The sequence below is a fragment of the Natrinema zhouii genome, from assembly GCF_013456555.2.
GTDB lineage: Archaea > Halobacteriota > Halobacteria > Halobacteriales > Natrialbaceae > Natrinema > Natrinema zhouii.
This window is the reverse complement of the sequence record NZ_CP084882.1, coordinates 225,570-283,240: the sequence shown is the minus strand read 5'-3', so window position 1 is coordinate 283,240 and position 57,671 is coordinate 225,570. Positions and strand designations below refer to the sequence as shown.

Sequence of the window (57,671 nt, the reverse complement as noted above, 5' to 3'; positions counted from 1 at the left end):
CACGAGTGTGATGAAGAGACGGAACGTTCAGGTGAGCACCGTCGACAGAACTCGAGCGGGGGACCGCGTATGCAGATAGAATCGATCGACGTCTACCAAGTCGACCTCCCCTACTCGGGTGGCGTCTACCACCTCTCCGACGGCCGGACGTACTCTGAGTTCGACGTGACGATCGTTTGACTCGTCACTGACGACGGCCTGAAAGAGTGGGAGAATCAACTCCGTTCGGTCCGGACTACGTCACCGCCTACGCACGACACCGACATTGAGGAGTGTATCGCCCGTGTACCGTTCGAACTATTCGACTTCAACTACACCATCGCTGACTGGCACCACGAATCAAAACCCATCGATGCGATGGCCCATGCGCACGTCCTCCTGTTCGTCAAGGGCTGGAACGGAGAGACCGCATTCAAGAACCATCTCGATAACAACCGTGAACTTGCCGAACCGATGGAGTTCGACTCCCCACCAAGGCAGAAAGCGCTCTGGAAAGCGTGGGGGGAGCGTTTCAGCGAACGCCACCGGAAGGCTCTCCAGCGCAGCGCCGAGGAGGTCGTCGGCCTCGCTCGGTACTACGGCGTGCCCACGCCCGACGATGTTTTCCAACTGAGTGATGATGGCCCGAACAAGACCGAGTCACAGCTGACCGTTGAGAAGACGCGGGAGGTCTAGGAACACGCGAAGCCGTTCATCACGCATGCGTTCCATCTTCAGCGTAGGGAGAACGTCCAGATTCCGAAGTCCGCGTTCTGGGAGTAACATGCGTTCATGGGGTCCCGGAAGGACATGGTCGCCGAGTCCGGACATACCTCGTTTCTGGCGAGTACTCGCCGCGAGCACGTGTCGACGGGCTCGAACCACAGGTATCAGATTCGGAAGTACGAGACCGAGGAAATCCGGCGGATGCTCTGGAATGCGACGAAGAGCCTCGTCGAGCGCGCTCGCCGTGATAGCGGACGTGTCGGTTCGCTCACTGCGGCGATCGTCATCACGAAGGGCCACCCGTACACGGGGAAGTACCAACGGAATCTTTGGACTCATCGAAATACGTCTCGACCTCCTATGTGAGCCTCGTCGAGTCCATGGGCTTCGATCTCAGGGAATGATTGCTTCTCGACTATTCCTCGCCCGATCACTCGAAGCCCGTAGCATTCGATCGGCTGACCCTCGTCAGAATAAGTACATATTCGATTACATTACCCGTGAAACTTGTTCCAGATAGTGTTCATACATATCTATTAGCCGTAGGGGATACTCAGCGAATGCCACTGTCCTGTGTAACGCATCTTAAACTCGTGGTCCATTCGGTTCTCATCGATTCCTTCCTCGTAGAGACGTTCCACGATTTCGGCCTCCATCTCTTCGAAGGTATCCTCGATGTCATCAATGACTTAGTTGTGCCCGCGATGAACGTCTGGGAGAGTTCGTATTCGATGTCGACGAGCAAACAGCCCAATGCGGAGTTGGTGTCCGAGTAGGTAGCACAATTACGTTCAGGATGTTTTTCTCTCGAGCGACGTAGCCAGGTGGTGCGACTTCGTGACCGAGACCAGCACCAAATATATAATCACGCGAATAATAGTATAAAGATATCCAGTATCTTTATTACTTTCTGGCCAGCAGACCTTGGGTATGGTAGCGATAAACGCGTTCGTCATTGGCATAGCTATTTCAATTGTCATTTATATCCTCATTGGGGGCCTTGCCGGAAGATTAGTTGATGACATGGCAGACTACTACGTGGCAGGTCGAAACGCCCCAACGTTACTAATTGTTGGAACCTTGGTTGCTTCCTTCCTGAGCACTGTCGCTTTCCTCGGTGAAATGGGATTTGTCTATGACGGTTATGGATACCTTCTGTTAATAATGCTACCACTCAACACAGCCGGATACGTAATCGGGTCGTATTTCTTCGGTCGGTACGTCTACCAGATGAAACCGCTAACTATGCCAGAGTATTTCGGTACTCGGTTCAATTCAACCCGGGTGCGTGTTGTCGCAGGGGTGACACTAATACTTGGATTGAGTGTTTATCTGGTTGCTGTTACACAAGGACTGGCACTTCTACTCGGAGATATTGCCGAAATTAGATATGGAGTGAGTCTGTTTATAATCATGATTGCCTATCTCTCGTTCACCTTCTATTCCGGCTCACAGGGAGTGATCATTACTGATACAGTAATGTTCCTGCTCTTCGTTGGAGCAGCAGTGATAGGTGGCCCACTTCTCATCATGGCTGCAGGCGGATGGCCGGACGTTATCTACCAGTTGGCAGAAACAAGCCCTGATATGGTCACTTGGCATGGATTGATGGGTGAAGGGGACTACATGGGCGGTCCCATTGCGTCTCTCATTTGGGCAATGGTAATTGGATGTGTGTATGGGATTGTGGTAGGAATTAGCCCCTGGCAGACAAGCCGCTATATAATGGCTAAAGACGAACATGTTATCCTGCGCTCAGGGTTATTTAGTATGGGCGTGATCCTGTTGTTGTATCTCGTCTTGGTCTTATCTGTCCCAAGCGCCCGCTTGCTCAATCCGGATATCTCTCCCTCCGAAATCGTGTTTGTTTGGGCAAGTCAGAATGCCCTTCCATTAGGTGTGGGAGTAGTCGTAGTTTCCGGGATTCTGGCAGCTGGACTATCATCCTGTTCAACGTTCCTATCTCTCATTGGATTCAGTCTAAACCGAGATTTGGCAGAAGTGTCAAATATAGATCATCTTGAGGGATATACTGAAGACGATTACCTCCGCCTGAGTCGTCTCCTCATGATCGCTGTCGCTCTTGTTGTATTTGCCATAACGTTCTTCCAACCACCTGCTGTTATGTGGATCGGCTATTTCGCTGCGATCCTCTTCGCCGCCTCGTGGGGTCCGATTGGATTCATTAGCATTTACTCTGATCGAGTGACCGAATCTGGTGCCTTCTGGGGAATGTCCGTTGGTTTTATTACAGTTATCGTTGTGAAGGGAATAGAGAGGTTCGGCGGCGTGACAGTACCAGTATATCTTCATGCTGCAATCATTGGATTTGTGCTTAGTACTCTCACAATCATCGTGATGAGTTTTATCACTGAGCCTAGCGAAGAAGCGATTAAGCAGAGGCGAGAAATGGTTGCGTCAGTTAGCTCCTATGACAAAGGGAAAATAAAGCGGACATTAGGATATACGAAGTACCTTGCTGTTATGGGGGCAACGGTAGCAGGAATTCTTTATGTATTCTGGTATAGACCCTTCGCAGACGCTATGGGTCTAAGTGGTATGAATGGAAACATAACGTTAGTTATTTATTACGGAGCGGTTCCGATCGCGTTCGCCGCCCTCTCATATTGGCTAATTAGTAGGTGGAAAGCGAGCCCGGAAAGGACTCCTGATGTAACTAGTACAGAGCAGCCAAACCAAGCCGAATAAGTCAAACCTTCGTCGGCCTCCTCTGGCGCGACCTATTTTCGGTGCTGGGATGCATCTCAGCGTAACAAACAGGTCATTGAACTTTGGCTCCTGCTGGCGGTGTTCGGCGTGATTGCCGTCTCAATCTCGGCGGTCGCCTGTTTCCTCCAGAATGGTAACGAATCCTGTCGTGGCTGATCATCCTCAACAATATTAGGCTCTGTAGTTTCGGTACACAGCAGTTGATTTCACGGATATCTCACTCTCCGGCAGGGTTGTAGACGGTCGCTTTCAGCAGCATCTCACGGAACTCCAGCCACTAGCTACGCGCACGCACGGCAGCACCGAGCGTGCGCTTGATTGACGAGAAGACGGTTTCTGCCATGGGGCGCTGGTGGTACCGATCACCGTCCATGTGGGCGTTATGAGCATGATCGAGTGGATTCATAATCCTGTGCTTGATCAGCGGTCTGGTGCCGTTTTCGCGGAGTTCCTCGCGGAAGGCTTTCGCGCCGTAGCCTCGGTCGGCGGCGAGGCTTCGCAGGTCGCCGGCGTTACGCCGGGCGACCTGCGGGCCGATCTTCGCATCGTATTTCTTCGAGGTAGTCGTTTTGCCCTCTATCTCGATATAGCTCAGAGAGATTTATTTTCTGGAACCATTCCACAGGAATATATGCGAACTTATATTATGTGGGAAATTATCCCATTATCATATGATATGTAACATGAGGTAATTTTCAAATAGAAGGTATTATTTAGATAAGTATTGGAATAAAATATTGGCGGAGGATATCAGTACGTCCGTCGGTTTAGGATCGAATTATGTAAATAATTTCCGAATGCTGTGTTCATTCCGTTTCATTTTCTAATGATCATAATCAGAAGCTATTTGCCTAATCATATCAAAATTACGTGTGTGACAACATATGTCATTAACAAGCTCGGATAAGTGGTCCAAAAAAAAAGGCGCTAGTATCGTTTACATCTCTTCGACACAATCGCGGAACAAGAAGCACCAGCTAGGCAGTAAAGCAAATGGATCACACCCCACTCTTTGAACCAGCGCAGTTGGGACCGATTCAACTATCAAATCGAATTATGAGTTCAGGTCACCAGACGACACTTGTCCACGATCATCTCCCAACGGACGACTTCTTCGCTTACCATCTCACGCGAGCGCGTGGTGGTGCGGGACTAGTGGTCCTAGAAGCCCATTCTGTCCACGAGAGCGGACTGCTGACCGACCATACAATCGACGCCAGCACTGATGCTATTGTTGAAGCGTACGAACCGTTCGCCGAGGCAATACACGAGGCCGATACTCGCCTCATGGCGCAACTCTTCCACGGTGGACGCGAGCGCTACGCCGGCGAGTATGGGCCGCCCGCGCTCTCGGCCTCAGACGAACCTACCGATCGCCTGAACGTCATTCCACGACCGATGGAGACGGCAGAAGTGTACGAGATGATAGATGCCTTTGCCGATGCCGCAGTACGGATGGAGCAAGCCGGTCTTGACGGCGTCGAAATTGTTGGCTCGCACACCTACCTGCCGGCGCAGTTCTGGAGTCCGAATGTCAACAACCGGAACGACGAGTTTGGCGGCACACTCGAGAATCGCTGCCGATTCACCGTAGAGATCGCCGATCGAATTCGCGAACACACGACCGACAACTTCGTGGTCGGAATACGGCTGAGCGCCGAGGAACACTCCGAACAGGGACTCTCGTTCGACGAGACGCTCCCCATCATCGAACATATCGACAATACGACCTCGCTCGACTACTGGAGTGTCGTAGTCGGTAGTTCTAGCACGCATGAAGGCTGCAGTTACATTGTCCCGCCAGCTACCGAGTCAGAGACGGTCACGCAATCACCCGCCGCCGTCATCGATCAGGTAGTAGACGGGGAAATGATTGTTACATCCCGTATCAACACACCCGAGAAGGCGATGCGCATGCTTGACGAAACAGGTGCCGACGTGGTTGGGATGACTCGTGCACTTATCGCTGACCCTGAACTCCCGAGAAAGACAAAATCCGGGGAATGGGACGACGTGATTCCCTGCGTCGCCTGCAATCAGGGCTGCATTGGACGGTACCAAGAGGGTCTGCCGATTCGCTGCACTATCAATCCGGTTACCGGCCGCGAGGCAGAGTACAGCGACCTTGACTCGGTGACGACGCCCAAATCCGTCCTCGTCGTCGGCGGCGGTCCGGCCGGACTCGTCGCGGCAACGACGGCAGGCGAACGAGGCCACGACGTCACCCTCCTTGAAGCCACTGACAACCTCGGCGGTCAGGTGACCGCCTATGCCGACCTTGATCACCGTGGACGCTACGAAGATTGGCTGGCCACTCTCGAATCACGTCTCGACGAACATGATGTAACTGTTGAACTCAATACTCGATTTGAGCCGGACGATGTCGCCGCCTACGACTCCGACGAGTTCATTCTCGCAACAGGTGCAACGGGACGAAAACCTGAGATCCCTGTTACTGAGTCAGTACCAGCATACACCGCGGGTGAGGCACTCCGCGCCGACGATCCTTTCGGCGACGACGTTCTCGTCGCTGACTGGGACGGTAACGAGGCCGCCCTCGACGTCGCCATCGAAGCCACCGATGCCGGCGCGAATGTTGAGATTGTCACGGAGGCGTATACCCCTGGCGAGTCGGTTCAGCAGTATATTCAGAACACCCTTCTCGGCGACCTCTACGCCGAGGACGTAACACTGACGCCGCACTACCGCGTCGATGCCGTCATGGGTGATGAAGTCGCCCTTCAGAACGTCTTCAACGACGAGCGCGAGCGTCGCGACAGCGTCGATACTGTCGTCTTCGCCCACGGCGGCGAAGCCAACTGCGAACAGTACAATATCCTCTCAGAGGCCGACGTGTCGGTCCACCGCGTCGGTGACTGCTGGGCTCCCCGCTCACTCGACGAGTCTGTCTGGGAAGCCTTCGAGACGGCGACAAAACTCTGAGAATCAACTATTGACTACATACACGACAGAGACACCACATATAGCATTCAAATTACACGGATGAGCAAATCAAAGACCATTTTACGGCTTATGGCAACTCGTATGAAAGTATTAAACAACTCCTCGAAACAACCCGAGCGTCAAATCTAACTACGTCAGTTAAGGAGATGGAACGGCACTACACGTACGAATATCAGAAACCGACTCCTGGAAATGACTAAAGAACTGTCCATGGAGTACAATTCACAACATATAATCTGTGATGGGCTCGCCTCTAACGGGTTCCTTCAGGATGCACCTGTTCGGGTTTGCGACGGTTTGGAGTACTGCTCTGTGATCGCTGATTACTAACACGAGAGCACTCTAGGATTACCTTAACGACATCCGCCGCCAGACCGGTTCGGAGATCACTGTAACGAAGATCCATTTTCATGAATTCTACTCGAACGGTATTCCATTGCAAGTCGACATACTCTCGGAACGGCAGCGAGAGATATTCAAACTAGTCCGTGCCCATAACTTGTTGAGTACACGAATCGGTTCCTCGTCGGCGAGAACCCATTAGACGTTGAACGGCTGTTTCGGTATATCATTCAGGAAATGTCTGGACACGGCGGAACGACCGGAAAAGTCGTCACGGCCGCCTCAGGGATCGAGATCGCACTGTGGGACGCCGCTGGCAAGATCCTTGGCGTACCGGTTTACCAGCTCCTCGGCTCCCGTTACCGCGATCGGGTCAGAATCTCCTGTGACTGCCATGCCGGCGAAGCTTACTCAGTGGACGATAGCGGATTCACGGAGTATGCCGACGCGGAGGCGTACACACCCGATGCATATGCCGCCGAAGCCGAGCGCGTTGTCGACATGGGGTTCGACGCGATCAAGTTCGACTTTGATATGGAGAGCGACAACGAACCGGACCCGTATAACGGCCGCTTGACCAATGCTGCGCTGGACGAGAAAGTAGCGGTCGTCGACGCCGTCCGCGACGCGATTGGCGACGAGATTGATCTTGCCTTCGACTGTCATTGGGACTACACTGTCGAAAGCGCAACTCGACTCGCGCGCAAACTCGAGCCGTATGACCTGCTGAGGCTCGAAGACGTCGTGCCGCCGAGGGAAACGGGGCACAGCGTGAAGTCGCTCGGCGAACTGAGACGCCCTTAGCGACCGGTGAAAACCGATTTCGCATCCACGAACTGAATGACCTGATCGACGAATACGCGGTCAACGTGATCACGCCGGATCCGACTACCTGCGGCGTCCTCGCAGAGTCGAAACGCATCGCCGAACGGGCCGAGAAGCGATATATTCCCTTCTCACCGCACAATGTCTGCAGCCCCGTCGGCACTATGGCCTGCATCCACCTCTGTGCCGCAGTCCCCAACGCTGACGTCCTTGAATACCATGCCCTTGAGGTTGACTGGTGGAACGACCTGCTCGAACGCGACGAGCCGCTGATTGACAGCGGCTATATCGACGTGCCAACCGAGCCGGGACTAGGGATTGAACTGGACGACGAAACCGTCGACGAACATCGACTCCCTGGAACCGACAGCTTTGACTAGCAGTTTCTAGCGAGAGAATCTCGGCGATCAGCAGACCACCCGTTCTCTTACGGTGGTTGTTGACCTCCACCTCCTGAACAAATAGAGACTTTTCGTCCTCTAGTAGGCTTGGTTGTGTTCAGATATGCTGGTCCATGCGAATGTGACCATTTGGGATGAATACTTTTGCTGACGCTCAGTGACGCATTTTATTGACTTGCTATCCAGAGCCTCCGGTCGCTGGCATCCGTTCAGGGCGCACTCGTTGAACCATCTACGCGTACGGGAGCGAGGAACAGAAAGAGGAGTGGCTACTAGCGCTTAGTCAGGGAGAGGTTGTCGGATGTTTCGGTCTTACTGAACCCGAATATGGTTCGAACCCGTCGGCGATGGAAACTACCCCGGGGAAGGACGGCGATGGCTACGTCCTTAACGGCTCGAAGACTAGATCACGAACTCGCCGATCACCGATATCGCGGTCGTCTGGGCTCGGGACCGGTCGACCGAGGGGAGCCCTGTCCATGGTTTCCTCGTCGAGACTGACCGTAACGGTGTCACGACGAGTAAGATTACCGAGAAACTCTCCCTTCGCGCCTCGATCACGGGCGACCACCACCAACCGTAGTGGGGATTGTCGAATCCCTACCTTTTGGATCGACGACGGATCAAACCGATCAGTGTAGGTGAAAGACGTAACGGTAGTGAGAAGCGGGATTTCAAATCTCCCAGTTTGCTAAATGCTACTATGATAGCTCTGGAAGTCCCGGTCTTGGATAGTGGCTCGGCAAAATTCCTCCCTTTCAAACATTGGTGGCAGAGAAGCTCTTATACTCCTTGGAGGGTTGTCTATCATGTCTGCGATCGGGTATCCCCTCTTCATAGACTCACCAGTTGGCACCGATCTGTTCATGGTAATTGTAGTCGGTGTGCCGGGTCTCATCCTCGTCACTGGCGGATACTGGTTAGCTCGGTCAGATATCCGGTCTGAAGTCTACTCTGTTGTCGTCAATTGATGTCTTGGCGAATTGGAGTCATGTTTGCTCTTCTCGCTCTCACGGCCCTTGCTGTCGGATTGAGAGACCCAATCCAGAACACCCTCACCGTAATTGGGAGCATTTCTAGGTTCGCTGCGGGCATCCACGATGCACGGGCTAAAACGCGCGAACTCGAGCTGGAAGAAACAGTCGAACAACTCAAAACCTCGAACGAACGCCTCGAGCAGTTCGCCTATGCTGCATCTCATGATCTCCAAGAACCGTTACGGATGGTGTCTACACACTTGCAACTGGTTGAGCGTCGGGCTGACGATGAACTGTCCGATGAAACCAAAGAGTATCTCGAGTACGCTGTAGATGGGGCCGACCGAATGCGGGAGATGGTCCAAGGACTTCTGGAATACTCCAGAGTCGAGAGGGAGGGAAAGCCGCTCGAATCAGTTGACCTGGATGTGATTGTCGAAGATGCCTTTGAGGACATGCAAATGAGGATTGACGAAAGCCAGGCTGAGGTCGTCACAGACCCTCTCCCTCGGGTTCGAGGCGATGCGAATCAATTACGGCAGGTTTTCCCAGAATCTGGTGGATATGCCATCAAATACAGCGGGACGAACCGCCACGGATTACCGTCTCTGCCGAACGAAACGGAACGATGTGTGAGGTCTCGGTCCACGGCAATGGGATCGGGATCAATCCCAAGGATCAAGAGCACATTTTCGGGTGTTCGAGCGACTGCGCACTCCCGATGAGTACCCTGGAAGTGGGATCGGACTTGCCGTCTCTAAACGGATTACTGAACGCCATGGTGGCGATATCTGGGTCGAGTCTAAGCCGGGTACGGAACGACGATCACATTCACACTCCCGTTAACGCGTACAACGGACAATGACTCTTCTTCAGTTGATATCTCTCGCATCGAGAGACACTGACAGCGAAGCTATCCTGTAAAAACACCCCGCCACTTTCAGTCATACTTCAATCAAAGACCGCTGCTTGCACGAGAGTCATAAATCCGTCGGGATCAGCAGGTTTGGTGATGAAATCGTCCAAAACGATCTCTCCTCGATCGAAATAGGTATCTTTCTCTCGTGTACTTGTGACGATAATTACTCGAATGTGATCGAGAACAGGATAGTTTCGGATTTCGTTAGTGAGCAATAGTTCCGTGATATTAGTTGTATAAAAGAGAGGGTTTCAACAGAGATAAGGATGAAGAGTGAGGCGGAACGATCTTTGAGTGGTCAATGCTCGAAACCGCCCGCCTCAACGGAGGTAGCGACTGCTTCGAGTTAGAGTCTGTGGAGCGAGAGGCGACACCCGTGCCCGCGATGAAGCTCGGTATCCGACTCCATCTGGCTAAATAATCACTTTTAGATACTTTCTCTATTCTCGGTATTTTGGGTGTCGATCGCTGTCGCTCAACCGTGCATAACTGGGTGCAGAAGGCAGATCTATAGCCGCTCGATGGCGCAAATCCGGATCACGTCGCGGTTGACGAGACAGTGATCCAGCTTAATGACGAGCAGTTCTGGCTGTACACAGCGGTCGATCCCAACACGAACCGCTTGCTGCACGTCAAGTTCGCTCCGACGAGAAATCAAGCGGTAACCGAGATGTTCCTTGCGGAACTCTGCGAGAAACATCTCGTCGATGACGTGCTCTTTCTCGTCGATTCTGCACCGTGGCTGCAAGCGGCACTCCATCGACACGGCCTCGATCACAGATACGAAAAACATGGTAATCGGAAACAGTGTCGAACGTGTCTTCCGAGAATTAAAACGCCGAACCAACCAGTTTTCAAACTGCTTCAGCCACGCCCAAGTAAACACCGCCGAAAATTGGCTTCAAGCGTTTGTCTTCGCATGGAATTAGCTAATCTGGACACTACCAGCTAACCAAACATAGCCTTCTTTATCACTCGTCCATAAGTGCAAATAATGTCACATATTCCTCAAATGTCGGACACGTTCATTATTTCAATTGCACTCAAAAATCGTCTTCGAAAGGGAGTTAGTCTATATAATGCGTTTGCAGGACTGAAGCATCCATTTGACTTTCCAGATGACCAATATCCAGAGTGGCATCCTGCTCCGTATTCGTTTCGCGGAATGGTCAAACTCTTCTATTATCGAGAAATTACTGGAGAAAGCTATCGGTCACTGACACGCCAACAAGAACTTGCTGACTTGTTCAATCTAGAACGAATACCTAGTGAGTCTGTCCTCTCACGGGCCTGGCGGAATCGCCTTGATGAGGCGGGCCGCACCTTCATCACCAATGGGGCTCACGATCTGGTCTGGTCAGTTCATGATGCGGAGTTCTCTGCTCCTGAAGTACGTCCATTACAGGAGATTGAGCCATCCCTCAACGAACCGGGCGACAAGGAATCTGAGAGTGAGCCCACCTTTACCGACATTCAGATCACCCGGACGACTCAGCTCGCACGTGATCATGCATTTAACGTATTTGACTCTGATAGAGTTGAGAACGCAACCTACAGCGATAATCGCTTTTTTGAACTTCAAACATTCATTGGAATGTCTGGGTGTGGGACGCCACAGGGAACAAATCGATTTCAACTTCGCCGGGGCAAAGAATACGGTCCCCACGGTGATACCCATCTTCGGACAGTCAAGCAATTCGATCCCAAGAATCTACTAGATGGATTTCAACAGGCAACAGGATGGCTCCTCTCAGTAATTCAGTCAGAAGTTTCATTCCGCCGTCCAGTCACCGTCGCGATCGATATTACGACTATTCCATACTACGGCGATGTCTCGGAGATGGGAATGGTCAGCGGGGCAAAAGATGGCGAAGGAAAGGTGTTCAAGTTTGCGACGCTCTCGATTGTTGGTCAAAATATTCCAATCATACTTGCCGTCGAACCAGTTCGTGAGAGTTCAGAATGGGATGATAATCCACCTATCCAGACTCATCGGGTTGTCCGCAAGCTTGTACGCCAAGCCCAGGAACACCTCCCGATCGAAACAGTGCTTTGTGATGCTGAGTTCGACTCAAAGAACGTGTATCAGACGTTATCGAATCTAGGTGTGAACTATCTCATCCCAAAGCGAACGTTCGGTACAGAACGAGAAGCTATCGATACAATGGAAGCTGATGGGCAAGATGTTGCTGTTGAGTCTGTCTCTGTTCACGTCACCCATGGATCACACGCAATGCGGTTTCTCTACGTACCCTCAACAAAGGGAAGTGGGACAGCAGTGTTTGCAACGAACGTACCGGTCGGTCCTGCGGAGGCTGAAGCGTTCTGTCAACGATATAGTTCACGTTGGCAGATTGAGAACGAGTATAAGAGTATCAAGAACGACTTCTTAGCAAAGACTTCCTCAAAAGACTACCGTGTGCGCCTGTTCTACTTCGTATTCGCAGCACTTCTCCACAATATCTGGCGACTCACTGATTTCCTATTGAAGGCCCAGGTTGACCCGGAAATTGACTATGCACCTGTCCTGACAGCAGGAGAGTGTGTTGAGTTGATTTCTTCTGCACTGATTCCTCCTGACTAACGTAAGGAGGGGCCTCGGTTTGCTTTTCCGTGAGTGGAAACACTCTCAGACGCCGAGTTTTTGGAGCGGTTTCCGCACATTTCTGACCTTCTACTCAGCGATCCATTCTGACCACGAACTAGATCGGTAGATACGTGCCGAATTTATTCGAATATCGCCCCGAAATAGTGTGTGGCCGATATTTTGTATAGCGCTATACGATTCATCGGATTGTCGCCACCTATCGTACCTATACTGCTTATCTTGTTTGTCTACACGAGACAAGTTGGTAAGCGGTACTATTATGTAACTGTCAAGAGTGGCGAGACATAGGAAAATGAGAGTCTTAGAATCCACCCAGACCGGAGAAATACGCCTTCTCGAGCGGGTGAGCCCATGAGCCAACAGGAAACGATCAACTGGTCTCATAAATCCCTCGAGGACCTCAAGTCGTTCTGGAACGCCCACATTGAACCGGATCTCGCACGTGACGGCCTCGATCTCGATACGCGACCGACGTACGAGGAGATCACCGAGGTGGGCTACTCCGGGATCGCACGCACGCTGCGCGAACACCACGATCTCACGCTGTCTCAGTTCCTCGCGATGGTTGGCTATCCGAACCCCGATTCGGATGTCGACGACAGCTACAACTGGAAGATCGACGCCGAAACGACAATTCGCGAACTCGAGTTGTACCTGACGACCTATCTCGATCGGTCGGGACATTCGGACAGTACGATCGCTTCGAAGCGCTCCCGACTCGCTCGGTATGTTCGGACCTATGCGGACCTGTACGACTCGGCTCCGATTGTCGAGCGCGTCCGGGAGGACGAGGTCCCCCGGCGTGACGAAAAGCAGCGGGTTCGAGCCGTCTACGATACCTTCGATGCCGAGCTCTCGAGCCCCGAATCGAAGATGAAACACACGACTGACGTGCGTGTCTTCTACAAGTGGCTTGAGATCGACCGTGATGCCCCCTACAATCCGGCGCTCGGCGCACCGCATGAAGATAGCTGGGCGAAGGAAACGCCGGATGACGATGATCGAGACCCGCCTGCGATCGACGCGGAACACGTCCAGGCGATGGTCGACATCTGCGAGTCGGTGGAGGAACGCTTGCTGATCATCGCGACGTGTGCGTGGGGGCTCCGGCGCGGGGAGGTCGCGGCGCTCTCGATCGACCAGTTCGAACCGACGAACGACCAAGAGTACTTCGATCTCGATGCCGAGGACCCACGAATTGTCTTTGGCGACGAACGGAAGAACGGACCAGGGCGTGTCTCGGTCCAATACGGTCTCGAGACGCTCGCTGATCGGTGGGAAGAACTCGCCGAACGTGACCAGTGGAATGGGTATCTCTTCCCGAGTGTGTCCGCTGCAAGCGGTCACCGGACACCAAATACGATGACGGAGCGATTCAAGCGGTTGGCTGATCGAGCCGGTGTGTCTATGCGCGAGGAGACGCCCACTCCGCAGTATGGCCGGCGGTTCTGGTATCGGACGTACGACGACGCTGTCAAGCGACTCGCGAATCGCGCAGAAGCCTTTGCCGAGGATCAGGGCAGTGACGATCCCCACGTCGTCGTCACGAACTATTTCGGCGAAGAGGAGGCCCGGAAACGGCGGCGTGAGTTTATGGGGAATCAGTTAGCAGCGGCGTTCGGGGATGAATAGCACCACAAGTCTACTGGCAGCCTCATCGTCGCCTTCCAGCCTTGGAATATCCACCTGGTTTATGTGTTCAGACAGTAAGTTCAGTTATAATGATGGATGGTTCCAATGGGGATGATACAGCGTCTGAGATGGAATTTCCTGATCCGGACCCACCGCTGCTGATTGATGATGGTCGTCTCGCTATCGCTGACGGGTGGGAGGAAACCGAATTCGAACAGGGAGAATACGGACCTGACCAACAGTCTGGTGTGAGCGCCCGATTTGAGTCTGACTCTGATACGATCGAGGTGATTCCGATCGAATTCGATCGGATGGGGAATACGGAAACGTTCGAGGCTCTCACCGCTGATATGGGGGTGCGTCAAAGTAGCCCCGAAATCGACGACAAGCCCAATGTTGGACCACGAACAGCGTTTGCAGTGCATCTGAGGTACGATACATTCAGTTCGTGGGATAGCGAATACTACACGATCACTAGTGACGGGGAGGATGCACTCGCGGTCGCGTGCTGGCTGACGAATGCGGAAGTTGTAGGTGGGACGGGTGAACTGTACGATATCGTCGAGATCCACAATGGGGAGACGCCGGACTATGACCCACGGCCAGACGAAGATCGTCTCGAGGGCGTATTCGCCGACAAACCAGGCCGATGTCTTCTGAGTGGCTCACCTACGCAGAGTCACGAAGTGGCGATCCCATTCCGGTACGCGCCGCTGTTTGACGGCTATCCAACTACCTACCAGGACGTGCCAGCGATCCCAACGACCGTCGGCAGTTTCCGAGCGGTCGTTTCCCACACGGCATGGACTGAGAACGAGCTTGCCGAAGATGTGTTCCAATCACGACTCGAGCGAACGGCTGCAGGAGAGTACGGGCTCGACGAAGACGTGATCGAAGTAGTCAGCGGGTTCTCAGCAGAGGATGTTGCGCTGAATCAGCTGGAAGACGAATAGTAGTCAAAACCACGGCAAGTTCCTTCATGAGTAGACAGTATCCTACGACCAATACCGAATCCGGTCGGCTAATTACGGACGAGCCCAATAATAGAACCGTCTCACTGTCGAGGTAAAGAGTAACGATTCGGATACCAGCAATACTCATCATTCAGATACGACATATCCACTAAAATGCCACCATCATCTGATTCACAAACCGACTACATTGCGATTATCGATCAAGACGAAGTAATCGACGAAGTTCGAGATATCGCCGTCAAGTATGACCCATTAAACCGCTCCGGTCGCGAGGGATTTCACGTCACTGACGATGGGGAACTCCACATCGACGACGCGTTGGTGATGAACGAACACAAACTGATTGAGAAGAAGATCCCGAACGATGCGATCGAAATCGTTCCCTTACCGTCTGCAACCGGTCAACTTGTCCACCAGTATGGGGAGAACGGGTTTCGCCTATACGAACTTCCAGCACCCGAAGATGGGTCGATCGTCGGTCTCCTCGGTCGCAACGGAATCGGAAAGAGCACAGCACTCCAACTTATTGCCGGTAAATTGCGCCCGAATTTCGGCGACTCAAGCGAAATTGCGGGCTGGGATGACGCAATCCAAGCATTTCGGGGGACAGTCCTACAACAGCATCTCGAGCGACTCCGCAACGACGAGGTGACAGCGGCATACAAGCCACAGCGAGTCGATCTTCCCTCCTCTATAGAGGACGAGACTGTCCGTGAACGTCTCGCGGCTCAGGAAAACCGTACTGAGGATATCGTAGCCACGCTCCAACTGGACGCGATACTGGACCGACCGATTACCGCGTTATCCGGCGGTGAACGACAACGCGTTGCGATTGCAGAGACGCTGGCGACTAACGCGGATCTCTATCTGTTCGACGAGCCATCGTCGTTTCTCGACATCGAACAGCGACTAACGGCCGCTCGGACCATTCGAAACCATGTCGAAACGACGGATACGGCCGCAATTGTCGTCGAACACGATCTGGCGACACTCGACCTTCTTTCGGATTCAATTCACGTGCTGTACGGTGAGCCCGGTGGCTTCGGTGTCGTCTCACAACGACTCTCGACCCGCGACGGGATCAATCAGTTCCTCAAAGGACGCCTCACAGAGGATAACGTTCAGATCAGACCGAACGCCATCAAGTTCCCAACTGGAAGTGATCGTTCGGCAAGCGGTGAAAATGTGATACTCGAGTATCCCGCTCTCAAAAAACAGTTCGACGAGTTCACGTTGACCGTCGAGCCAGGACGGATTCACAAACACGAGGTACTCGGAATCTGTGGCCAAAACGGACTGGGAAAGACGACGTTTGCGCGACTCATTGCCGGTGGTCTGGAGTCGGATGAGGGGTCAGTTCCCGATAATGTAACCGTCTCGTACAAACCGCAGTACATGTCCCCGGATGATTCGGGGACTGTTCGAGATCGCTTCGCGATGGTTACTGATGTCCATTCACGGGCGTTCCAGTCCCGAATTCGGGACCCGTTCGACCTTGAACCGCTGTTCGATCAGGCACTTGAAGATCTCTCGGGCGGGGAATTACAGCGAGTCAGTATCGCACTATGTCTTGCCCGTGATGCCGATTGCTATCTCTTGGACGAACCGTCGGTATTCCTTGATGTTGACCGACGCGTTTCCGTCGCGTCCCAGATTCGCCGGTTTGCCACGCGAACCGATCATCCGGTTCTCGTTGTTGATCACGACATGTTCCTGATTGACCGGATCGCTGATCGACTGCTCGTTTTCGACGGTGTTTCCGGTAAGCATGGACATGCGAGTTCGCCACAATCGCTGCGAGATGGCATGAACGAGTTCCTCTCATCGATCGAAATCACATTTCGTCGCGACGAACGGACTGGCCGCCCCCGTGTCAACGATCCAGGAAGCCAGCTTGATAAAAAAGGAAAGGAAAGTGGCGAATACTACTACACAGATCACTGAAACACGGGCCGTCTGTATCGTCTTCATTACCGTAGTAAGGCCACAGGTGGAGGTCTGTGCAAACCTCCACCTGCTCGAGGAGCAGTTCGTCGATATCTCGTCGAAAGAGCGTGTTAGTGATTCGTTCGAGACGGAACGGCTCGAACTTCGTCCGCAGATGGTAGAGGATCGTATTCGGTGATGGCGAGTCCTGGCTGAAGTTGCATAGCGTAGAGATCGAGGTCTCGTCGGCGCTACCGCCGATGAGGACCACATAGATGTCTTTAACATCGACTTCAGCATTGTTAGCAAGGCTGAGATAAACTTCCTCGTCAAGCTGATTGACGAGGAAGTCAAGAAGCTAGTCCTCGTGGATCCCACTGTCTTCTTGTTGGGTTTTATATATACCTTCAACAAGCAGACGGTCTAATTAACCGGCTTTGTGAGGTACTGATCCTAGTTGTTTCCCTTATCCGCGTTTGATTCAGCCTTTGAGAGACGCTCGAGTTCTCGTTCGAGCGTGTCGATTAGCTCTTGGGCCGTGTTGCTAATCCGGCCAAGCCGGTTAGAGATCACCTCGGGATCGTCACCGTTCCACGCCGCAAGGTAGAACGCTGATCCGCTCATATCCAACTCGAAGTAGCGCCCCACAACGTACGCAACGGCTTCGGCTTCCAGCTCGCGTTTTGACCGCTCATCACGATCCTCAATATCAAAGTGCAACAAGGCGTGGGCGAACTCGTGGATGAGTGTCCCAGCGAGATCCGCTTGGTTGTCTCGATCTTTCACTTCGACTTGTGGGTGCATGGTCATCGGACACCGCTGTTTACAGACACCCTTTGCCTCTCCATAGGTCCACTCGTCAGAGGAGACAATCTGTGCGTCGACATCCAACTGCTCTGCACTCTCGAGGAGGGCTGGCACCAGATTACTGGCATCACCATATGCTTCGGTTTCGAGATCAGGAAGCGGCTCTCCGTCGGTCTGCGAGACATCGAAGACAGCAGTCGGTTTGAACCCGACAAGCCCTTTCGACCACTCCTCGGATGGCGTTTCGTCGTACTCACAGCTACTGTCCTCGTGGTACGACGCCGAGTTTCCGCATTCGGGACACTGTTTCGTGATGATTGGCGCCCAGATCCAGATCGCGCTCTCGCCTTCCTGGACGTAGCGCTCGAACTCGTTTGCCCACGTGTTGTACCCTGCAACGCGGGTTGCGTGGGGACACTGCTGTTTGATCAGGAGCGTATTTCGGTACGAATAGTCGTGGAATTGACTCTGTACGTCGAGCCAGGCTTTGAACTCTTCACTGGCCGCAGCGTCGTCGACGAGGTCCACGAGGTCGTCAACCCACGTTTCGATCGTACTGTTCATCTCGTCGCTGCGCGTCTCGGTGTCGGTGAACGAGGCTGTTCGCTCTGTGGTCACTGCCATTAGAATCACTCGTGTTGACGCTCTTACCTACTCGAAAGCGCCTCACCCCTCTCAGGGGTACAACAACACCACCGTGCAGTGTCGTCACTTCTGACGGGGGATTAGCACCGGAGTTGAACACCTCCAAAATCCACGTAAGTGCGCGGACCAAGCCGTCGATCTTCTATTCCTCTGCGTTATCTGAATCTGAATCAGTAACGTAGAGCATGTCGTCGACCAGATAGAGATATCCACAATCGATTAGCCGTTAGAGCGAATACTCCGCGTTAGCTTCCCCAATCACCTCTGTGACGATGAGTATTGTCGCCTTCTCTTTCGTCAGCCTATTGTCGCCGCGACAGATACGGGATTTGAGTTGCTGGTAGACCTCGAGACTCCAGTTGGGCAGCGGAGGACGCTCATCTCAATACGTTGCGTATTTCGTTTTGGTTCTCCGAGCGTAGTAATAGGCTTGTGCCACGACAGCTCGTCATTTTTGGTGAACCGGATGCTGTGGTTCTCAGTGCGACGGCGATCAGGAAATCTTCGCAACGATCGTTTAGAGGTATCACTGTCGTTGGCCGCGTCATTATTTATAAAATATAGGTGGTTGATCGAGATTAGAGCGAAGCGCGTTCAGCTTGCGACTCCAGATAAGATACCAGTTCATCAAACTGGTCCTCGAGGTTCTGGATGCTGCGGAGCGAGCGTTGTATATCCTTTTTAACCGTTCGCTCAGTCCACTGCGCGATGCTCTTCTCTTTACAGTCCAGATATTCACTGGAATTCGTATCCGATAGAGGGCTCACAGCATCCGTCATTTCAGGACACTCAATAGACTCCTTTGGGTACTTGATATCATCCGGATCTGGCACCGCGGCTGCGCTCGCTGATACCAGACTGATGAGAAGAACCGTGGCAAGCGCCAGGAAGGTAGCCCGGCGCATATGTTTTCTTTTGGTCATAAACGACCGAATGAGGGTATATCGCCGCCCTGTATAAACGTACGTCAGACGTACGTACAATATCTGAAGTATGTCGCGTCTGAGTACTATATAGGTTCATTCTCGAATCAGCCCTAACTGCAGGAAGACGGACTACTTGTATTATCTTTGAGATGATCGTCCAGAGGCATGCCGTTGGCCGCATCATCCGTGATAAAGCCCTATTCGTGGGTATCGTTTCTCTGCTTCTTTTCGGCGCTTTCGCTCCTCGCGCCACCGGAGTATTTGTACAGCCAAACTGAGACTGAGGATTATAATTTCGTTCATCCTATCTAAGGGGTACTCACAAGTGAACTCGGAGTATAATCACACAGTTTGATATAAATATTTACATCTTAATTAAATATGCACGTGGAATGATTGCTACGCAACCTCAGGGGATATTTTTGATATATGGTTTTATTTCAACTTAGACAGAGGAGAAACCACACCAAGTAGAGTACGAGTCGCTCAGTAACTAATCGATTCCAGACCCTCTGCGTCGCGTGATTCAACCGAAGGGTGTAGTAGTGCATGAAAATGACAATAGCCGAGGGTCGTGGAAGCGAATCCCAAACTCTTCTTACGACAGTTTGAGGGTCCCATCCGAAGAGATTGTTACGTCATACCCTCGGTACCGGAACGAAACGTGTCCGCTTCGGACCGAGTCGTCAGCAGCGGTCGGTTCAAACAATCGGTCCAGCGCAGCAGGATCCACAACGTCGTTGAGCGGTGGCTCGAGGGTAATCGGGGAGACATCTTCCGCGTCGGCAATCGCTTCAAGGACGCGTAGGCTCGGCTTTGAGCGCGTTGACTCGGTGGCAGTCATGGATTAGACGAGGAGCTGAATGTCGGATTCAGCCATGTGTTGCAGCGCGGTGGCCGCACCGACGCCAGTGGTGACGCCGTCGTAGAAGTCGTCCTCATCATAGTCCATCAGTTCGATCGTCATCTGACACGCCTGCAGATCGACGCCGCTCTCGAGCGAGAGGTCGATCAGTTCCTCGATGGTGGCAGTCCCGTTGTCGTCAATCTTCTTCTGCATCATCTTCGTGGCCATCTTGTCCATGCCTGGCAGAGCAGCGACGGCGTTCGGGACCGGCATATTCGGGTTGCCGACGGCGCTCAACTTGAGGTCCGTCGACTTCTCCTCGTGGAGGATATCGAGCCCCCAAAACGTGTGGAAGACGACAACCTCCCAGCCGAAGGCGGCCGCAGTGCTCGCGAGGATTAACGGTGGATACGCCATGTCGAAACTCCCCTGTGTCGCGACGATGGTCATCTTCTTCTGATCGTCGCCAGTGTCCACCGCTGCCATCGATTCTTCCAATTCCTCGACGCGCTCGCGCAGCGCCTGTAACTCGGCGGCGTCGACGTCCGGATCGGCGTCGTCGACTGCCGTCGTTGGGTTATCCGTGCTCATTATTCCGTTTTCTTCACGTAGTGAGTGTACAAATCGTCCTCCTCGACCTGCTCGAGGAGTTCGACGCCGTCGGTGCCGTCGGCCCACCCCTGAATGTCGCTCATGCTGCCCGAGTCAGTCGCGACGACCTCGAGGACGTCGCCGGCCTCGAGATCGTCGATCGATTGCTTGGTCTTCACGATGGGCATCGGGCACGACTGTCCTTTCACGTCTAGCGTCTCCGTGGTCTGGTATTCCGAACTCATAGTTTCGTTCTGGCCCCGTATTGGAGCTATCATACAATATTGGGCGCTCCCATATAAGGCCTCCGGTTATTGCACAATACACGAACACCCCTAGTCCTGAGGAGGATAAAATAACTAGTTAGTACCGCCTGCATACGCGTATATAGAAATCATGAGGCTGTATTTGGCTAGCCTGTATTGTAGATAATAGGAATTACTACACAAACCCTTAAGTGCCAGTAGCCGATACTGGGAACTGTACAACATGGACGATATGGATCTTCCAATGCCGGACGTCGAGATCGAATCGGTCAGTCCAGACGAATTGAAGGGGAAAATCGACGCGGGCGAGGATGTCACACTCCTCGATACCCGCATGGAATCGGAGTACAACGAGTGGAGGATCGACGGGGAGACCGTCGAATCGATCAACATCCCGTACTTCGAGTTCTTGGACGACGAAATTGACGACGATGTCCTTGCACAGATTCCCGATGAGCGCGAAATTACGGTTCTCTGTGCGAAGGGCGGCTCGAGCGAGTACGTCGCTGCACAGTTGAGAGAGCGCGGCTACGACGTCGACCACCTCGAGGAGGGGATGAACGGCTGGGCGCGAATCTACGAGCGCGTCGAGGTCGAGCGCTACGACGGCGCGGGGACGCTCTACCAGTACCAGCGTCCCTCGAGCGGCTGTCTCGGCTACCTCATCGTTGACGGTGACGAGGCGGCCGTGATTGACCCACTGCGTGCATTCACCGACCGCTATCTCCAAGATGCGAACGAACTGGACGCCGACCTGAAGTACGCAATCGACACGCACATCCACGCGGATCACATCTCGGGGATCCGCGACCTCGCCGATGAGGGCGTCGAGGGCGTCATCCCCAAGGCGGCGGTCGACCGCGGTATCACCTACGCCGACGAGATGACTCTCGCAGCAGACGGCGACGAGTTCGAAGTCGGTGCTGCCACGATCGAAACCGTCTACACGCCCGGACATACCTCCGGGATGACCTCGTACCTGATCGACGACTCGCTGCTTGCGACTGGCGACGGCCTGTTCGTCGAGAGTGTTGCCCGCCCTGACTTAGAGGAGGGCGACGAGGGCGCAGAAGACGCCGCACGCCAGCTCTACGAGTCGCTGCAGGAGCGCGTGCTGACCCTGCCTAACGACACGCTCGTCGGCGGGGCTCACTTCAGTGACTCCGCCGATCCCGCCGACGATGGCACCTATACGGCACCGATCGGCCAACTCGAAGAAGAGATGGACGCTCTAACGATGGACGAAGACGAGTTCGTCGAGCTGATCCTCTCGGATATGCCGCCCCGTCCGGCCAACTACGAGGATATCATCCTCACGAACCTCGGACAGCAGGAGGCCAACGACAAGGAAGCGTTCGAACTCGAGCTCGGCCCGAACAACTGCGCGGCCAGCCAAGAGTCGCTGGCGGGTGACTGATCACCGTGCTCGAGATCGCACTGTTCGCCGAACTTGCCGCCCCGGGTCAGGTAGTGCCCGCCGAGCCGTTTCCCAACGGCATCTCCCGGTACGCTATCGGTGGACTGCTCGTCGGCCTCGGCGCGGTCGTCATCTATCTCGGGACGGGGATCGCCGCGGGCGCGAGTACGTTCCTCGAGTCGACGCTGTCGTACGTTTCGGATCAGTCACGGTTCAAGCAGTACCGCGGCTCCCGGGACTGGCGCGTCGTCTTCACGCTCGGAATCATTCTGGGAGCGGCGGTCTACGCCGTCTTCTGGCAGGGCGGGACGTGGACAACCGACGTCCAGCCCTGGCGGTTGCTGCTCGGTGGCGTCCTCGTCGGGATCGGGACGCGCGTCGGGAAGGGTTGCACGTCGGGCCACGGCGTCTGCGGCGTCGGCTCGGCCTCGAAAACGTCGATCGTCGGCGTGATCACGTTCCTGACGGTCGCGATCGTGACCGCCCAGATCGTCCAGGCAATGGGGGTGAGTCCGTAACATGAGCTGCGAGACGCTCGCGTCTCGAGACGGCGAACGGGGAGGTGACGACCCGTGAGCAGAAATCGCCATCCGCTGTTCATGCCGCTGATCCTCGTCGGCGGTCTGATCTTCGGCTTCGGACTGGCGTACAGCCACATGGCTCGGCCGGAAGTCGTGCTGGACTTCCTCCAGTTCGACGACCTCGGCCTGCCGTTCGTCATGTTTGGCGCCGCGATCGTCTCCGGGATCGCCTTCGCGATCATGCCCCGGATTCGCGACAGCGCACCGCTGACGGGCGACGTGTACCGTCGACGGCTGAAATCGTTCGATCGAAACGTCCTGATCGGCGGCGGGATCTTCGGTGTCGGCTGGGGGCTCTCGGGGATCTGCCCCGGCGCGGCCTACGCCAGCCTCGGGATCGGAAACGTCGCCATCCTGTGGGCGCTCGTCGGCATGTTCGCCGGCGCCTACCTGCAGGGGGTCTGGCGCAGCAAGCGCGCCGCGGCCGACTCCGGTCCAGCGAGTGCTGACTAACACCGTTCGAATTTCGCACCTCGAGAACTGAAACGGAGGATTTTCGTACACTAATGGAACCTACAACGATACTCCTGTTCGCAGCGGCCGCGGTCGCGAGCCTCTTCATGGCGTGGGTCATCGGCGCCGGCTCGAGCGGCGCGACCCCGTTCGCCCCGGCCGTCGGCGCGAACGCGATTCCGACGATGCGCGCGGCGTTTCTCGTTGGCATTCTCGGCTTCGCTGGCGCGGTGACGCAGGGCGGAAACGTCTCCGAAGCCGTCGGCAGCGGCCTCGTCGACGGGATCAGCCTCCCGGTCAGCGGCGTCATCGTCGTCCTGCTGATCGGTGCCGGGCTGATGGCGATCGGGATCTACACGGGGTATCCGATCGCGACCGCGTTCACCGTGACCGGGTCGGTTGTCGGCGTCGGCCTCGCACTCGGCGGCGATCCGGCCTGGGGGAAGTACGCCGAAATCGGCGCGGTCTGGGTCCTTACACCGTTCGTGGGCGGGGGAATCGCCTACGGTCTCGCCAGTATCCTCCCGCGAGCTGATGCTCCTGAGGACGTCACCGTTCCGATTCTCGCCGGGATCGTCGGCGTCGTGGTTGCGAACCTCGAGTTCTCGTTCCTCGCGTCGGTCGGGGGAACACTCGCTGCCGCCGGGACCACGCTGGTTCCCGTCGACGGCGTCGCCGCCACGATCGTAATCTCCCTCGGCTTCGGGACCATCGCCGCGACTGTCGTTCGCTGGGACGTCGGTCGCGACGAGGCCGGCGGGCTGCGCCGGTTCCTGCTCTCGCTCGGTGCGCTCGTAGCGTTCTCGGCAGGTGCGAGTCAGGTCGGACTGGCCGTTGGACCACTGTTCCCGCTGCTCGAGGAGCTGCCGACGGTGTCACCGATCGTGGTGTTGCTCGGCGGCGGCGTCGGGATCCTCGTCGGTTCGTGGACGAGTGCGCCCCGAATGATCAAGTCAATCTCGCAGGAGTACGCGTCGCTGGGACCGCGACGATCCATTTCGACGCTCGTCCCCTCGTTTCTCATTGCACAGACCGCGGTCCTGCTCGGGGTACCGGTCTCGTTCAACGAGATCATCGTGAGCGCGATCATCGGCAGCGGACTCGCGGTCACCGGTGGAGACGGCGTCAGCCCCCGAAAGCTGGGATTCACCGTCGCCGCTTGGATCGGATCGTTCGTCCTTGCGTTCGGGCTCGGCTACGTATCGATGCTCGTCGTTCGGTGACGGCACCGTCCCGTTCGAGAAGGTGGCCTTATACTGCTTCGCCTTTCTAGCACGGACAATGACACCCTCTCCTCGTTCGGATGGGAACTCGACGGCGGACGCTGCCATCCGACAGCAGAGGCTCGTCGCAGACCTCGGTCGCCGGGCGTTCGACACGGACGATCCGAACGAGTTGATCGACAGCGCCGTCACGGCGGTCAGTGACGTACTCGAGGCCGAGTTCGCGACCGTTCTCGAATCGGCTCCGGGCGACAATCGGTTCCTGATCCGCGGCGGAGACGGGATCAACGACGATCGCATCGGAACGAAGACGACTGCATCCGGTCGCAATACCGCACACGGAACGGCGCTGACGGCGGACGACCCCGTCGTCGTCGACCTCGAAACCAGCGATCGGTTCGACCGGCCGCCGTTTCTCCCCGACCGGACGATCAGCAGCGTCATCTGCGCCAGTATCGGCTCGACAGAGGGGCCGTGGGGCGTCCTCGCTATCTACACGACGACGGACGCGTTCGACGACTCGGACGCGGCGTTTGTCCAGAGCGTCGCGAACGTCCTCGGTTCGGTCGTCGATCGGGAGCGAGCGAACCGGCGCAGAGACGCGGAGGCGTCCCTCAAGGACAAGATCGTCGAAACGAGTCCGATCGGCATCACGATCGTCGATACCGATGGCGAGATGCGCTTCGCAAACGATCGCGCCGAAGAAATCTTCGGTCGTAGCAAAGAGCGGATCGACGAGTTGCGGTTCGACGATCCCGAGTGGGACGAGATCGGTCCCGACGGCCATTCCCTTTCGTCGGCGGAGTTGCCGTTCTCCCGGATCCTCGAGTCCGGCGAACCGGTGTTCGATCAGGTCAGCGGGGTCTTGCGGCCGGACGGTCAGCGGGTGTGGCTCTCGATCAGCGGCGCGCCGCTCTCCGACGGTGACAACGACGAAATCGACGGCGTCGTCTTCGCGATTGAGGACATCACCGATCGGTTCGAGCGTAGTCGAGAGCTCGAGCGGTACGAAACGGTCGTCGAAACGGCCCACGAGGGCATCTACGTTCTCGACGAGGAGCGTCGGTTCGAACTGGTCAACGATTCGTTCGCCGACCTGACCCCGTTCTCGCGGGCGGAACTGCAGGGGCGACACGCCTCGACGGTGTTCGGCGAGGAGTTCGCCTCCATCGAGGCCGAACAGTGGAGCGACGGAAGCGAGGGGAAACCACCGATGTTCGAGGAGACGATCGACGCCGGTCCGGACGAGACCCGGACGGTCGAGAATCGATTCGTTATTCTGGACGAGGACGGCGACGAAACGCGGATCGGTGTGGTCCGGGACGTAACCGAGCGCAACCGGATGGAGGCGGCGCTTCGAGAGCAGGAACGCCGATTCAGAACGCTCAGCGAACACCTCGAGGAGGTCATCTGGTTGACCGACGCGGACCCCGCGGAGTACGTCTACGCGAACCCCGCCTACGAGGACGTCTTCGGACACGACCGCGAAAACCTGTACGACGACGGGCTCTCGTGGCTCGAACTCGTCCACCCGGCGGACCGAGACCGGGTCCGCGAGGCCTACACCGCACTGCCGGACGGGCGGTTCGATGAGGAGTTTCGGATCGTCAGACCGAACGGCGAGCAGCGGTGGATTCACGCCCGGGCGGTCCCAGTCACCGACGACGACGGGACGGTCCAGCACATCGTCGGAATCGACGCCGACGTCACGGCGCAGAAAGAACGCGAGCGGAAACTGGAGAAGTATCGAACGATCATCGAGGCGATCGACGACGGCGTTTACACGGTCGACGACGAGGGCCGATTCACCGTCGTCAATCGGGCGTTCGCCGAACTGACCGGCTACGACCGCGAGGAACTGCTCGGCGCACGCGAGTCGCTTGTCGTCGACGACGAGGTACTCGAACGCGCTCAAGCCGTCGCCGACGAGTCGAGCGCGACGAAACTGGAGGCAACGATCCAGACGGCCGACGGCGAGGCGGTCCCCACCGAAACGGCGGTGACGACCCACGTCGCCGAATCCGGGACGTACCGCCGGATCGGCGTCGTCAGGGACGTCACCGAGCGGCTCGCGTATCAACGCAGGCTCGAGGAGAGCGAACGGCGCTACCGGACGCTGGTCGAGAGCTTCCCGAACGGCGTGATCACGATGTTCGACGAGGAACTCCGGTATACCTTCGCGGACGGGCAAATCCTCGACGAGATCGATCTTCCCCCCGACGAACTCGAGGGAAAGACGATCCACGACGTCTACCCCGACGAACTCGTCACCGAACTCGAGCCGGCGCTCCGGTCCGTCTTCGGCGGTGAATCGACCGAAACGGACGTCTCGTTTCGCGATCACATCTGGAACGTCCACATCGTTCCTGTCAGGGACGACGATGGCGACGTGTTCGCGGGGATGCTCGTCGCGGTCGACGTCACCGAGCGCGACGAGTACAAACGGAAACTCGAGGAATCGAACGAGCGCTTAGAGCAGTTCGCCTACGCGGCGAGCCACGATCTACAGGAGCCGCTGCGGATGGTCTCGAGCTACTTGCAACTGCTCGAGAGCCGTTACGGCGACGACCTGGACGGGGAGGCGACAGAGTTCCTCGAGTTCGCCGTCGACGGCGCCGAACGGATGACGGAGATGATCGATGGGCTGCTCGAATACTCCCGGGTCGATACGCAAGGGGAGTCGTTCGAGTCGGTCGACCTCGACGAACTGCTCGACGAGGTCCTCGACGACCTGCAGTTCCGGATCGAGGAGACCGGCGCGGAGATCACGGCGGAATCGTTGCCGACCGTTCGCGGCGACGCCAGTCAGTTGCGACGGGTACTTCAGAATCTCGTCACCAACGCGATCACGTATAGCGGCGACGAGCGGCCCCGAATCGATATCGAGACGGGACGGCGCGGACGGCAGTGCTTACTCTCGGTTCGGGACGAGGGAATCGGGATCGACCCCGACGATCAGGACCGGATCTTCGAGATCTTCCGGCGCTTGCACACGCACGAGGAACACGAGGGAACCGGGATGGGACTGACCCTCGCTCGGCGGATCGTCGAACGGCACGGCGGCCGCATCTGGGTCGAGTCGGAACCCGGTGAGGGATCGACGTTCTCGCTCACGCTTCCGCTCGCGTGAGACGCGGGCGGACCGCTCACCGGACGGGCTTCCACCCGGCGGCCCAAGAGGCGGCCGTCAGTAGACGCGCTCGGTCGCGATCTCGGCGCCCTCGACGAGCGCCTCGAGTTTGGCCCACGCGATTTTGGGGTGGACCATGCCGAGACCCGCCTGCGTACCGAAGCCGCAGTCGGGCGCGGCGACGATCGGCGTCGACTCGTCGACCGCGTCCGCGACGCGCTCGAGGCGGTCCGAGATCGTCTCCGGGTGGTCGATGATGTTCGTCTTGACGTCGACGACGCCGGGCATCAGCGTCCAGCCGTCGGGAAGCGGCTGCTCGGCGAACGCGCGGTACTCGTGCTGGTGGCGGGGGTTAGCCTGTTCGACGCTCAGTCCGGTGATGTCGGCCTCGTAGATCTCCGGCAGGAGGTCAACGAGGTCCGCGTCGAGGTGGTGGGGGCCCTCGTAACTCCCCCAGCAGGTGTGGAGGCGTACCTGCTCGGCGGGGACGTTATCGAGGGCCTCGTTGAGCGCCTCGACGTGGAGGCGCGTCGCTTCCTTGACGTCCTCGAGCGGTTCGTCCGCGTAGGCCGCCGTCTGGCCGATGGTGAGCAGTTCGGGCGCGTCGATCTGGAGGGTCATCCCGGTCTCGGCGACCAGTTCGTACTCCGTCTGCATCGCGTCCGCGACGGCGAAGAGGTACTCCTCGTAGGTGTCGTAGTACTCGTTGACGTGCGTGGTCGCGACGATGCTCGGCGACGCCGAGGTCACGAACGTCCCCTCGAAGTCGGCGTCGACGGTCGCGAGCGCGTCTCGGAACGCCTCGAGTTCGTCCTCGGCCTCCGCGCGGCCGGTGTACTCGATGGGGCCGTCGACGACGGGCTGCATCGAGAGATCGATGACGTCCGTCTTGAACGTCTCCTCGGCGTACTCGGGGAACTCCTGGAGGTCCGCCCAAAGTTCCTGTTCGCGCTTCCCGTCGATACCGCTCAGACGGTCCGCGACGTACCAGTTGAACGAGACCCGCGACTGTTCGCCGTTGTTGACGACGTCGAGCCCGACCTCGGCCTGTCGCTCGACGACGGCCCGCGTGGCCTCTGCGACGGTTTCGTTCCACTCGTCCTCGTCGACCGGTTCGTCGTTCTGACGCGTCTCGAGGAGGTCGAGCAGTGCCGGCGGGCGGGGAAGACTCCCGATGTGCGTCGTTCGGATTCGGTCTTCAGTGGTCGTCATGGGGTACTCTTGTGAGTAATAGTTTCAGTAGATAATATAACTGGTGGTATTCTCACGATCGACGGTCACGGTGGTTCGATAGCGCCTACGACGTTCGAAAACAGCGAAATTCCGTCGAGGGCGCCGAATTAGTCCGGAATCATCGTCAGTGGTACGCCTGTTCGCCGGCCTCGATCGGGACCTCGAGCCAGTTCTCCGTCGGCGGGAGCGGGCACTCGTAGCGATCCGAGTACGCGCACGTCGGATTGTACGCCTCGTTGAAGTCGAGGATCCAGTTTTCGTCGCCCGTTCGGTGGGCGTCGCCTTCGAGGTCGAGGTACCGACCGGCGCCATAGGTCTCGTCGCCGCTGGTCGCGTCTCGGAACGGGACCCAGAGCCGATCGTCGTCTGGATCCGCCTTGTAGGCCTGCAGCGTGATGTCTTCGCCGTCGACGGTGAATCGGAACTCGCCCCACCGAAGGTACTTCCGCTCGCCGTCGGTGCTCGTCCCAACGGTGACCGGTTCAGGGTCGTTGTACTCGTGCAGCGGCAGTTCGAACCGGTATGCCTCGTCGATCGGGTAATACTCGAGGCCGTCGAACGACTCGCGCTTGTCCGACGGAATCGGCGAGTGCGGGTCGCCGCCGAAGTACCGGTCTTTCTCTTCCCGTTGCGTCTCGATCGCTCGCCGCCAATCGGTGGTCATGGCTGAAGGTCAGTGTGTCGTGGTCGTGTCGCCGGTCCCCGTATTTAGGTCAGACCAGGACGCTGTTCAGATAATCACTATCGACTGCCGTGGCCTCGGCAGGTGCGTCACTACGCGTGTTGCTCGATTAGCCCCTCCAGCGTTCCGCGGTCCTGGACGCCGACCATCCGCTCGACCGGCTGGCCGTCGGCGTAGAGGACGAGCGTCGGGACGCCGCGGGCGCCCAGTTGCTGGGCGATCTGCTGGTGAGCGTCGACGTCGACCTTCGCGACGGCGGCGTCGGTCTCCGCGGCGAGGGCTTCGATCGTCGGCTCCATCATCTGACAGGGGCCACACCAGTCGGCGTAACAGTCCACGAGGACAACGTCGTGCTCTCCGACGACCTCGTCGAGGTGACCCTGGCCTGTGATCGCGATTGGCTCGTCGGGTTCGGTGCTCTCCCTGTCGGCCGCATCGAGGCCCCCGCCGTTCTCGAGACGTTCCTGCAGCTCTCGCTTCTTCTGTTCACGGATCCGTTGGCGATCGTTGTTTGCGGAGTCGCTCATCGATCGACGGTACGGTTTCCACAGCAATAACGGTTTTGTGAACTGTCTACAATATCATATAGCCGGTTTGGACTCGCACTGGTCTCGTCGCGGATCGCCGGCCGACTCTCACATCGTTCGGGCTGAGCAGACCGGGAACAGATCGTCCATGAGTCCAGTAATGAACCATACCACGGCGTTGGCACCGCCCGTTTGATCGGGTAGTGCAGTACCGATCGTGAGTGCATTTCTCTTGGCGATCATAGGCGTTCTGCCGGCGAATCTTGAGAGTGTCTCTCAGGCAATTGAATCAATACTCCTTCCGCTCATTTTCGTCGGATTGGGACTAATATTGTACGGTATCGGATGCACCTACATCTCGTTCGCCAACTACAGCCGAGCGATGTTGATGAAACACAATCACTCGGCGAGAACTCAGAATAACGCAGGCCGCTGACTGTGAGCAGCTTTGAACGCGATATCTCGACGACGGTGTATACAACGTTTTTCTCGTCGAGTCCGGAAATCACACTCGAGTTGACGACGTCTGCGTGCGGACTGACCACCGCTGTTCGACGATCTTCAGCAGATAGTACCCCCAGAGTGAGAGGAGGACAGTGAATCCCGAGCCGTGCAGTAGCGCCGACCACGACTGGTCCTGATAGAAGAAGCCGATCCCGACGGCGAGAACCGCGAGGTTCCAGGCGAGGACGGACTTCGGTCCGACGGCCGACGGGAGACGCTTCGCGGGGACGAGTCCGTCGACGCGGCTGTCGCCGCCGTCACCTCGAGTGGTTCCGTGGGGCCACTCGAGAGTGCAGGCGACGAGCAGCGAGCCTGCGAGCGCGATTGGAAGCGCCCAGCCGATGAAAAGGAAGTGCAATGCGCCGGTCTCGATCCACGGGGCGGGGATACCGAGTGGCATACCGAACAGGATGAACGGGGCGAAGCTCGCCGGGCCGAGGATCCACAGCTGGGCGACGAGCACCGAGAGCGCTGTCCCGCTCGGCGTGCCGGCCCGGTAGGTTTGAGCGAGCGTGTAAATATAGAGAACGTAGCCGGCGGCGTACAGTACTAGTCCGATTGCGGTCACCGTCTTCCCCATGCCGAGCACCGGTCCGACGACGAGCGGGACGATACCGAGCGCAAACAGCGGGAACGAGTATCGTCTCAGTCGGTCGCTGTATAGCTCCGCATCCACGAGCCGCGGAAAGAGATCGTACAGCGTGCCGATCGCCGCGAGGCCCAGAAACCCCCACGCGTTGGCGTGGACGTGTGCCTCCCGGAGTCCGTACCAGCCGCCGGGGACATCCCAGCCGTGGCTGTACAGTCCGAACGCGAACGTGAGCCCGATCAGGTAGACGAACGGTGAGAGGAGGTAAAAGCCAATGGTCGGGTCGCGCGCTCGCCCGCTGTCGCTTCTGCGTACCATCAGGAGAACGACGGCGAACAGCCAGCCCGTAAGCAGCCAGATCGTCCCGAGGCCGATGTCGAACCACAGTGGCTCGCCAAAGGCACGACCGTACCAGATGAGTAGTACGGCGCCGTTCAATCCGAGAAAAACGGCTTTGATAGCCGTTGCTGACGGTCCCGGTTGCTCGAGTTTCCGCGCCGTCAGCTGTGGCAGCGTGCCGAAGAGCAACTGCGTGAACGCGCCGATCGTAACGAAGTGGATGTGCGCCCACGTGATCCACGATACCTGCGGAACGAGTTCGAACGCTTGAAGGCCCTGATAGAGAGCGAGCGCGAAACCGACAAACAGGAATGCGATGCCAGCAACGTGAAACGGCGTCAGAGTGAGCGTCGGTCCATCAGCCGTCCGCCGGGTGGATCGGTATTCGGAGTCGCTTGGACGTGGGTCGCACGGATCCGTATTAGCCATACACGTTCGTTTGATTGGCCGCTGTGTATCCGTTGTCGCGAATATTGCAGGGTGCTTCGAACATGTTCGAAGCGTATGCTACGACGTTCGACTGCCAATCATCAATACTGATGCCACGGGCGAAACTCACCGTCCAACTCCCCGAATCCCTCTGGATCTACGAGATTTCGACGGCCTATCCCGACACTACGTTTCGAGTCAGTTCAGTGCTGCCGGGATCGGACGTCGCGATCGGTGTCATCGAACTGGCGGCGTCGAATCCGGTCCCGATACTCGCCGCGATCGCCGAGCGGAGCGATATCCGGGACCTCGAGTTGCTCTGGAAGCACGACGAGACCGCACTCCTGCAGGTCGAGACATCGAATCCGTCACTGCTCGTTCCCATGCAGCAGGCTGGCGTTCCAATGGAGACGCCGTTTGCGGTCGAAGACGGCGTGGTGACTTGGGAACTGACGACGAGTGCGGACCGATTATCGATGCTCGGCGACGCGTTCGATGAGCGTGGCATCGAATACCACATCGAGTACGTACATGCCGTCGCCGCGAGCGACGCAGAAAATCTGTTGACAGACCGACAGCTCGAGGTCTTCCGCACCGCTCTCGAGGCGGGGTACTACGACGTTCCCCGCGAGGCGACGCTGACGGACGTCGCGTCGGCGCTCGGCGTGACCAAGTCGACCTGTAGCGATGTCCTGCATCGCGCGGAGAGCGCGATTACACACTGGTTTGCCGACGAACGCGTCGACTCCATCTCTCACGACCGGTGAACCGGTTCCCGCTCGAGTGAGCCGACGGTTCGCCCTCGTTACGCCTTTCGATCCGGCGGAACGAGCATAACGTTGCTGTCCGCCCGTGCGACGATATCTTCGGAGACGCTTCCGAGCAAGAGTCTGCGGAGCCTGCTGTGACCGCGCGAGCCGACGAGAATCGTCGTCGGTTCGTACTCGACTTCCGCAGCGAGAATCTCGTCCGCCGGATCACCTTGACGGACCGCCGTTCGCGTCTCGATCTCCCACTCCTCAAGTTTGGTTGCCAACTCCGCCAGTCGCGCTTCGGGGTCGGCGCCCTCTGGAAGCGCCGGATCCTTCGGCGTTTCGACGTGGACTAGCGTCGCCTCCTGCGTCGCGTGACGGAGGTACGAGAACGCCTCAAGCGCCCGCTCGGCGTTCTCCGAGAAGTCGGTCGCGTACAGCATCCGCTGGAACAGGTGTTCGCGGACGACGGTCGGCTCGTCAGTTCCGCGTTCAATCCGGTTGACCAGCAGCGGGATGACCGTCGTCCGCGCGAGATTACGCGCGGTCGAGCCGATGATGCGGTTCTCGAGCGGGCTCTTTCCCCGCGAGCCGACGACCGTGAGGCTGGCGCCGACCGCCTCTGCGATCCCGTTGATGCGTCGATGGGGCGTCCCACGAACGACGTGCGCTTCGACGTCGAAGCCCGCGTCTTCGATGACGCTGCGATAGCGCTCGAGCGCTCGCCCGCGTCGCGCTGCGAAGTCGATACCGGGCATCCCCGCGTGGACGTTCGACGGGATCACGGTCACGAGGTGGATCTCCTCGACACCGATTCGGCCGAGACACTCGAGACAGGTCTCGCTCTCGATCGTCGCCTCGCTGGCGGCCGAGAGATCGGTCGCACAGATCCCTATCATACCGGTCGTAGGCTTCGGACGCATAATATTGTTTGTGCAAACCAATATCTACTCCGAACTATCAGTCGTAACCGATCCGGAGGTATCGCGACGCCGACTCCGTCTCGCCACGAATCCGCTGACGCTGCGTTCCGACCGCGCGCCAGCGGAAGGAGTCTCCGACGATTCGTTCCTGCTCCCCGCATAACTTACTGGAATATTCTCGTTGGATAGCCGTGAGATAGACTGCAGTAATATTGTGCGGAATTCCCAAAAGCGTTATACTCCTCCTTCGGATAGATGATACCGAGTAGAAACCTATGCTCCGCACACAACCGGGCGACGGAGGTCGGTATCGGTGATCGACCTCACAGCGTATTCGTCAGCAGTACAGTCAGGCGCCCTCGTTGGCGCCGTCCTCCTCGAGGCGTTCGTCCTCTACGTCGGGTACGGCGCGCTCGAGCGAGTCGCAGCGCCGATCGTCGAGAAAATCACACGCGCATAGATGGAGCTATTCGGAATCGCCCTGATGACGCTCGCACTGTTCGTAAGCTTCGGCTTCATGGTCGGCGTCCTATTCGGCTTCTTCGGCATGGGCGGTTCGTTCCTCGTCACACCGGCGTTACTCGTGATGGGGTATCCCGCCAGAGTCGCCGTCGGGAGCGGCATGGCCTTCGTCTTCGGGACGGCCATGATCGCGACGCTGAAACACCGCGACCTCGGCCAGGTCGACTACAAACTTGGCGGACTGATGATCGTCGGGACGACGAGCGGTATCGAGGTGGGGAGTCGGATAGTGTACTATCTCGAGGAATTGGGACTCGCCAGCGGTGCCATCGGCATCACGTACGTCGTCCTGTTGGGTGCGGTCGGGCTGTTCGTCACCCGAAATGCGCTCGTAAACGACGGCGGAGACGATTCGGGTGGCAGCCACCACGAATCCGACGAGGAGTTCGACCCGGACGCGATTCCACCCCTGGCGAAGCGAATTCAGTCCTACCGCATCCCGCCGATGATGACAGTTGCCGGCGGGATCCAGGTCTCGCTCTGGTTGATTCTGGTCGTCGCGTTCGCCACGGGCCTGTTGTCGGGCTTCCTGGGTGTCGGTGGCGGTTTCGTCAAGATGCCCGCGATGGTCTACCTCATCGGCGTCCCGGTTCCCGTCGCGGTCGGGACCGACCTCTTCGAGATCGTCTTCTCGGGCGGGTTCGGCGCGTTCACCTACGGGCTCAACGGCGGCGTCGACCTCTCGATCGTCGCGCCGCTACTTGCGGGGAGCGCGCTCGGCGCCCGGATCGGCTCGGCCGCGACCGGCATCGTCGACGAAGACGACATCAAGATCTACTTCGGACTAATGCTGGTCGGTGGTTCGATCGCCGTCGCGTTCCGTCAGGTGGGCGACTATCTCGGGATGGACGTGCTGAATACGGTCAGCTTCGTGCTGATCCTGCTCTCGGCGTTCATGGTCAGCGGGGCCGTGATCTACAGCACGATCACGACGATGCGAGCGCAGTCGAACGCGGCTGCGACGTCCGCGGACTGACGCTATAGCGGCCGCTCGTACCGTTTCTATCTCGGTTCATTGAGATTGTACAATATTCGCACAACCCTTATACCGATACGGTCCCTATCGGGTCGTAGTACAATGGCTAGTTCGATGGCGGAACAACTGCAGCAAGACATGGAGTGCGAAGGGTTACTCGAGTGTATTCACGGACTCAAGCAACTCGACAAGGACTGTTTCCGCGTGATGGTCGAGAGCGAGGAAGCGCTGACGATCGACGAGGTTGCCGAGCAGGTCGACCGCGAACGTTCGACCGCATACCGATCGATCCAGCGGTTGCTCAAGAGCGGCTTCATCCAGAAAGAGCAGATCAACTACGAGCAGGGCGGCTACTACCACGTCTACTACCCGACGGATCCGACTCAGATCGCGAACGATATGCAGCGAAAGCTCAACGACTGGTACGCGAAGATGGGGCAACTCATCCAGGAGTTCGAGAACAAGTACGAACACGCCGAGGCCGACACCGAGATTCCCGCCCAGAGCTAATCGTCTACCGGCCGCGACTCACGTTCACGCTCACTCTCCACGAATCGCTTCGAGATCGTTTCGCTGAGGGGAGTCTCCCACCGAGCCAACCGCTTCAGCGGCGGCTCGTCGAATCGTCGTTGTCGTCACCATCGGCGTCGTTCGGTCGGACGGTGAACGGCCGCATCATGTCGTGGTCCTCATGTTCGATCATGTGGCAGTGCCACATGTACGTGCCCGTCTGGTCGTTGAACAGCCCGTCGTGCTCTCCGAAATGGACGATCACGTGGACGATTTCACCGGGATCGACGGTGATCACGTCGTTCCATCCTCGTTCGTACGGCTTGGGTGCCTCGAGCGCCTCGAGGTCGTCGGCGTCGCGGACAGCCACGCCCACGCGGACCACGTCTCGGGCGCCCGTCGGCTCGCCGGCGAACTCGACGTCCCCTACTACCTCCACGGGGACGACGCCGGCGAACTCGAGGACGTCACGGAACTCGCGGACGGCGAGACAATTTCCGTCGGCGACCGCGACCTCGAAGTGCTCCACACGCCTGGACACACGCCCGGCAGCGTCTCGTTCCGGTTCGGCGACGCGCTGCTGTCCGGGGACACGCTGTTCCTCCGCAGCGTCGGCCGCCCCGACCTCGAGGATGGCGCGGAGGAGGCCGTCCGCGAGGCCGCCGGCCAGCTGTTCGACAGTCTCGAGCGGCTGACGGACCTCGCAGACGGGACCGTCGTCCTTCCTGGTCACTTCAGTGACGAGTCGATTCGCCCGGTCGCGACCGAACTCGGCGACCTCCGAAAAGAGACGACCAACGAACTCCTGAGTTACGTCGAGGACGACGACGAGGAAGAGTTCGTCGAGACCATCGTCGAGAGCCTCGCGGACGAACCAGCGAACTACAACGAGATCAAGCAGATCAACTGGGGGAAAGAGCAACCCGGCAGCGACGTCGAGGCGCTCGAACTCGGGCCGAACAACTGCGCCGCAAACTAACGTCGTCAGTCGGTCGAACGGTCACGCTGTCGTTGGGACTCTGGACGACCGTCGTGAGAGAACAGTTCGAGTTCGCTAACGGGAAGTGGAAGACGAACGTGCGGCCCAGCGGGTTCCTGCCCCAACGGAACAGTTTTCCCGTTCACGAACCGGTATCCAGTTCGATCGGCTATACCGATTTCTGCTGTCGGAGAAGTGCCGACGAGAACCATGAATACGCCTCGAGCGGTAGCTGACACTGACGGTCGGTGGATTGCTCGCTGGCGTCGCGTCGGGCGAGGTCTCGGACAGAGTGCTCGATCGCATCGAGATCCGTGAGAATGCGGACCGCCAGTGCCTGGCCGACGACGAACACGACTACATCGCCGACGATTTGCTGACCCAGCAAATCGTCAGCGTCGTTTTGCTATCTCCTGGATTAGGTTACGATACACCACTTTCACGAGCCATGACTGACTATCAACTCGCGTTCAAACCGGCGATCGGACTCTACGGCCAGCACGACCCGAGCGCCGTTCTCTTCAATGACGGGACGCCCGTCTTCGGCGTCGAGGAAGAGCGATACACGCGAGACAAACACGCGACGGATATGTTTCCCGAACGCGCGATCCGGGCGTGTCTCGACAATCGAAACCTGTCCCTCTCGGACCTGAATCGGATCCTCCTCCCGTACGATCCGCAGCTCCGACGCGAGATCGCTTCGCACTACGTTACCGACGCAATCCGCTCGCCTGGTATCGGACGAAAGCTCTCCGCACTCGAACAGACGCTCGTCACGCAGGTTCGGAGCCAGTTCGTTCCGACCCGACAGATCGAGAACCGCCTCGAGTTGATCGGTTCGCCAGTGCCGCCGATCGAGACGATTCCGCATCACCGCTGCCACGCTGCGAGCGCGTTCCATCCGTCGGGGTTCGATGAGGGGATTGTCCTCACGGTCGACGCGAAAGGTGAGTACGACTCGACGGTCGTCTGGCGCGGCAACGAGGACGGCCTGACACGCGCGTACACTTACGAACACCCGAACAGTCTCGGGCTCTTCTTCGCGGTCGTCACGGAGTTCCTCGGCTACCGGATGTTCAACGGCGAGGGGAAAGTGATGGGGCTGGCACCCTATGGCGAGGACAATCCAGAGATCGAAGGCGTCCTACGCGGGCTGATCGACACGGGCGCCGATTACGACGTCACCGAACTGACGAAGCGCTGGGGAACCGGCCACGGCATCGAAACCCTCGAGGACGCGTTTGGCCGTCCTCGAAACGAAACGCCCGGCGAGTTCGACCAGTGGGAGAAAGACCTCGCGTACACTGCTCAGAAACTGCTCGAGGAGACGGTCGTCGACATCGCGGAGACAGCCGTCGATCAGTTGGGCACGGCGAACGTCGCACTCGCCGGCGGTGTCGCGCTGAACTGCAAGCTGAACAAGCGCGTTCGTGAGTCACCACACGTCGACGACGTCTTCGTCCAGCCGGTCGCCAACGATGCGGGGCTCGCGCTCGGTGCGGGATGGACAGGACAGCCGCCGTCGGCCGTCGACCGCCAGACCGATGTCTACCTCGGTCCCCAATACGAAACCGAGGAGATCCGTTCGACCCTCGAGACGAACAAACTCGAGTACGGGGAACCGGACGACATCGAGCGGTACGTCGCCGAACGGCTCGCCGACGGCGACCTCGTCGGCTGGTTCCAAGGCCGGATGGAGATGGGGCCGCGGGCGCTCGGTGCCAGGAGCATCCTCGCCGATCCGCGCACCGCCGAGTCCCGCGATCGAGTGAATCGGTTCGTCAAACATCGCGAGGAGTGGCGCCCGTTCGCTCCCTCGATGCTCGAGTCGGCCGCCGAGGAGTACCTCATCGACGGCAGCTCAGCGCCGTTCATGATCGATGCCTACGACATCCGCCCCGAGAGAACCGACGAGCTCGAGGCCGTCTTGCATCCAGCCGACAACTCGACGCGCCCTCAGACCGTTCGCGAGGACCAGCACCCGCGCTATCACCGGCTCATCTCCGAGTTCGCCGACATCACCGGCGTGCCGATCGTCCTCAACACCTCGTTCAACGATCACGCCGAACCGATCGTCCGGACGCCGACGCAGGCGATCAAGGACTTTTACGGAATGGGACTTGACGTGCTCGTCCTCGAGGACTTCGTCGTCAAAAAAGACGTGACGAAAACGGATCGGCGTTCGGAACTAGCACTTCGTTCGGGAGGCGCGCCGAACCCAGTATAGCAGTAGAAGCAATCTGATCTTCGGTACAGTCGTCGGCGGTGTCAGTGTGCTGCGTGCGTCTCGAGGACGTCCACGAGCGTCTCAGTGCTCTGGAACCCGTCGTCGAGGCGGGCGACTTCGTCGCCGTCGCGCAGGACGACGAGCGTCGGGACGCTCTGGACGCCGAACTCGGCGGCGAGATCCGGGACGAGACCAGCGTTCACCGTCGCCACGACGCCAGGTGCGCTGCGCGCGACTCCGGAGAGTACCGGCTCCATCGACGCGCAGATTCCACAGCCGGACGTGACGAACTCGAGCAAGACGAGGTCGTGTGCCGCGAGTAGGTCGTCGTAGTCGTCTACATCGTGTAATTGGACGGGTCTATGGGTCGCGCGGCCGTTGTCGGTCAACTCTGAGGATGTGGGTTCAGTCATCAACATGGCTAGGGTCCGAATGCGTATCAGTGTTTTGCAGAATAGACACAATACTATTGTGCAATCGGTCGATCGATCCATAAATGAAGCTGGTGACGACCGTGTACCAACGATCGGAAAACTGATGGCTAATATTGCCTCTATAGACGACAGAGCTGTTTCTCGAGTTATCCCTGTAAACGGGCTCGAGAAGGTTTAATGCGACTGTCTCCCAGATTTCCGGTAACTCGGGCTTCGATAAATCTCGCCGAATAGCACAATGGAATACGGGTGGCCGACCGATGTCCTCGAAACGGCGATCTCGAGGGTCGAGATGCGCCTTCGAACTAGTATGAGTGCTCCGGAAACTACAGTCGACGTCGAACAGTTCTTCACCAATCTCTTCGAGTTTCAGTACCGCGAGGTGACGATGGTCGGCGCGACGCTGACCGTTCTCGTCGCCTCGATCGTCTTCTTCCCGGGTTTCGAGAACGCCGGACGGGGCGTTCAGTCCGAACTTTCAGTCGGATTGCTCGCCGTACTGAGCATGGTCGCGATTGTCGCTGGCATCGTCAAGGGAATGACCGGCTTTGGCTACTCGCTCATCATGACACCGATATTCGCGACGGTGATCGATCCGACCGTCGCCGTCGTCGTCCTGGCGATTCCCCCGTGGATGCTCAATATGTTCCAGATCGCGGAAACCGGAACGGGGCGGTCGTTCGTTCGCGAGGAGTGGTCGCTCCTATTGCTCGCCGTTATTGGGACTGTTATCGGCGTCGCAGCGTTGGCGACGTACAGCGCCGGACCGCTCGTCCCCTTCGTTATCGGACTCGTCCTCCTCAGTTACGTTGTCTTTCAGGTCGTCCAGAACTTCGTCACGGTCGAGGAAGCACACCACCCAGTCGCCCTCGGTATGGCTGGGTTTTCCCAAGGCTTCCTGCTCGCTCTCGCGAATCTCGGGCCGCTGCTCCCGGCGTACTTCCACACCTTCGAGTGGGATGCCGAGCGATACATCGGCGGGTTGGCAATGGTTCTCGGAACGATATTTACGGTTCGTATCATACAGATGGCGCTGTTCACCGATCTCCTGACGACCTACCGGCTCTGGCTTGGGTCGGTGATCGCCGTCGTCACGATCGGTGGCCTACTGGTGGGGACGTATCTCCGACGCCTCGAGTTCGACGAGCGCGCGTTCAACTGGTTCGTCGTCGGACTCCTGTTCGTTATCTCTCTCAACATCTTCCGCAACTCCGTGCCAGCGCTGTTCTTCTAATAGTAATTGGTAATAGGGTTTGGTATGAAAAATGGCACCCGAAACTGAATCACTTGATCCGGTAAGTACGTGTGCTTATTGAGTGCTGAGGTATGGTCGGAGCAGTTCAGTATACATCTCGGGGTCTGTTGGCTTCTCGATTATCTGGTCTGGCCGTGATACCGGTGCATTCTCAGACTGCATTTGTGGTTTCGAACTAGTCATTACGACGACAGGGAGGGGTGGAGTGGCTGACTGAGCAGCGTTCAATATCTCTTTGCCGGTCGTCTGAGAGAGTCGCCAATTGAGCAGCACCACATCCGGGCGAGGTGTATCCTCGTACTCGTTTCGCTGATAGATGAAATCAAGTGCCTCATCCTTGGTATTCACAGTATGGATAGTCGGGGTCAGTTCTGAGACAGAGAGCGCCTCCTCAATGAACCGAATATCCGCCGGATTGTCATCGATGACGAATAGATCCCCACTGCTCATCGCAACTCCTCCATTGGAACACTCAATGCAACAACTCCTTATGGCTGTTTCGAGGTGTAAAAATACAATAAAATTGCAGATTTTCTATTACAATATGTGTGTTCTCTCTACTGAACGGTAATTACATATGCGAACATATTGCTGTACTTCGACGTGCTCGGAACAGTAGCATTCCAATGAGCCCTGTTCGTATTACTACCTTTCAGAACTGTCGTAACAGCCAATCGATCATTAGTACTATACCACCGATAACAAGCCAAAGAGTAGGAACAACAACGATCAGTACGACCCAATGGGGGACTGGTGGCGGTGGCGCTTGCGGAGGACCATGTAACGGACTTCCGTATAATAGAAACCCAAGCATTGAGAGGATACGTAGAACAAACATGAGTGTGAAATTGCAGACAAATTATGTGGTTTCTTCCCGCTCGCCACTACGATTCTGTATCCCCGTTCTATAGACGTAGTACCCCGCAGTGATGAAGAGGAGGCTGACCACTATCCAATGAGGGTTATACTGACCACCCCAAGACAAGGATTTCCCGCCAGGACCGACTGGCTGATGTAGGCCTAACAGAGCGTGGTCAATGAAGGCGTCATAGACATCGAACACGCCGAGACCGATGAGAGCAGCACCAGCCAGCGGTTGGACGGCTAACGGAACAACAGTTCGTCGCTCAGACTGCCACACAAGGCCGGCCCCGACTCCCATAATAATTAACATCGCAAGTGAGAACAGCCCATCTGCAAGGATGTTTGTCTCAAGGCCGTCCAGCGTGTACATTGGATAAATTCCAGAAACCAAGTGATGCCACTGGAGGATATGGTGCAAAACGAGTACGTCAATTAACCCGCTGAATCCAAATCCGAATACTCCTGCCGCGATTAGCGCGCGTTGAGTCACCGTATTCTGGGTCTGATCACGCGTGGTGTCTGGATGATTGCTCATCGTATTTGCGCTTACTACCAACACAGAAAGTTCTGAGTTATTGCGAACGTGAATTTAATCTCGTACTTTGAGATCATTTTCGTAACCATCTATACAGAACGGTAACTACGTGTGCGAACTTGTCAGCCTGAAAGTCGCTGATACCCGTTTCGTACGAGCATCCCTATTCCCAGAATAGTCCAGATAATAGCACCAAGGAAGACTATTGAACGTACAAGGTCAAACATCGGGAAGGGAGTATATCGGCCAAACATGAGTAATACCACCGCTATGGCCCACAGGAAGCTTCCTCCAGTTACGGCTAAATAGATACGGCGCACAGTCTGAGTTATAGAACAGAGTCACTTATTGTTTTTGAACGAACATGAATAGTGCAATATCGTTACTCTCTACCGAAATATTCCAGTGGTAAGTCCTTCCCCTGTACTGACCGTGAGTTACACGAGTTGTTCTAAATGAAATCGTGCTAATAGACAACGAGCGCCAGATAAAGCTGTCCGGCTCCAGCCACGATCATCAGGCCTCCGGCGAGCCGCTTCAGGGGTCCCGAGTAGGCCGCGAACCGACCTGCACTCGCGACCAGCCCCATTCCGGTCGCGACCGTCACCGCGATCATCAGGGCGACGACGCTACCGACGTAGGTCATCAGGATGAGCGCCGCCGCCTCGGTCGGCAGCGATAGCGAGCGGGCGACGACCGCGAGGAAGACGGGCGCGACGCAACCGGCCCCAGCGAGCGCGTACCCCGAACCGAAGAGTCCGAATCCGAAGATACTCGAGCGCCGCTTCGGAAGCGGAATCGACAGCGAGGGGGCGCGACCGGCGAGAACGAGCGCGCCGAAGATCACCAGTAGTCCGCCGACGAGCGACTCGAAGATCGTGAGGTTCGATAGCGTCTGCTGACCGATTACGAACGTCACCCCGATGAGGGCTGCGAGCGTTCCCAGAACGCCAACGCCTGCGGCGATACCGCGGGTCGTCGCCCCACCGAGTGATGCGTCGCCGTCCGTCCGGCTGACGTAGAACCCGACGTACCCGGGCAACAGCGGATACGCACAGGGGCTAAAGAAGGTCGCGACGCCGGCAGTGAGTGCGAAGACGACCGTCGACAGGAGCGATGCGTCGATCACGCGTCCGTCCTCGCCTCGAGCGCCTGTTCGATCCCCGCCACGAGTTCGTCCGCCGTTTTGACGCCGGTGTCCGACCACTGGACGCGACCGGACGTATCGATCGCAACCGCAGAGGGATAGCCGCCCGCGAGATACCGTGCAGTCAGTTCCGCAGTCGGATCGAGGCCGAGAGACCAGTTCCCGTCGTGTTTCTCCCACCAGTCGACTAGTTCTGCTTTCGTCACTGATCGCCCGATCGCTTCGCTCGTGATCGAGATGAACAGCACGTCGTCACCGATGCGATCGTTCGCCGCCGCAAGTGCGGGCATCTGCTCGATACACGGCGGACACCACGTGCCGAAGAAATCGATGAACGTGGGTCGGTCGGACGCCGGAACACGGACCTCGCCGGCTTCGCTTCCCGGGGCATCGATCGTCTCGATCGTGAGCGGTTCGGTGTCCGGAGATCCTGTTCCATCCGAATTCTCGCTCTGGGTTTCGTCTGTTCCATCTCCGAACGACGGTGGACCGCGTATCGCCAGCGCTCCTGCGCCACCGATCGTACCCAGACTGCCGACTCCGGCGAGGATATCTCGCCTGCGCATCTTACGCTGACACCACCGTTTCGAGATCGTCGACTACCCGTGAGATCTCGACCGTTGCCCCCCGGGGATACACTCGCTCGACGATCCCCCGTTCGTTCGCGAGCAAGATCAAATTATAGTGGGGGAACTGATACTCGAGCGAATCGTACTTCTCGGCATCGATCTTTTTGAGCGGCAACCCAATTTGGTCTGTTAAGATCTCCTTCGCCGTTTCGTACCGCTTCGGTCTGAGAAAATCCCAGTTCCCGGCCTCGAGATTGACTCCCTGCTGATCGGCGAACGTTCGAAGCGCGTCTTCCGTGTCCCGTTCCGGATCGAACGTCATCGCGAGCAGTTGGACATCGTCACCGTACCCGTTGGCAGCAGCGGCTTCCTGTGCACGACGGAGTCGTAGTATCAACGCGGGACACATCCCATCGGGACACGACGTATAAAAGAAGGTCATCAAAATGGCCCGATCGTTCTCGAACTGGTCCGTCGAGACCGTTTCACCGGTCAGCGGGTTGGGGAGTTCGACCGACGGAACGTCGTCGCCGTAGCTCGGATGCGACGACTCGCTCAGATCTTGCTCCGGTGGGCCGAGAACCGCTCCGTCGGCATGCTTCCGTTCACTACCGGCGCTATCGTCTGCCTGTCCCTCATCACTCGAGAGGGTATCCAGACAGCCCGCGGTGGTAGCGACACTCGAGGCGGCGATCGATCGGAGCCAGAGACGCCGATTCATACGTCGACGTTTCGGTGGGAATCGTAAATCCAGTACGACGATTCCCCGAGTCGGAAAAAGGGACAGCGGCGAGGATGAACGAGGAGCGCGAATGCCGCTCGGGAGTTCGCGAGATCACTTCGTCAACGAAATGAGAACGAGCACCATCCCGCTCGAGACGATGGCCGCCTGCACGAGGGCGGCGGACGCGATCGTCGTTCCGAACACGTGGTAGATGAGCCCCTCGCAGATCGCGCCGGCACCAATGAAGACGAATCCACCGGAGACGTACAGCATCGGCGTCTGACCGCTGCGCCGATAGCCGTGATACGCCAGATACGCGACGCCGAGACTCAGCACGAACGTGAACAGTTTGGCGATCACGAACGACGCTTCCATCAGTCGTCACCCCGGAGATCGCTCCAGAGGGACGTGAAGTTGTCAGCGAGTTCGTCGCGGGTCTCCAGCGTCAGCGAGAGCTGCCCGTCGGTAATCTCGACGTGGAGTTCCTCGAGTGACGTTTGGAACTTGCTTCGATGGGACCCGTCTGAATCGACGGTATTCCGTTCCTCGATGAGGTCGTGGTCCTGCAGCGTCGACACTCGCCGATAGATCGTCGTGAGCGAGGCGTCGCATTCCTCGCTGAGCGTTTTCGCTGTTTTCGGTCCGTGATCTGCGGCGAGGAGTATCTTCCGTGCGTACTCATCCGCGAGGATCTGGAAGATTTCCGCCGAGTCCGAGGGACCTCCGTGTTGCACACGATAGACCCCGTCGTTCAGTACCAAATAGGCCACGATTCCCCGGCTCAGCAAATCGCCGTCACTATCTTGTACCCACACTCGAGCAGCACTCCTGACTACTGACGGTCGTCGTCCGCTTCGTCTCCCGGCGGTAACCAGACGATGTCGAACCAGAACACCTCAAGCGTTCGGACGACGTCGACGAACCCGTCTCGGACATCCAACTTCCGAATATATGCGTTTGCGCGGAGTGTGTACGATTGTGTGATGCATTTCCGCTCGTCCACCCCTGTGAAGCCAATGACGGGAACGTCCGTCCACTCGGGATGGGTATCGAACGTCTCGAGGAGCGATCGCCAGTCCATCTTCGGGAGGTCGATATCGATCACGACGAGGTTCGGACGGGAACGGTCGGGATCCGAATTGCACTGCCGCATAAACTCGAGTGCGTCGGCGCCACTGACAGCGGTCGAAACGGTGTTCACGGACGCCGCGTTCTCGATCGTCTCGAGAAAGAACTGAACGTCCTCGGCGTTCGGATCGATGATGAGCGCCTCGACAGGGTGTCGGTTAATCATTGGCTTCCGATGATGGATTCTAAAATATTGGGACGAAGTGCATAATTACTACAATATCTTGGTTGTTTTGATGGAAACTCATGGTCGAACGCATTACGGTGTGCAGGTCGGACACGACCGCCTGTGGCGAACGTAGATAAGTCCCGCCAGAATCACCACGGAGAGCGCACCGAGGGCCGGTCGTAACGGATCGAAGTACGTCATGAGCGCGGACGAACTAAACAGGGCGAGCAGGGCGACGTTACAGATCGGACAACCGACCGCCAGGAATCCGCCGACGAGACCGCCGAGCATCCAGCGGTCCTCGCTACTCGCGCCGTCGGCCTCGCTCTCGTCGTTACCCTCGAGGTCGGGATCGGCCGCCTCGGTCGCCAGTCGCTGTGCGGCGTAGACGCCCGCAAGCAGTGCGGTCAGCGTCAGAAACATGTAATCGACGGGCGTCCGCGGGACCATCCGAACGTCCAGCGGATTTGGGACGAGGCCGGTGACGAGGCCGAACAGCAGGAACACGCCGATTCCGGCGGCCGTTCCCCACAGCATCGCTCGCCGATCCGACCGGATCGATCGGACGAAGTCGTGTGCCGTCATTTCGTTGCCTCCGTCGTGATCGCACAGTGTTCCGGATGGCCCGCTCGTCCGAGGAAGAACACCAAGAGGGCGAGCCCGCCGACGCGAAGCAACGCGCCGTCATACGGGAGTACTGCCAGTCCCCCGGCGAACCCGAGAAAGCCGAGGAGGCCGGCACCGCAGCTCGCACAGCCCGATGCGAGAAGCCCCGGGACGACGCCGGAGAGGTCGGTGAGACTCGAGAGACCGACGATCTGCAGTTGCGCAACGGCGTTGACGATCGCGACGCCCGAGAGCAAGGCGTAGAGGACGATGACCGCGAGCCCCGACCAGCCGTCGGTTCGGTAAATCGTCTCCGTGAGCGAGACGAGAACGTATTCGAACCAGTGGAGTCCATCGCCGAGCATCTGGAGCGAGAACTCCGGCATCGTACTCAGGATCAGGAGGACGTAGGTGGCGACCGTCACGAGTACCAGTCCGATCGTCCCTCGCCACGTCTCGAACGGGTACGAGACCGCTGCAGCGAGGTTCGTCAAGTACCCGCTGATCGAATCGCGCGTGAACATCTAGTTGCACCGATGCAGGGATGACTGAAATCACCGACTCCGATTTGCTGGGTCAGCAAATCAGCAGGTCCGTTTACGCCATCAAAGAGAGAACGTAACGACGAGTAACCTATCTACAATGGCTCACGAACGCGACACGAACGGGGGGTCGTCCCGACGGCGAATGCTCGCCGCACTCGGTGCCGCATCGACGACCCTCGCTGGCTGTATGGACATCCTATCGGACGACGACGGTAACGGAGTCGGCAGGGGAGAAATGGCGTCCGGCCCCACGAACTGGCCCGCTATCGAGAGAGGGCAAGTAGTCTCTGACTTCGAGGATCTCGGCGAGTGGTCCGCCCGAACTGGCGAACTCTCGGCCGCTTCCGACGAGGCGCGACTCGGATCGCAAGCGGCGGTCATCGAGAGCGACGAGGCGACGGCCGGCATGGAGATTCGGTTCGACGACGGAATCGACTTCAAGGATTGGGACACCTCGCTGGCGGTCAAACCGGAATCCGCTGATCGAATCATCGTCGAATTCCTTGCACCGACGCAGAGCCAACGCCTCACCAGTATTCGAATCGTTCCGGATGGATACGACGGCTGGTTCCGAATGGACTGTGGCTACCAGCAGAAGCCGGGGGAAGACCCGGACCTGTCGAACGTCACCGGTCTCAATATCATCGCGGACGGGCCGGACGGCGGACCGACCAAATTGCTGGTCGACGACCTCCACCGAACCGAATCGGCCGCTAACGGTGCCGCAATCCTCGCGTTCTACGGCGGCCACGGTTCGCACTACGACATCGCGGCCGAGATGCTCGAGGAGCGCGACTGGACCGCGGCGGTTCCGGTCAGCCCCGAGCAAATCGGAGCCGCCGGTCGGATGGGGCGCACCGAATTACGCGACCTCCGAGACCGCGGCTGGGACGTCTGTTCGCTCCCACAGGTGTCGATGCCCCTGCCGGAACAGTCCGAGGACCAGCAGCGACGGATCCTCGAAACCGCTCGAGACGCGCTCGCAGACGAGGGCTTCGAGGACGGATCGCGTCACCTGTTCGTTCCTGACGACCGGATGGATGCGACGACCTACGGGCTCACGAGAGAGATCCACGAGACGACGTTCCTGTCCAACGCCGGAACGACGAGCGTGCCACCGACCGAGATGCATATGATCCCGTTCATCTGGGGTCCCGCGCTTCACACCGGTGTTCGCCGCCATACCAACCTCTCCGATCAGTACAACCATCTCACCGTGGTACGCGTCCCGCGGATCGTCGACGAAGAAGACATCGGTGTCAACGAAAATAGAATGTCACTGGACGATTTCGGACTGCTCCTCGATCACATCGAGCACCGCGGCCTCGACGTCATTACACCCTCGGATCTCGTCGACGAGACGTTCGAGCGCGCTGACGGCACCGACGAAACCGAGGACAGAGAGCGACCGAGCGGAACGATTTTCGAGGCGGGCCAGTCCCACACGTTCGAAGGATCCGGATCTGGCGACACCGCCACGTTCGACCTCAACGAGGGGATGCTCGTTGCGAACGTCTCCCACGACGGCGGGGAGATCGCCGTCGACGTGACGAAACCCGACGGTATCGGGCGCAACGAGAATCTGCTGACCACGTCCGGGAATACCACCGGCGAGTCGATCATGGCCGTCGACGACGACGCCTACAGACTCGAGGTCGACGCCGACGGCGCGTGGTCGATCGACCTCTCACAGCCGGCGGTCGACGCCGACAAACTAGAGGACCTCCCGCTCGAGGCGACCGGGACGGGATCGGCGTTTGTCGGACCGCTGTGGACCCAGGGCGGCATCAGGGTCGTCGCAACACATGACGGTGACGGCACGTTCATCGTCGACGGCTACGACGCGGACGGCAGTCGGGAGATACTCGTCCATCGGACCGGCGAGTTCGATAACTCGCGGTCGTACAAGGCGGGCGGCCCCGTCTGGCTCAACATCGAGGCCGACGGCGACTGGACGCTCGAGATCGTGGACTCGTAGTACCGGATTCGATCGCTCGAAACACTCGTTGCGCTCGACACCGTTTCCGCTGTTCGATCACTGCTCATCGTCGGACCGTCGCGAGCGAGTGAATGGGCAAATCGGAGCGGAACGGACGAGATCCCGATCCGATTTGCTGGCCTAGCAAATCGGCGGATCCGTTTAGGGCCGGTAGCATAAATGTGAGCGCGAACAATCGATGTCGCTCGATCAGCCGTCTCGTCGCGCTCTCGTTACGGGTCTCGTTGGAACTCTCAGCGTCGGCGGTGCTTACTATCTCACACGATCCGACGACGCAGCTCACGACCTCTCCCCGTCGTTTCACTCGAGCGACGAGACATCAAACCTCGGCGTCGAATTGCAGGGAAAGCCGATTATGGGTGCGTCCGATGCACCGCTCGAGATCTACTACTGGACGGACTTCCAGTGTCCGTTCTGCGAACAGTTCGAACGAGAGACGCTCCCCGACCTCGTTCGAAAGTACGTCGAACCGGGCGAGCTTCGAATCGTATTCATCTCGCTGCCGTACTTCGGTGCGGACTCGATGACGGCCGCGATCGCCGGTAAGTGCGTGTGGGATCAGGTTCGCGACGCCGACCCGTCGGCGTACTGGGACTGGCATGCGGCGATCTTCGAGGAACAGGGAGAGAAGAACTCCGGTTGGGCAACGGCCGATAACCTGGTCGAGTACACGCGCTCGGTCGACGGCATCGACGCCGACTCGCTCGAGTCGTGTCTCGACGATCGGCGGTCGGCGCTCGAAGACGAGATCGACGCGGATAACGAGCAAGCACGCTCGTTTGGCATTCGGGGGACGCCGACGTTCGCCGTCTCCGATCCGGACTCCGAATCCTTCGGGACGCTCGTCGGCGCACAGCCCATCGAGCGCTTCGACGAGGCGATCGAACGGATCAGAGGCGCGTAATTCTCTTTCAAAGGAAGAATACTCGTCCCTGTTCCGGTCAGGACACCGATTCCACCCTTACTCGAGCGTCGCGATCAGCAGGAAGGTCTCCGGTCGGACGGCCTCGTGTTCAATGGCGAACCCGACCTCGCGGAGGGCGTCCGCCGCCTCGTCGGCGCTGTAGCGCTCGTCGAGTGGCGGACCGTCATCGCCGGACCCCGTCGCCGCCCAGTCGACGACGACGAGTCGGCCGTCGGAGGCGAGGACCCGGCGAATCTCGGCCAGCGCCGCGTCGCTCGCGAACTCGTGGTAGGTCATCGTCGAGAACGCGGCGTCGACGCCGCCGTCGTCGAACGGCAGGTCGCTCACGTCGCTGGTCACGAGATCGACGTTCTCCGGGACGCCCTTCTCCCGGTAGTACTCGTGCATCTCCTCCTGAACGTCGACCGCGTAGACCTCGCCGGCGTGTGGTGCGACGTCGTCGGTGAAAAAGCCGGTTCCGCTGCCGAGGTCGGCGACGGTGTCGTCCGGGGAGAGCGAGAGCGCCCATAGCAGTTCCTCGGCCGAGACGAACCGATAGCGCCGTCCGGCCACCTCTAACTTGTCCGCTCGCTCGGCGTCGAACGTGTGGTATCCCATGGTTACAGGTCCTCGAACGCAGTATCGACCAGTTCGCCGGTCTCCGCCACGATGTCTTCCATCTCGTCGTCCTCCGGTGCTATTCCGACGAGCCGCGCGATCCGCATGATCGAGACGTGGTAGACGCGCTGTCGACCCGGCTCTTCCTCCCAGACGACGACGTTACACGGGAACAGCGCGCCGAGTTTCCCGTCGGTCGCCTCGAGTGCTCGGTCGGCGACCGACGGATTACACGCACCGAGGACGTAGTAGGGGTCGCGGTCGGCATCGACCTTCTCGTTGAGCAGTTCCGACGGCGAGAACTCGACGGGAACGCCGAACCCCGCGTCGGTGAATACCTCGCGGACGCGCTCGATCGCCTCCTCGTGGTCCATCTCGAGGGTCGTCTGTTTCGCACCGATGTCGTCCGGATCGATTTGACTGGGGTCGATTGGTAGTGTCATTCGTGTGTAGTATTGGGCCCGCCACAAAAATCAGTTCTGGGTTCCACCGTCGACCGTTACGGGACAACCGTCGATTCGTGGGAGTACACTACCGTGCGCTGCTCCAGCGAAAACCGAGCGGACGAATCACCTGTAGGAGGCTCCTGCATCGTTCGACAGGCGAGTGGACACGTAGCAGGTAGGATATCGGGCGGGGCGGCCAGTTCGAGGCCACGATCGCTGACTCGGAAAATCGGCCGAATACATATCCTTCCCGATCCTGAAATTCACGTATGGGTTTAGACATCTCGGATCAATCGCTGCTCGGGCTGGCAGGGCTCGCGAGCCTCTGTTGTGTCGGACCGGGGACCGCCGCCCTCACCGGCGGGACGTCAGTCGGGATAATCGCCGGGATTGTACAGGGAACGGTGATCTTCGCAGTGCTCGGCGTCATCGGGCTACTGATCCGGCTGCGCTCGAGCTGTTCGTGTTCGACCCGTGACGCGGACCGGGAGACGCAGCGATCTCCGAGCGTGGAGCGAAACGCGGACCTCGAGTGATCCGTCGACGCAAGCGGCGGACGCTTGCACACTGATCGTGGTACTAGAGACCGTACCGAACCCGTCGAGCAGCGACTCGTGACGAGAGATGCTTCCGGAGCGATAGCCGTATTAGATTGTGTAGTATTGGGAATTTCCAGAAATACTTTAGGCGCTGCCGTCCTACTCCTCACGTATGACCAAGACGTTCGTCGTTATCGGTGGTGACGCCGCGGGAATGAGCGCCGCGAGCAAGGCGAAACGCGAGGATCCCGAGCGAGAGGTGATCGTCTTCGAGAAAGGAGAGTGGGTCTCGTACGCCGCCTGCGGGATGCCCTACTATGTTAAGGGTGAGGTGGACGACTTGGACGACCTCGTCACCGTGACGCCCGAGGAGTTCCGGGAGGAACGGGACGTCGACCTACACACGGGGACGGAGGTCGTGGACATCAACTCCGAGGCGCAGACGGTGACGGTCGAGACCGGTGACGAGACGTACGAACAACCCTACGACGACCTTCTCGTCGCGACCGGCGCGAGCGCGATCGAACCGCCGTTCGACGGGCTCGGACTCGAGGGCGTGTTCACGATTCACGACATGGACGAGGCCGACGCCATCGAAGAGCACGTCACCGAACGCGACCCCGAGACGGCCGCGATCGTCGGCGGCGGCTACGTCGGCATCGAGATGGCCGAGGCGCTGTCGGCCCACGGCGTCGACGTCCACCTCTACGAGATGTTGCCCCACGTCCTCCAGCCGTTCGGTGAGGCCGTCGCCGAGGTCGTCGAGGAGCACCTGCGCGAGCAGGGGGTCGAACTCCACCTCGAGACCGCCGTGTCGGGCTTCGTCGGCGACGAGTGGGTCGAGGCCGTCGAACTCGAGGACGAGACCGTCGCCGCCGACGTCGCGATCGTCGGCGTCGGCGTCGCGCCCAATACCGATCTCGCCGAGGAAGCCGGCATCGAACTGGGGCCGACCGGAGCCATCGCAACCGACGAGTACGGGCGAACGAACGACGAGAACGTCTACGCAGCGGGCGACAACGCCGAGGCGACCCACGTCGTGACCGGCGAGCCGGACCACGTCCCGCTGGCCCTCACGGCCAACCGTGCGGGGCGGGCGATCGGACAGACGGTTACCGGCGCTCCCACGCCGACCGGCGGCACCGCCGGCACCGCGATCGTAAAGGCGTTCGATCTCGGGGCCGCCCGGACAGGGATCATCGACGAGGATCGGGCCCGCGAGGCTGGATTCGATCCCGTTTCCGTGACGATCTCGGCATCGACGCGCGCTCACTACTATCCCGACGGCGCGGAGCTCACCGTCACGCTGGTCGCCGACCGCGAGAGCGGCGAACTGCTCGGTGGCACCGTCGTCGGCCGCGAGGGCGCGAAGCGCATCGACACGGTCGCGACGGCGCTGACGGCTGACATGACCGTTACCGAACTGCAAAACGCCGATCTGGCGTACGCACCGCCGTTCAGCCCCGTCTGGGATCCGATCCTCACCGCGGCGAAGGTTCTCGCCGGCAAACTCGAGTGAGATCACGATGACGACCGACGAACCCAGCGAACTGGATGCGTACGTCGACGACCACCGCGCGGACCTGATCGAGCTCGCGCTCAACCTGCTGGCGGTCGACACGGCGAATCCGCCCGGCGACACGCGCGAGATCGTCTCGCTGCTCGAGGAGTACCTGTCGCCGCTTCCGGTCGACGTCGAGCGGTTCGCCGTCGATCCGGCGAAACCGAACCTCCTCGTGACGCTTCCGGGCGCGAACGATCGAACGCTGCTGTACAACGGCCACCTCGATACGGTCCCGTACGACGCCGACGCGTGGTCGTCCGATCCGCTCGGCGAGCGCGTCGACGACCGGATCTACGGCCGCGGCGCGACCGATATGAAGGGAGCCGTCGCAGCGATGCTGTTCGCGATCCGCGCGTTCGCCGAGATGGACGTCGAACCGCCCGTCGACCTCGCGTTCGCGTTCGTCAGCGACGAGGAAGTCGGCGGCGACGCCGGCCTCCCTGCGTTGCTCGAGACCGGCCGTCTCGAGGCCGACGCCTGCGTCATCGGCGAACCGACCTGCGAGGTGGGGCGCCACTCTGTGACGGTCGCCGATCGAGGGAGTATCTGGCTGACGCTCGAGGCGACCGGCGAGGCCGCACACGGCTCGCGGCCGGTGCTCGGCAAGAACGCGATCGACCGACTTTACGACGCAGTGACGACGCTGCGGCAACGGTTCGGGACGCGACGCCTCGAATCGATCCCACCATCGAACCGATCCTCGACGAATCGGTCGGCTTCTACGAACCAACGATGGGTGCCGATACCGCCCGCGAACTGTTCGAAACCCCGACGATCAACCTCGGCGTCCTCGAGGGCGGGGACGCGATCAACAGCGTCCCACAGGCCGCCCGCACGGAGATCGATATTCGACTGACTGCGGGCATACGGACTCCTGACCTTCTCTCGGAGATTCGGGACTGCATTGCCGACTGCGAGGGGATCACGGTCGCCGACATCTCCTGGAGCGTCGGCACCGCCGAACCGATCGACAGCCCGCTCGTCGAGGCCGTCGCCTCGAGTGCCGAAGCGACAACCGGCGAGCGAGTGTACCGCCGGAGCGCGACCGGCGGCGGCGACGCGAAGACACTTCGAAACGCCGGCGTTCCGACGGTAGAGTTTGCGCTCGCGACGGATACCGTCCACGCGGTCGACGAGTACACGACCGTCGACGCGCTCATCGGGAACGCGATGGTGTACGCACGCCTGCCCGAAGTATGGGCGTCTGCAGTCGACAGGACGGATCTATCCGGATAGCACTCCGACGCTCGAGCGCTCCGCTGTGCAGGGTGTCCGGAACCGATTACTATCCGATCGTCAGCACTCGATCGGCGGTCGTCACGACCTCAAGGAGATCGTTCATCGTCGAGATCGGGCAGACCTCGCTCCCATCGCTGTTTCGGATGTCCAGACAGGTACCACAGGCCAACAACTCCCCGCCGGCCTCGTCAAACTCCTCCATTCGATTCCGTACGTCGAACTGATCGTCCGTGATCTCCTCGGCTTCGACGCCGTCGCCGAGCAGGAACACTGACACGTCGTTTCCGTTCTCTAGTGCGGTGATTCCGAGACGAAAGGCGTTCCACGCGCGTTCGGGGTCGCTGGTTTCGAGTACGATTCCCAATTGTTCCCCAGTGTCATCGCTTCCTGGTTCAGACATGTATTGTACTATGGTCCCAATATAATATAATACTGTCGCCTCCGATCAGGTGTGCAATAACGTTCAGTGGTCACGATAGTTGTTGCCGAATCGCCAGGAACGGTTCTCCGGATGAACGAAGTGTTCGAGATGGGGCTGGGGACCGGTTTCTTGCAACCCCCGTTGCTCGTCGGTGAATTGCTCGTTCACGGCGTCTGCCCTCAGTATTTCATAGTGAACCCAAGATTATTATCTACTGCGTTCGTAAGATACCGTATGCAACCGAATCCGACGATGACGCCGACCGAGTTCAGGGCGGATATCCCTGCCTTACAGGAGGGAACCTACCTCAACTTCGGCGCTCACGGTCCAAGTCCGAAATATGTCGTCGATGCCGCCGACGAGTTCGTCCGCGAGCACGAGTACGAGTCACCGGTTGGCGACCACCCCTACGAGACGGCGTTCCGAGCGTTTGACCGGACTCGAGAGCGGGTCGCATCGTTCGTCGGCGCCAATCCGGACGAGATCGCGCTCACCGAGAGTACGACGGCCGGAATCAACGCGATCGCCAACGCGATCGACTGGCAGCCCGGCGACGTCGTCGTACGGACGGACCTCGAGCATCCCGCCGGAATCCTCCCGTGGCAACGCCTCAAGCGGGAAGGCGTCGAGGTTCGAGTCGTCGAGACCGAGGACGGCCGCATCGATCTCGAGCGTTTCGCCGAGGCCGTCACGGATGCCAGAGTCGCCTGCTTCAGCGCGGTCACGTGGACCCACGGGACGCAGCTTCCGGTAGGGAAACTGGTTGATATCGCCCACGACGCTGGTGCGCTTGCGCTCGTCGACGCCGTACAGGTCCCCGGACAACTACCAATGAACGTCGCGGAGTGGGGTGCTGATGCGGTCGCTGCTGCCGGCCATAAGTGGCTGCTCGGGCTGTGGGGCGGCGGCTTCCTCTACGTCGACCGTGACGTCGCTGAGGGTTTCGAGCCGCGAACGGTCGGTTATCGAAGCGTCGAGACGCCATCCGACGATCCCTACAAGTACGCAGCCGGCGCACGTCGGTTCGAAGTTGGGTCAGCGAACCCGGCACCCCACGTCGCGCTCCGGGAAGCAATCAACGTGATCGATGAAGTCGGGATCGACCGGATCGAAGACCGCGTCCGCCGTCTCGCCGGTCGACTAGTAGACGGTGTCCCTGTTGACCGTCTTCTCAGCCCCTCAGTGCCGGAGTCGGGGCTCGTGACCATCGATGTTGACGATCCGGCGACGACAGTCGAACGGCTGGCTGCCAACGGGATCGTCGTTCGAGCACTGCCATCTCCGACCGCCGTTCGAGCGTCCGTCCACGCAGTCAATACTGCAAACGACATCGATCGACTGCTCGACGGACTGGAGCAAGAGTGGGAATCGCGGGAGCACAATGCAGGGTAACGACTTGAGTACATGCTCTCGTAGGACGTGAAAGAGCATCGCATGGATCTCGACACGGAATACATGGAGGAGTGGAAACGGCTCGACGGATCGGACGCGGCTGACCGCGATCAGGGGCAAGTACCGGACGTAGTCTGTCTCCACGTCAGCGACCTGCACGGCCAGCTCGTTCCCGAATACCACGTCTACTACGATAATCCCGAATCGAGCCCCGATTTCGACTTCGGTGGCGACGACCGGATCCTCCGGCGCGGCGGCGGGATCCCGTTGTTGGCCGGCAAACTCGAGGAGATCCGCTCGGCTACCGATGAGACGCTCACGCTGATGAGCGGCGACACGTTCCACGGCACCGCGGTGACGACGTACACGAAGGGCAGAGCGATGCTAGAACCGATAACCGAGCACGTCGATCCGGACGTGTACGTTCCGGGGAACTGGGACTTCGGGAACGAGGCCGCCGAGGACGGGAACCTGCGGGACCTGATGGACGAACTCGAGGCGCAGGTGTTGGCGAACAACCTCTACGGGCCAGATGCGGACGGGTTGCTGTTCGACCCCTACACGATTGAACGTGTGAACGGCGTCGACGTCGGAATCGTCGGGATGACGAACGTCTACGTCGACCGTATGGCGCCGGCGTTCCATGAGGGAAAGTACCGGTTCGGAAAGCACCCAGCGTTGCTCGAGGAAGCCGCAGAATCCGTACGCAACGAGGGTGCCGATGTCGTCCTCGCGGTCACCGAGATCGGACTGCCGTGGGCCGTCCAAGCGGCGAAGGACATCGAGAGTATCGATGTTCTGTTCAGTGCGCATACTCACGAGTACACTCACGATCCGATCCTGATCGATAAGACGGAGACGCTCGTCGTCGAATCAGGAACGGGCGACGGACTCGGCCGCGTGGACCTCCACATCGATGACGACGGCGTCGCATTTCGCCACATCCTCTATTGTCTCGCCGAAGACCACGACTACACATCCGACCCGGCACCGGTGGCCGAACGGACGGTTGCGGATATTCGATCGCCGTTCTTCGACGACGAAACTTCCTACGAGCGAGGAGACGGAACCCTCGAGCGGCCGCTGGACACAGTCGTCGGGAGGACGGAGGGGTCGCTCGATCGACAATCGTTCCTCGAGAGCGACTGGAACGCGCTGTTCGCCGACGCACTACGAACGTACTTCGGCACCGAATTAGCGGTCACCCACGGCTTCCGTTACGGTCCGGCAGTTCCCGCCGGCGAGATAACGCTCGAGCACCTATATCAAGCGTTTCCGATGACCGCACCGGTGGCCCGTGGCGAAGCGTACGGTCAGCAGCTGCTGAACCACATGGAAGCGTTCCTTACTGACAACTTCACACCGTACGTTTACGAGCAAGAGGACGGTCGTGTCCGGAACTACTCTTCGAACGTGGAGGTGATCATCGATCCGACCGCGAAACGCGAACGCAGACTCGTCGATCTCGTCGTCGACGGGGAACCGGTCGATC

At 58.6% G+C, this 57,671-nt stretch carries 52 protein-coding genes and 8 pseudogenes (1 of these 60 only partly in view); 32 read left to right on the top strand and 28 right to left on the bottom strand.

Annotation, left to right across the window (positions count from 1 at the left end):
* Positions 1 to 357 precede the first annotated feature (357 nt).
* The 3 genes from HYG81_RS39015 to HYG81_RS39005 all read left to right on the top strand — a co-directional run bounded on the left by HYG81_RS39015 (position 358) and on the right by HYG81_RS39005 (position 3,414).
* Positions 358 to 675, top strand: coding sequence for a hypothetical protein (locus HYG81_RS39015; RefSeq protein ID WP_226777556.1), 318 nt, complete (start codon positions 358 to 360; stop codon positions 673 to 675).
* A 590-nt stretch (positions 676 to 1,265) separates the two neighbouring features.
* Positions 1,266 to 1,481 (top strand): hypothetical protein, encoded by a 216-nt coding sequence (locus HYG81_RS39010; RefSeq protein WP_226777555.1) that lies wholly within the window; start codon positions 1,266 to 1,268, stop codon positions 1,479 to 1,481.
* A 154-nt stretch (positions 1,482 to 1,635) separates the two neighbouring features.
* On the top strand, positions 1,636 to 3,414 hold the full coding sequence (locus HYG81_RS39005; RefSeq protein WP_226777554.1) for a sodium:solute symporter family protein: 1,779 nt from the start codon (positions 1,636 to 1,638) through the stop codon (positions 3,412 to 3,414).
* A gap of 227 nt (positions 3,415 to 3,641) precedes the next feature.
* Here the strand turns inward: HYG81_RS39005 and HYG81_RS39000 are convergent.
* A pseudogene (locus HYG81_RS39000) lies at positions 3,642 to 4,000 on the bottom strand (transposase); the annotation flags it as partial.
* 428 nt (positions 4,001 to 4,428) lie between these two features.
* Between HYG81_RS39000 and HYG81_RS38995 the strand changes: the two are divergent.
* From HYG81_RS38995 to HYG81_RS38955, 10 genes and pseudogenes are all read left to right on the top strand, one after another.
* A complete protein-coding gene (locus HYG81_RS38995; protein ID WP_226777553.1) occupies positions 4,429 to 6,378 on the top strand; it encodes an oxidoreductase in 1,950 nt (649 codons plus the stop codon).
* A gap of 519 nt (positions 6,379 to 6,897) precedes the next feature.
* Positions 6,898 to 7,946 (top strand): annotated as a pseudogene (locus tag HYG81_RS38990) (mandelate racemase/muconate lactonizing enzyme family protein); the annotation flags it as partial.
* 210 nt (positions 7,947 to 8,156) lie between these two features.
* Positions 8,157 to 8,535: pseudogene (locus tag HYG81_RS38985) on the top strand (acyl-CoA dehydrogenase family protein); the annotation flags it as partial.
* Between the two features lie 423 nt (positions 8,536 to 8,958).
* Entirely contained in the window at positions 8,959 to 9,669 is a 711-nt protein-coding gene (locus tag HYG81_RS38980) for a sensor histidine kinase (RefSeq protein WP_340674440.1), read from the top strand.
* Complete coding sequence (locus tag HYG81_RS45570) at positions 9,641 to 9,790, top strand: ATP-binding protein (protein WP_340674439.1); 150 nt, start codon at positions 9,641 to 9,643, stop codon at positions 9,788 to 9,790. Before HYG81_RS38980 ends, HYG81_RS45570 begins: the two co-directional genes overlap by 29 nt.
* 374 nt (positions 9,791 to 10,164) lie before the next feature.
* Positions 10,165 to 10,792, top strand: a pseudogene (locus tag HYG81_RS38975) (IS6 family transposase).
* A gap of 65 nt (positions 10,793 to 10,857) precedes the next feature.
* The gene (locus tag HYG81_RS38970) at positions 10,858 to 12,447 is read left to right on the top strand and encodes a transposase (RefSeq protein WP_226777552.1); all 1,590 of its coding nucleotides are present in this window, start codon (positions 10,858 to 10,860) and stop codon (positions 12,445 to 12,447) included.
* A 375-nt stretch (positions 12,448 to 12,822) separates the two neighbouring features.
* Positions 12,823 to 14,103: a site-specific integrase gene (locus HYG81_RS38965; RefSeq protein ID WP_226777551.1), complete on the top strand. Its 1,281-nt coding sequence runs from the start codon at positions 12,823 to 12,825 to the stop codon at positions 14,101 to 14,103.
* A gap of 89 nt (positions 14,104 to 14,192) precedes the next feature.
* Positions 14,193 to 15,056, top strand: a complete 864-nt coding sequence (locus HYG81_RS38960) for a hypothetical protein (protein WP_226777550.1) — start codon at positions 14,193 to 14,195, stop codon at positions 15,054 to 15,056.
* 174 nt (positions 15,057 to 15,230) lie between these two features.
* Positions 15,231 to 17,021 carry a ribosome biogenesis/translation initiation ATPase RLI gene (locus HYG81_RS38955; RefSeq protein ID WP_226777549.1) on the top strand — a complete coding sequence of 597 codons (1,791 nt, stop codon included), beginning with the start codon at positions 15,231 to 15,233 and terminating at the stop codon, positions 17,019 to 17,021.
* A gap of 7 nt (positions 17,022 to 17,028) precedes the next feature.
* Here HYG81_RS38955 and HYG81_RS38950 read toward each other — a convergent pair.
* The 6 genes and pseudogenes from HYG81_RS38950 to HYG81_RS38925 all read right to left on the bottom strand — a co-directional run.
* Positions 17,029 to 17,406: pseudogene (locus tag HYG81_RS38950) on the bottom strand (ISH3 family transposase); the annotation flags it as partial.
* Between the two features lie 50 nt (positions 17,407 to 17,456).
* Complete coding sequence (locus HYG81_RS38945; protein WP_226777548.1) at positions 17,457 to 18,434, bottom strand: ImmA/IrrE family metallo-endopeptidase; 978 nt, start codon at positions 18,432 to 18,434, stop codon at positions 17,457 to 17,459.
* Between the two features lie 599 nt (positions 18,435 to 19,033).
* Positions 19,034 to 19,360: a hypothetical protein gene (locus tag HYG81_RS38940; protein ID WP_226777547.1), complete on the bottom strand. Its 327-nt coding sequence runs from the start codon at positions 19,358 to 19,360 to the stop codon at positions 19,034 to 19,036.
* 619 nt (positions 19,361 to 19,979) lie between these two features.
* Positions 19,980 to 20,225: a DdfA family disk-determining factor gene (ddfA, locus tag HYG81_RS38935; RefSeq protein ID WP_226777546.1), complete on the bottom strand. Its 246-nt coding sequence runs from the start codon at positions 20,223 to 20,225 to the stop codon at positions 19,980 to 19,982.
* Between the two features lie 3 nt (positions 20,226 to 20,228).
* A complete protein-coding gene (locus tag HYG81_RS38930) occupies positions 20,229 to 20,819 on the bottom strand; it encodes a DsrE/DsrF/DrsH-like family protein (RefSeq protein WP_226777545.1) in 591 nt (196 codons plus the stop codon).
* Entirely contained in the window at positions 20,819 to 21,064 is a 246-nt protein-coding gene (locus HYG81_RS38925) for a sulfurtransferase TusA family protein (protein ID WP_006111093.1), read from the bottom strand. The genes HYG81_RS38930 and HYG81_RS38925 overlap by 1 nt, the downstream gene beginning before the upstream one ends.
* A gap of 244 nt (positions 21,065 to 21,308) precedes the next feature.
* Between HYG81_RS38925 and HYG81_RS38920 the strand changes: the two genes are divergently transcribed.
* From HYG81_RS38920 to HYG81_RS38900, 5 genes are read left to right on the top strand one after another with little or no spacing between them, the layout of a single operon-like run.
* Positions 21,309 to 22,502 (top strand): MBL fold metallo-hydrolase, encoded by a 1,194-nt coding sequence (locus tag HYG81_RS38920; protein WP_226777544.1) that lies wholly within the window; start codon positions 21,309 to 21,311, stop codon positions 22,500 to 22,502.
* A gap of 5 nt (positions 22,503 to 22,507) precedes the next feature.
* Positions 22,508 to 23,020 carry a YeeE/YedE family protein gene (locus HYG81_RS38915; protein ID WP_226777543.1) on the top strand — a complete coding sequence of 171 codons (513 nt, stop codon included), beginning with the start codon at positions 22,508 to 22,510 and terminating at the stop codon, positions 23,018 to 23,020.
* Positions 23,021 to 23,074: 54 nt separating this feature from the next.
* Complete coding sequence (locus tag HYG81_RS38910) at positions 23,075 to 23,536, top strand: DUF6691 family protein (protein ID WP_049904790.1); 462 nt, start codon at positions 23,075 to 23,077, stop codon at positions 23,534 to 23,536.
* 53 nt (positions 23,537 to 23,589) lie between these two features.
* Positions 23,590 to 24,759, top strand: a complete 1,170-nt coding sequence (locus HYG81_RS38905; RefSeq protein WP_226777542.1) for an inorganic phosphate transporter — start codon at positions 23,590 to 23,592, stop codon at positions 24,757 to 24,759.
* Positions 24,760 to 24,817: 58 nt separating this feature from the next.
* On the top strand, positions 24,818 to 27,889 hold the full coding sequence (locus HYG81_RS38900; RefSeq protein WP_226777541.1) for a PAS domain S-box protein: 3,072 nt from the start codon (positions 24,818 to 24,820) through the stop codon (positions 27,887 to 27,889).
* Between the two features lie 57 nt (positions 27,890 to 27,946).
* On the opposite strand, the gene HYG81_RS38895 is transcribed toward HYG81_RS38900, so the two are convergent.
* The 4 genes from HYG81_RS38895 to HYG81_RS38880 form a co-directional block, all read right to left on the bottom strand.
* Positions 27,947 to 29,101 carry a methionine synthase gene (locus HYG81_RS38895; RefSeq protein WP_226777540.1) on the bottom strand — a complete coding sequence of 385 codons (1,155 nt, stop codon included), beginning with the start codon at positions 29,099 to 29,101 and terminating at the stop codon, positions 27,947 to 27,949.
* 145 nt (positions 29,102 to 29,246) lie between these two features.
* Complete coding sequence (locus HYG81_RS38890; protein ID WP_226777953.1) at positions 29,247 to 29,786, bottom strand: DUF1684 domain-containing protein; 540 nt, start codon at positions 29,784 to 29,786, stop codon at positions 29,247 to 29,249.
* A 110-nt stretch (positions 29,787 to 29,896) separates the two neighbouring features.
* Positions 29,897 to 30,331: a thioredoxin family protein gene (locus HYG81_RS38885; RefSeq protein WP_226777952.1), complete on the bottom strand. Its 435-nt coding sequence runs from the start codon at positions 30,329 to 30,331 to the stop codon at positions 29,897 to 29,899.
* A 505-nt stretch (positions 30,332 to 30,836) separates the two neighbouring features.
* Positions 30,837 to 32,192 (bottom strand): heme-copper oxidase family protein, encoded by a 1,356-nt coding sequence (locus tag HYG81_RS38880; RefSeq protein ID WP_226777951.1) that lies wholly within the window; start codon positions 32,190 to 32,192, stop codon positions 30,837 to 30,839.
* A gap of 110 nt (positions 32,193 to 32,302) precedes the next feature.
* Here HYG81_RS38880 and HYG81_RS38875 point away from each other — a divergent pair, with 110 nt between their 5' ends.
* Positions 32,303 to 32,959 carry a helix-turn-helix domain-containing protein gene (locus tag HYG81_RS38875; RefSeq protein ID WP_226777950.1) on the top strand — a complete coding sequence of 219 codons (657 nt, stop codon included), beginning with the start codon at positions 32,303 to 32,305 and terminating at the stop codon, positions 32,957 to 32,959.
* Between the two features lie 38 nt (positions 32,960 to 32,997).
* Here HYG81_RS38875 and HYG81_RS38870 read toward each other — a convergent pair whose 3' ends face one another.
* Positions 32,998 to 33,843, bottom strand: coding sequence for a universal stress protein (locus tag HYG81_RS38870; RefSeq protein ID WP_226777949.1), 846 nt, complete (start codon positions 33,841 to 33,843; stop codon positions 32,998 to 33,000).
* Positions 33,844 to 34,180: 337 nt separating this feature from the next.
* Here HYG81_RS38870 and HYG81_RS38865 point away from each other — a divergent pair, with 337 nt between their 5' ends.
* The 3 genes from HYG81_RS38865 (at position 34,181) to HYG81_RS38855 (ending at position 35,875) form a co-directional block, all read left to right on the top strand.
* Complete coding sequence (locus HYG81_RS38865) at positions 34,181 to 34,327, top strand: DUF7512 family protein (RefSeq protein WP_226777948.1); 147 nt, start codon at positions 34,181 to 34,183, stop codon at positions 34,325 to 34,327.
* Positions 34,328 to 35,365: a sulfite exporter TauE/SafE family protein gene (locus tag HYG81_RS38860; protein ID WP_226777947.1), complete on the top strand. Its 1,038-nt coding sequence runs from the start codon at positions 34,328 to 34,330 to the stop codon at positions 35,363 to 35,365.
* Between the two features lie 102 nt (positions 35,366 to 35,467).
* Positions 35,468 to 35,875: a helix-turn-helix domain-containing protein gene (locus HYG81_RS38855; protein ID WP_226777946.1), complete on the top strand. Its 408-nt coding sequence runs from the start codon at positions 35,468 to 35,470 to the stop codon at positions 35,873 to 35,875.
* 94 nt (positions 35,876 to 35,969) lie between these two features.
* Here the strand turns inward: HYG81_RS38855 and HYG81_RS38850 are convergent.
* Positions 35,970 to 36,233, bottom strand: a pseudogene (locus tag HYG81_RS38850) (multicopper oxidase domain-containing protein); the annotation flags it as partial.
* Between HYG81_RS38850 and HYG81_RS38845 the strand changes: the two are divergent.
* Positions 36,216 to 36,854 (top strand): annotated as a pseudogene (locus HYG81_RS38845) (MBL fold metallo-hydrolase); the annotation flags it as partial. The pseudogenes HYG81_RS38850 and HYG81_RS38845 overlap by 18 nt on opposite strands.
* Before the next feature lie 169 nt (positions 36,855 to 37,023).
* Here HYG81_RS38845 and HYG81_RS38840 read toward each other — a convergent pair.
* Positions 37,024 to 37,242, bottom strand: coding sequence for a hypothetical protein (locus HYG81_RS38840; protein ID WP_226777945.1), 219 nt, complete (start codon positions 37,240 to 37,242; stop codon positions 37,024 to 37,026).
* Positions 37,243 to 37,302: 60 nt separating this feature from the next.
* Between HYG81_RS38840 and HYG81_RS38835 the strand changes: the two genes are divergently transcribed.
* Positions 37,303 to 39,081 carry a carbamoyltransferase family protein gene (locus HYG81_RS38835; protein ID WP_226777944.1) on the top strand — a complete coding sequence of 593 codons (1,779 nt, stop codon included), beginning with the start codon at positions 37,303 to 37,305 and terminating at the stop codon, positions 39,079 to 39,081.
* A 41-nt stretch (positions 39,082 to 39,122) separates the two neighbouring features.
* Here HYG81_RS38835 and HYG81_RS38830 read toward each other — a convergent pair whose 3' ends face one another.
* Positions 39,123 to 39,494, bottom strand: a complete 372-nt coding sequence (locus HYG81_RS38830) for a thioredoxin family protein (RefSeq protein WP_226777943.1) — start codon at positions 39,492 to 39,494, stop codon at positions 39,123 to 39,125.
* 331 nt (positions 39,495 to 39,825) lie between these two features.
* Between HYG81_RS38830 and HYG81_RS38825 the strand changes: the two genes are divergently transcribed.
* Entirely contained in the window at positions 39,826 to 40,749 is a 924-nt protein-coding gene (locus HYG81_RS38825) for a sulfite exporter TauE/SafE family protein (RefSeq protein WP_226777942.1), read from the top strand.
* A gap of 75 nt (positions 40,750 to 40,824) precedes the next feature.
* On the opposite strand, the gene HYG81_RS38820 is transcribed toward HYG81_RS38825, so the two are convergent.
* From HYG81_RS38820 to HYG81_RS38775, 10 genes are all read right to left on the bottom strand, one after another.
* Complete coding sequence (locus tag HYG81_RS38820; protein ID WP_226777941.1) at positions 40,825 to 41,220, bottom strand: response regulator; 396 nt, start codon at positions 41,218 to 41,220, stop codon at positions 40,825 to 40,827.
* 409 nt (positions 41,221 to 41,629) lie between these two features.
* Positions 41,630 to 42,169 carry a DUF2243 domain-containing protein gene (locus HYG81_RS38815; RefSeq protein ID WP_226777940.1) on the bottom strand — a complete coding sequence of 180 codons (540 nt, stop codon included), beginning with the start codon at positions 42,167 to 42,169 and terminating at the stop codon, positions 41,630 to 41,632.
* Between the two features lie 466 nt (positions 42,170 to 42,635).
* Complete coding sequence (locus tag HYG81_RS38810) at positions 42,636 to 43,298, bottom strand: cytochrome c biogenesis CcdA family protein (protein WP_226777939.1); 663 nt, start codon at positions 43,296 to 43,298, stop codon at positions 42,636 to 42,638.
* Positions 43,295 to 43,882, bottom strand: a complete 588-nt coding sequence (locus tag HYG81_RS38805; protein WP_226777938.1) for a TlpA family protein disulfide reductase — start codon at positions 43,880 to 43,882, stop codon at positions 43,295 to 43,297. Before HYG81_RS38805 ends, HYG81_RS38810 begins: the two co-directional genes overlap by 4 nt.
* A 1-nt stretch (position 43,883) precedes the next feature.
* Positions 43,884 to 44,606 carry an SCO family protein gene (locus HYG81_RS38800; protein ID WP_226777937.1) on the bottom strand — a complete coding sequence of 241 codons (723 nt, stop codon included), beginning with the start codon at positions 44,604 to 44,606 and terminating at the stop codon, positions 43,884 to 43,886.
* A 114-nt stretch (positions 44,607 to 44,720) separates the two neighbouring features.
* Positions 44,721 to 44,984 carry a DUF7521 family protein gene (locus tag HYG81_RS38795; RefSeq protein ID WP_006111121.1) on the bottom strand — a complete coding sequence of 88 codons (264 nt, stop codon included), beginning with the start codon at positions 44,982 to 44,984 and terminating at the stop codon, positions 44,721 to 44,723.
* Positions 44,984 to 45,343 carry an ArsR/SmtB family transcription factor gene (locus tag HYG81_RS38790; protein WP_226777936.1) on the bottom strand — a complete coding sequence of 120 codons (360 nt, stop codon included), beginning with the start codon at positions 45,341 to 45,343 and terminating at the stop codon, positions 44,984 to 44,986. Before HYG81_RS38790 ends, HYG81_RS38795 begins: the two co-directional genes overlap by 1 nt.
* Positions 45,344 to 45,441: 98 nt before the next feature.
* Positions 45,442 to 45,903 (bottom strand): response regulator, encoded by a 462-nt coding sequence (locus HYG81_RS38785; RefSeq protein ID WP_226777935.1) that lies wholly within the window; start codon positions 45,901 to 45,903, stop codon positions 45,442 to 45,444.
* 93 nt (positions 45,904 to 45,996) lie between these two features.
* Complete coding sequence (locus HYG81_RS38780; protein ID WP_226777934.1) at positions 45,997 to 46,491, bottom strand: hypothetical protein; 495 nt, start codon at positions 46,489 to 46,491, stop codon at positions 45,997 to 45,999.
* The gene (locus HYG81_RS38775; RefSeq protein ID WP_226777933.1) at positions 46,488 to 47,036 is read right to left on the bottom strand and encodes a hypothetical protein; all 549 of its coding nucleotides are present in this window, start codon (positions 47,034 to 47,036) and stop codon (positions 46,488 to 46,490) included. Before HYG81_RS38775 ends, HYG81_RS38780 begins: the two co-directional genes overlap by 4 nt.
* Before the next feature lie 118 nt (positions 47,037 to 47,154).
* Between HYG81_RS38775 and HYG81_RS38770 the strand changes: the two genes are divergently transcribed.
* Both HYG81_RS38770 and HYG81_RS38765 read left to right on the top strand, forming a co-directional pair.
* Entirely contained in the window at positions 47,155 to 49,035 is a 1,881-nt protein-coding gene (locus HYG81_RS38770; RefSeq protein WP_226777932.1) for a polysaccharide deacetylase family protein, read from the top strand.
* 199 nt (positions 49,036 to 49,234) lie between these two features.
* On the top strand, positions 49,235 to 49,960 hold the full coding sequence (locus HYG81_RS38765) for a DsbA family protein (protein WP_226777931.1): 726 nt from the start codon (positions 49,235 to 49,237) through the stop codon (positions 49,958 to 49,960).
* Positions 49,961 to 50,017: 57 nt separating this feature from the next.
* Here HYG81_RS38765 and HYG81_RS38760 read toward each other — a convergent pair whose 3' ends face one another.
* On the bottom strand, positions 50,018 to 50,578 hold the full coding sequence (locus tag HYG81_RS38760; protein WP_226777930.1) for a class I SAM-dependent methyltransferase: 561 nt from the start codon (positions 50,576 to 50,578) through the stop codon (positions 50,018 to 50,020).
* Between the two features lie 2 nt (positions 50,579 to 50,580).
* On the bottom strand, positions 50,581 to 51,021 hold the full coding sequence (locus tag HYG81_RS38755; RefSeq protein WP_226777929.1) for a DUF302 domain-containing protein: 441 nt from the start codon (positions 51,019 to 51,021) through the stop codon (positions 50,581 to 50,583).
* A gap of 272 nt (positions 51,022 to 51,293) precedes the next feature.
* On the opposite strand from HYG81_RS38755, the gene HYG81_RS38750 reads away from it, so the two are divergent.
* From HYG81_RS38750 to HYG81_RS38740, 3 genes and pseudogenes are all read left to right on the top strand, one after another.
* A complete protein-coding gene (locus tag HYG81_RS38750) occupies positions 51,294 to 51,560 on the top strand; it encodes a hypothetical protein (protein WP_226777928.1) in 267 nt (88 codons plus the stop codon).
* A gap of 175 nt (positions 51,561 to 51,735) precedes the next feature.
* Positions 51,736 to 53,082, top strand: coding sequence for an FAD-dependent oxidoreductase (locus tag HYG81_RS38745; protein WP_226777927.1), 1,347 nt, complete (start codon positions 51,736 to 51,738; stop codon positions 53,080 to 53,082).
* A 7-nt stretch (positions 53,083 to 53,089) separates the two neighbouring features.
* A pseudogene (locus tag HYG81_RS38740) lies at positions 53,090 to 54,363 on the top strand (M20 family metallopeptidase).
* 49 nt (positions 54,364 to 54,412) lie between these two features.
* Here HYG81_RS38740 and HYG81_RS38735 read toward each other — a convergent pair.
* Positions 54,413 to 54,766, bottom strand: a complete 354-nt coding sequence (locus HYG81_RS38735; protein ID WP_226777926.1) for a DsrE family protein — start codon at positions 54,764 to 54,766, stop codon at positions 54,413 to 54,415.
* Positions 54,767 to 55,021: 255 nt separating this feature from the next.
* On the opposite strand from HYG81_RS38735, the gene HYG81_RS38730 reads away from it, so the two are divergent.
* A complete protein-coding gene (locus HYG81_RS38730) occupies positions 55,022 to 56,179 on the top strand; it encodes an aminotransferase class V-fold PLP-dependent enzyme (RefSeq protein WP_226777925.1) in 1,158 nt (385 codons plus the stop codon).
* A 42-nt stretch (positions 56,180 to 56,221) separates the two neighbouring features.
* Positions 56,222 to 57,671: the 5' portion of a bifunctional metallophosphatase/5'-nucleotidase gene (locus tag HYG81_RS38725; RefSeq protein ID WP_226777924.1), read on the top strand. Its footprint extends 344 nt past the window's final position; only the first 1,450 of its 1,794 coding nucleotides appear in the window; its start codon is at positions 56,222 to 56,224; the stop codon falls past the right edge of the window.

Bases quoted from the DNA above. Each gene is read 5' to 3' on its own strand.
- HYG81_RS38900 (WP_226777541.1), top strand. From the start codon at position 24,818: ATGACACCCTCTCCTCGTTCGGATGGGAACTCGACGGCGGACGCTGCC.
- HYG81_RS38960 (WP_226777550.1), top strand. From the start codon at position 14,193: ATGATGGATGGTTCCAATGGGGATGATACAGCGTCTGAGATGGAATTT.
- HYG81_RS38755 (WP_226777929.1), bottom strand. From the start codon at position 51,021: ATGACACTACCAATCGACCCCAGTCAAATCGATCCGGACGACATCGGT.
- HYG81_RS38745 (WP_226777927.1), top strand. From the start codon at position 51,736: ATGACCAAGACGTTCGTCGTTATCGGTGGTGACGCCGCGGGAATGAGC.
- HYG81_RS38765 (WP_226777931.1), top strand. From the start codon at position 49,235: ATGTCGCTCGATCAGCCGTCTCGTCGCGCTCTCGTTACGGGTCTCGTT.
- HYG81_RS38800 (WP_226777937.1), bottom strand. From the start codon at position 44,606: ATGAATCGGCGTCTCTGGCTCCGATCGATCGCCGCCTCGAGTGTCGCT.
- HYG81_RS38970 (WP_226777552.1), top strand. From the start codon at position 10,858: ATGTCACATATTCCTCAAATGTCGGACACGTTCATTATTTCAATTGCA.
- HYG81_RS38855 (WP_226777946.1), top strand. From the start codon at position 35,468: ATGGCTAGTTCGATGGCGGAACAACTGCAGCAAGACATGGAGTGCGAA.
- HYG81_RS38955 (WP_226777549.1), top strand. From the start codon at position 15,231: ATGCCACCATCATCTGATTCACAAACCGACTACATTGCGATTATCGAT.
- HYG81_RS38775 (WP_226777933.1), bottom strand. From the start codon at position 47,036: ATGTTCACGCGCGATTCGATCAGCGGGTACTTGACGAACCTCGCTGCA.
- HYG81_RS38995 (WP_226777553.1), top strand. From the start codon at position 4,429: ATGGATCACACCCCACTCTTTGAACCAGCGCAGTTGGGACCGATTCAA.
- HYG81_RS38785 (WP_226777935.1), bottom strand. From the start codon at position 45,903: ATGATTAACCGACACCCTGTCGAGGCGCTCATCATCGATCCGAACGCC.
- HYG81_RS38940 (WP_226777547.1), bottom strand. From the start codon at position 19,360: ATGCGCCGGGCTACCTTCCTGGCGCTTGCCACGGTTCTTCTCATCAGT.
- HYG81_RS38730 (WP_226777925.1), top strand. From the start codon at position 55,022: ATGCAACCGAATCCGACGATGACGCCGACCGAGTTCAGGGCGGATATC.
- HYG81_RS38770 (WP_226777932.1), top strand. From the start codon at position 47,155: ATGGCTCACGAACGCGACACGAACGGGGGGTCGTCCCGACGGCGAATG.
- HYG81_RS38830 (WP_226777943.1), bottom strand. From the start codon at position 39,494: ATGACTGAACCCACATCCTCAGAGTTGACCGACAACGGCCGCGCGACC.
- HYG81_RS38980 (WP_340674440.1), top strand. From the start codon at position 8,959: ATGTTTGCTCTTCTCGCTCTCACGGCCCTTGCTGTCGGATTGAGAGAC.
- HYG81_RS38965 (WP_226777551.1), top strand. From the start codon at position 12,823: ATGAGCCAACAGGAAACGATCAACTGGTCTCATAAATCCCTCGAGGAC.
- HYG81_RS38750 (WP_226777928.1), top strand. From the start codon at position 51,294: ATGGGTTTAGACATCTCGGATCAATCGCTGCTCGGGCTGGCAGGGCTC.
- HYG81_RS38920 (WP_226777544.1), top strand. From the start codon at position 21,309: ATGGACGATATGGATCTTCCAATGCCGGACGTCGAGATCGAATCGGTC.
- HYG81_RS38780 (WP_226777934.1), bottom strand. From the start codon at position 46,491: ATGACGGCACACGACTTCGTCCGATCGATCCGGTCGGATCGGCGAGCG.
- HYG81_RS38905 (WP_226777542.1), top strand. From the start codon at position 23,590: ATGGAACCTACAACGATACTCCTGTTCGCAGCGGCCGCGGTCGCGAGC.
- HYG81_RS38925 (WP_006111093.1), bottom strand. From the start codon at position 21,064: ATGAGTTCGGAATACCAGACCACGGAGACGCTAGACGTGAAAGGACAG.
- ddfA (WP_226777546.1), bottom strand. From the start codon at position 20,225: ATGACTGCCACCGAGTCAACGCGCTCAAAGCCGAGCCTACGCGTCCTT.
- HYG81_RS38835 (WP_226777944.1), top strand. From the start codon at position 37,303: ATGACTGACTATCAACTCGCGTTCAAACCGGCGATCGGACTCTACGGC.
- HYG81_RS38795 (WP_006111121.1), bottom strand. From the start codon at position 44,984: ATGGAAGCGTCGTTCGTGATCGCCAAACTGTTCACGTTCGTGCTGAGT.
- HYG81_RS38825 (WP_226777942.1), top strand. From the start codon at position 39,826: ATGAGTGCTCCGGAAACTACAGTCGACGTCGAACAGTTCTTCACCAAT.
- HYG81_RS38875 (WP_226777950.1), top strand. From the start codon at position 32,303: ATGCCACGGGCGAAACTCACCGTCCAACTCCCCGAATCCCTCTGGATC.
- HYG81_RS39010 (WP_226777555.1), top strand. From the start codon at position 1,266: ATGCCACTGTCCTGTGTAACGCATCTTAAACTCGTGGTCCATTCGGTT.
- HYG81_RS38880 (WP_226777951.1), bottom strand. From the start codon at position 32,192: ATGGCTAATACGGATCCGTGCGACCCACGTCCAAGCGACTCCGAATAC.
- HYG81_RS38735 (WP_226777926.1), bottom strand. From the start codon at position 54,766: ATGTCTGAACCAGGAAGCGATGACACTGGGGAACAATTGGGAATCGTA.
- HYG81_RS38930 (WP_226777545.1), bottom strand. From the start codon at position 20,819: ATGAGCACGGATAACCCAACGACGGCAGTCGACGACGCCGATCCGGAC.
- HYG81_RS38890 (WP_226777953.1), bottom strand. From the start codon at position 29,786: ATGACCACCGATTGGCGGCGAGCGATCGAGACGCAACGGGAAGAGAAA.
- HYG81_RS38820 (WP_226777941.1), bottom strand. From the start codon at position 41,220: ATGAGCAGTGGGGATCTATTCGTCATCGATGACAATCCGGCGGATATT.
- HYG81_RS38870 (WP_226777949.1), bottom strand. From the start codon at position 33,843: ATGATAGGGATCTGTGCGACCGATCTCTCGGCCGCCAGCGAGGCGACG.
- HYG81_RS39015 (WP_226777556.1), top strand. From the start codon at position 358: ATGGCCCATGCGCACGTCCTCCTGTTCGTCAAGGGCTGGAACGGAGAG.
- HYG81_RS38895 (WP_226777540.1), bottom strand. From the start codon at position 29,101: ATGACGACCACTGAAGACCGAATCCGAACGACGCACATCGGGAGTCTT.
- HYG81_RS38815 (WP_226777940.1), bottom strand. From the start codon at position 42,169: ATGAGCAATCATCCAGACACCACGCGTGATCAGACCCAGAATACGGTG.
- HYG81_RS38860 (WP_226777947.1), top strand. From the start codon at position 34,328: ATGGAGCTATTCGGAATCGCCCTGATGACGCTCGCACTGTTCGTAAGC.
- HYG81_RS39005 (WP_226777554.1), top strand. From the start codon at position 1,636: ATGGTAGCGATAAACGCGTTCGTCATTGGCATAGCTATTTCAATTGTC.
- HYG81_RS38885 (WP_226777952.1), bottom strand. From the start codon at position 30,331: ATGAGCGACTCCGCAAACAACGATCGCCAACGGATCCGTGAACAGAAG.
- HYG81_RS38805 (WP_226777938.1), bottom strand. From the start codon at position 43,882: ATGCGCAGGCGAGATATCCTCGCCGGAGTCGGCAGTCTGGGTACGATC.
- HYG81_RS38945 (WP_226777548.1), bottom strand. From the start codon at position 18,434: ATGGCAGTGACCACAGAGCGAACAGCCTCGTTCACCGACACCGAGACG.
- HYG81_RS38760 (WP_226777930.1), bottom strand. From the start codon at position 50,578: ATGGGATACCACACGTTCGACGCCGAGCGAGCGGACAAGTTAGAGGTG.